At 63.6% G+C, this 56,273-nt stretch carries 52 protein-coding genes, 1 tRNA gene and 1 pseudogene; 24 read left to right on the top strand and 30 right to left on the bottom strand.

What is annotated here, in order from left to right:
- Positions 1–498 precede the first annotated feature (498 nt).
- Positions 499–1,419 carry a non-homologous end-joining DNA ligase gene (gene ligD / locus YY7_RS0133560; RefSeq protein ID WP_028167035.1) on the top strand — a complete coding sequence of 307 codons (921 nt, stop codon included), beginning with the start codon at positions 499–501 and terminating at the stop codon, positions 1,417–1,419.
- 73 nt (positions 1,420–1,492) lie between these two features.
- On the opposite strand, the gene YY7_RS0133555 is transcribed toward ligD, so the two are convergent.
- Positions 1,493–1,708, bottom strand: a complete 216-nt coding sequence (locus tag YY7_RS0133555) for a hypothetical protein (RefSeq protein WP_028167034.1) — start codon at positions 1,706–1,708, stop codon at positions 1,493–1,495.
- A gap of 448 nt (positions 1,709–2,156) precedes the next feature.
- On the opposite strand from YY7_RS0133555, the gene YY7_RS0133550 reads away from it, so the two are divergent.
- On the top strand, positions 2,157–2,342 hold the full coding sequence (locus YY7_RS0133550) for a hypothetical protein (protein WP_028167033.1): 186 nt from the start codon (positions 2,157–2,159) through the stop codon (positions 2,340–2,342).
- Between the two features lie 159 nt (positions 2,343–2,501).
- A pseudogene (locus YY7_RS65240) lies at positions 2,502–2,612 on the top strand (DNA ligase); the annotation flags it as partial.
- A gap of 715 nt (positions 2,613–3,327) precedes the next feature.
- On the opposite strand, the gene YY7_RS0133545 reads toward YY7_RS65240, so the two are convergent.
- The 3 genes from YY7_RS0133545 to YY7_RS0133535 form a co-directional block, all read right to left on the bottom strand.
- Positions 3,328–3,404 (bottom strand) — tRNA-His (locus tag YY7_RS0133545).
- 245 nt (positions 3,405–3,649) lie between these two features.
- Entirely contained in the window at positions 3,650–4,084 is a 435-nt protein-coding gene (locus YY7_RS0133540; protein WP_028167032.1) for a phasin, read from the bottom strand.
- 256 nt (positions 4,085–4,340) lie between these two features.
- A complete protein-coding gene (locus YY7_RS0133535) occupies positions 4,341–4,724 on the bottom strand; it encodes a phasin family protein (protein ID WP_028167031.1) in 384 nt (127 codons plus the stop codon).
- Positions 4,725–5,059: 335 nt separating this feature from the next.
- Here YY7_RS0133535 and YY7_RS0133530 point away from each other — a divergent pair, with 335 nt between their 5' ends.
- Together YY7_RS0133530 and YY7_RS0133525 are read left to right on the top strand one after the other, a co-directional pair.
- The gene (locus YY7_RS0133530; protein WP_028167030.1) at positions 5,060–8,419 is read left to right on the top strand and encodes a PAS domain-containing protein; all 3,360 of its coding nucleotides are present in this window, start codon (positions 5,060–5,062) and stop codon (positions 8,417–8,419) included.
- Between the two features lie 242 nt (positions 8,420–8,661).
- The gene (locus YY7_RS0133525) at positions 8,662–9,486 is read left to right on the top strand and encodes a metallophosphoesterase family protein (protein ID WP_028167029.1); all 825 of its coding nucleotides are present in this window, start codon (positions 8,662–8,664) and stop codon (positions 9,484–9,486) included.
- Here the strand turns inward: YY7_RS0133525 and YY7_RS0133520 are convergent.
- The 3 genes from YY7_RS0133520 to YY7_RS0133510 all read right to left on the bottom strand — a co-directional run bounded on the left by YY7_RS0133520 (position 9,425) and on the right by YY7_RS0133510 (position 11,676).
- The gene (locus YY7_RS0133520) at positions 9,425–9,910 is read right to left on the bottom strand and encodes a cyclic nucleotide-binding domain-containing protein (RefSeq protein ID WP_028167028.1); all 486 of its coding nucleotides are present in this window, start codon (positions 9,908–9,910) and stop codon (positions 9,425–9,427) included. The genes YY7_RS0133525 and YY7_RS0133520 overlap by 62 nt on opposite strands.
- Before the next feature lie 116 nt (positions 9,911–10,026).
- A complete protein-coding gene (locus tag YY7_RS0133515; RefSeq protein ID WP_028167027.1) occupies positions 10,027–10,554 on the bottom strand; it encodes a tautomerase family protein in 528 nt (175 codons plus the stop codon).
- Between the two features lie 102 nt (positions 10,555–10,656).
- Positions 10,657–11,676, bottom strand: coding sequence for a GlxA family transcriptional regulator (locus YY7_RS0133510; protein ID WP_028167026.1), 1,020 nt, complete (start codon positions 11,674–11,676; stop codon positions 10,657–10,659).
- Between the two features lie 260 nt (positions 11,677–11,936).
- On the opposite strand from YY7_RS0133510, the gene YY7_RS0133505 reads away from it, so the two are divergent.
- The gene (locus tag YY7_RS0133505) at positions 11,937–12,965 is read left to right on the top strand and encodes a Fe(3+) ABC transporter substrate-binding protein (RefSeq protein WP_028167025.1); all 1,029 of its coding nucleotides are present in this window, start codon (positions 11,937–11,939) and stop codon (positions 12,963–12,965) included.
- Positions 12,966–13,071: 106 nt separating this feature from the next.
- A complete protein-coding gene (locus YY7_RS0133500) occupies positions 13,072–14,718 on the top strand; it encodes an ABC transporter permease (protein ID WP_028167024.1) in 1,647 nt (548 codons plus the stop codon).
- A 1,132-nt stretch (positions 14,719–15,850) separates the two neighbouring features.
- Here YY7_RS0133500 and YY7_RS0133495 read toward each other — a convergent pair.
- Both YY7_RS0133495 and YY7_RS0133490 read right to left on the bottom strand, forming a co-directional pair.
- Positions 15,851–16,501 carry a CoA transferase subunit B gene (locus tag YY7_RS0133495; RefSeq protein ID WP_028167023.1) on the bottom strand — a complete coding sequence of 217 codons (651 nt, stop codon included), beginning with the start codon at positions 16,499–16,501 and terminating at the stop codon, positions 15,851–15,853.
- A gap of 18 nt (positions 16,502–16,519) precedes the next feature.
- Positions 16,520–17,227 carry a CoA transferase subunit A gene (locus YY7_RS0133490; protein WP_028167022.1) on the bottom strand — a complete coding sequence of 236 codons (708 nt, stop codon included), beginning with the start codon at positions 17,225–17,227 and terminating at the stop codon, positions 16,520–16,522.
- Positions 17,228–17,470: 243 nt separating this feature from the next.
- Here YY7_RS0133490 and YY7_RS0133480 point away from each other — a divergent pair, with 243 nt between their 5' ends.
- The 4 genes from YY7_RS0133480 (at position 17,471) to YY7_RS0133465 (ending at position 22,721) form a co-directional block, all read left to right on the top strand.
- Entirely contained in the window at positions 17,471–19,420 is a 1,950-nt protein-coding gene (locus YY7_RS0133480) for an AsmA family protein (protein ID WP_028167021.1), read from the top strand.
- Positions 19,421–19,543: 123 nt separating this feature from the next.
- On the top strand, positions 19,544–20,932 hold the full coding sequence (locus tag YY7_RS0133475) for an ABC transporter substrate-binding protein (protein ID WP_028167020.1): 1,389 nt from the start codon (positions 19,544–19,546) through the stop codon (positions 20,930–20,932).
- A gap of 71 nt (positions 20,933–21,003) precedes the next feature.
- Positions 21,004–21,873: a carbohydrate ABC transporter permease gene (locus YY7_RS0133470; RefSeq protein ID WP_028167019.1), complete on the top strand. Its 870-nt coding sequence runs from the start codon at positions 21,004–21,006 to the stop codon at positions 21,871–21,873.
- Positions 21,870–22,721, top strand: coding sequence for a carbohydrate ABC transporter permease (locus YY7_RS0133465; RefSeq protein ID WP_028167018.1), 852 nt, complete (start codon positions 21,870–21,872; stop codon positions 22,719–22,721). Before YY7_RS0133470 ends, YY7_RS0133465 begins: the two co-directional genes overlap by 4 nt.
- A gap of 4 nt (positions 22,722–22,725) precedes the next feature.
- Here YY7_RS0133465 and YY7_RS0133460 read toward each other — a convergent pair whose 3' ends face one another.
- Genes YY7_RS0133460 through YY7_RS0133450 form a run of 3 tightly spaced genes read right to left on the bottom strand, consistent with a single transcriptional unit; the run spans position 22,726 to position 25,624 of the window.
- Positions 22,726–23,541, bottom strand: a complete 816-nt coding sequence (locus tag YY7_RS0133460) for an ABC transporter permease (protein WP_028167017.1) — start codon at positions 23,539–23,541, stop codon at positions 22,726–22,728.
- Entirely contained in the window at positions 23,541–24,455 is a 915-nt protein-coding gene (locus YY7_RS0133455) for an ABC transporter permease (RefSeq protein WP_028167016.1), read from the bottom strand. Before YY7_RS0133455 ends, YY7_RS0133460 begins: the two co-directional genes overlap by 1 nt.
- The gene (locus YY7_RS0133450; RefSeq protein WP_028167015.1) at positions 24,452–25,624 is read right to left on the bottom strand and encodes an ABC transporter ATP-binding protein; all 1,173 of its coding nucleotides are present in this window, start codon (positions 25,622–25,624) and stop codon (positions 24,452–24,454) included. Before YY7_RS0133450 ends, YY7_RS0133455 begins: the two co-directional genes overlap by 4 nt.
- Before the next feature lie 135 nt (positions 25,625–25,759).
- On the opposite strand from YY7_RS0133450, the gene YY7_RS0133445 reads away from it, so the two are divergent.
- Complete coding sequence (locus YY7_RS0133445; RefSeq protein WP_035691558.1) at positions 25,760–27,085, top strand: tetratricopeptide repeat protein; 1,326 nt, start codon at positions 25,760–25,762, stop codon at positions 27,083–27,085.
- Positions 27,086–27,099: 14 nt separating this feature from the next.
- Here YY7_RS0133445 and YY7_RS0133440 read toward each other — a convergent pair whose 3' ends face one another.
- From YY7_RS0133440 to YY7_RS0133430, 3 genes are all read right to left on the bottom strand, one after another.
- The gene (locus YY7_RS0133440; protein ID WP_028167013.1) at positions 27,100–28,089 is read right to left on the bottom strand and encodes a Bug family tripartite tricarboxylate transporter substrate binding protein; all 990 of its coding nucleotides are present in this window, start codon (positions 28,087–28,089) and stop codon (positions 27,100–27,102) included.
- Between the two features lie 256 nt (positions 28,090–28,345).
- Positions 28,346–28,555, bottom strand: a complete 210-nt coding sequence (locus tag YY7_RS0133435; RefSeq protein WP_155255412.1) for a hypothetical protein — start codon at positions 28,553–28,555, stop codon at positions 28,346–28,348.
- Between the two features lie 171 nt (positions 28,556–28,726).
- A complete protein-coding gene (locus YY7_RS0133430) occupies positions 28,727–31,426 on the bottom strand; it encodes a sensor domain-containing protein (protein WP_028167011.1) in 2,700 nt (899 codons plus the stop codon).
- 114 nt (positions 31,427–31,540) lie between these two features.
- Between YY7_RS0133430 and YY7_RS64530 the strand changes: the two genes are divergently transcribed.
- Positions 31,541–31,666 (top strand): hypothetical protein, encoded by a 126-nt coding sequence (locus tag YY7_RS64530; protein ID WP_283807029.1) that lies wholly within the window; start codon positions 31,541–31,543, stop codon positions 31,664–31,666.
- 7 nt (positions 31,667–31,673) lie between these two features.
- Positions 31,674–32,771 carry an NAD(P)/FAD-dependent oxidoreductase gene (locus tag YY7_RS0133420; protein ID WP_028167010.1) on the top strand — a complete coding sequence of 366 codons (1,098 nt, stop codon included), beginning with the start codon at positions 31,674–31,676 and terminating at the stop codon, positions 32,769–32,771.
- Between the two features lie 87 nt (positions 32,772–32,858).
- On the opposite strand, the gene YY7_RS0133415 is transcribed toward YY7_RS0133420, so the two are convergent.
- Positions 32,859–33,044, bottom strand: coding sequence for a YdcH family protein (locus tag YY7_RS0133415; protein ID WP_028167009.1), 186 nt, complete (start codon positions 33,042–33,044; stop codon positions 32,859–32,861).
- A 243-nt stretch (positions 33,045–33,287) separates the two neighbouring features.
- On the opposite strand from YY7_RS0133415, the gene YY7_RS0133410 reads away from it, so the two are divergent.
- The 3 genes from YY7_RS0133410 to YY7_RS0133400 all read left to right on the top strand — a co-directional run bounded on the left by YY7_RS0133410 (position 33,288) and on the right by YY7_RS0133400 (position 34,301).
- The gene (locus YY7_RS0133410) at positions 33,288–33,494 is read left to right on the top strand and encodes a YdcH family protein (RefSeq protein WP_028167008.1); all 207 of its coding nucleotides are present in this window, start codon (positions 33,288–33,290) and stop codon (positions 33,492–33,494) included.
- A 350-nt stretch (positions 33,495–33,844) separates the two neighbouring features.
- Positions 33,845–34,036, top strand: coding sequence for a hypothetical protein (locus tag YY7_RS0133405; protein ID WP_028167007.1), 192 nt, complete (start codon positions 33,845–33,847; stop codon positions 34,034–34,036).
- Positions 34,037–34,052: 16 nt separating this feature from the next.
- A complete protein-coding gene (locus YY7_RS0133400; RefSeq protein ID WP_028167006.1) occupies positions 34,053–34,301 on the top strand; it encodes a hypothetical protein in 249 nt (82 codons plus the stop codon).
- A 12-nt stretch (positions 34,302–34,313) separates the two neighbouring features.
- Here the strand turns inward: YY7_RS0133400 and YY7_RS0133395 are convergent, their stop codons facing one another.
- Positions 34,314–35,048: a GGDEF domain-containing protein gene (locus tag YY7_RS0133395; RefSeq protein WP_028167005.1), complete on the bottom strand. Its 735-nt coding sequence runs from the start codon at positions 35,046–35,048 to the stop codon at positions 34,314–34,316.
- A 145-nt stretch (positions 35,049–35,193) separates the two neighbouring features.
- Between YY7_RS0133395 and purE the strand changes: the two genes are divergently transcribed.
- Entirely contained in the window at positions 35,194–35,682 is a 489-nt protein-coding gene (gene purE, locus YY7_RS0133390; RefSeq protein ID WP_028167004.1) for a 5-(carboxyamino)imidazole ribonucleotide mutase, read from the top strand.
- The gene (locus YY7_RS0133385) at positions 35,679–36,776 is read left to right on the top strand and encodes a 5-(carboxyamino)imidazole ribonucleotide synthase (RefSeq protein ID WP_028167003.1); all 1,098 of its coding nucleotides are present in this window, start codon (positions 35,679–35,681) and stop codon (positions 36,774–36,776) included. Before purE ends, YY7_RS0133385 begins: the two co-directional genes overlap by 4 nt.
- 54 nt (positions 36,777–36,830) lie before the next feature.
- Here YY7_RS0133385 and aqpZ read toward each other — a convergent pair whose 3' ends face one another.
- Positions 36,831–37,553, bottom strand: a complete 723-nt coding sequence (gene aqpZ / locus YY7_RS0133380) for an aquaporin Z (protein WP_028167002.1) — start codon at positions 37,551–37,553, stop codon at positions 36,831–36,833.
- Between the two features lie 266 nt (positions 37,554–37,819).
- Between aqpZ and rpsU the strand changes: the two genes are divergently transcribed.
- Positions 37,820–38,119, top strand: a complete 300-nt coding sequence (rpsU, locus tag YY7_RS0133375; protein ID WP_027579707.1) for a 30S ribosomal protein S21 — start codon at positions 37,820–37,822, stop codon at positions 38,117–38,119.
- A gap of 201 nt (positions 38,120–38,320) precedes the next feature.
- On the top strand, positions 38,321–38,935 hold the full coding sequence (locus YY7_RS0133370) for a tetratricopeptide repeat protein (protein WP_080663957.1): 615 nt from the start codon (positions 38,321–38,323) through the stop codon (positions 38,933–38,935).
- A gap of 249 nt (positions 38,936–39,184) precedes the next feature.
- Here YY7_RS0133370 and YY7_RS0133365 read toward each other — a convergent pair whose 3' ends face one another.
- The 12 genes from YY7_RS0133365 to YY7_RS0133310 all read right to left on the bottom strand — a co-directional run bounded on the left by YY7_RS0133365 (position 39,185) and on the right by YY7_RS0133310 (position 49,796).
- The gene (locus YY7_RS0133365; protein ID WP_028167000.1) at positions 39,185–40,072 is read right to left on the bottom strand and encodes a hypothetical protein; all 888 of its coding nucleotides are present in this window, start codon (positions 40,070–40,072) and stop codon (positions 39,185–39,187) included.
- 108 nt (positions 40,073–40,180) lie between these two features.
- Positions 40,181–40,465: a cupin domain-containing protein gene (locus YY7_RS0133360; protein ID WP_028166999.1), complete on the bottom strand. Its 285-nt coding sequence runs from the start codon at positions 40,463–40,465 to the stop codon at positions 40,181–40,183.
- A 13-nt stretch (positions 40,466–40,478) separates the two neighbouring features.
- Positions 40,479–41,576, bottom strand: a complete 1,098-nt coding sequence (locus tag YY7_RS0133355; protein ID WP_028166998.1) for a calcium:proton antiporter — start codon at positions 41,574–41,576, stop codon at positions 40,479–40,481.
- Positions 41,577–41,617: 41 nt separating this feature from the next.
- Positions 41,618–42,949: a sodium:proton antiporter gene (locus tag YY7_RS0133350; protein WP_028166997.1), complete on the bottom strand. Its 1,332-nt coding sequence runs from the start codon at positions 42,947–42,949 to the stop codon at positions 41,618–41,620.
- 97 nt (positions 42,950–43,046) lie between these two features.
- On the bottom strand, positions 43,047–43,847 hold the full coding sequence (locus tag YY7_RS0133345; RefSeq protein ID WP_028166996.1) for an alpha/beta hydrolase: 801 nt from the start codon (positions 43,845–43,847) through the stop codon (positions 43,047–43,049).
- An 18-nt stretch (positions 43,848–43,865) separates the two neighbouring features.
- Positions 43,866–45,263: an NAD(P)(+) transhydrogenase (Re/Si-specific) subunit beta gene (locus YY7_RS0133340; protein WP_028166995.1), complete on the bottom strand. Its 1,398-nt coding sequence runs from the start codon at positions 45,261–45,263 to the stop codon at positions 43,866–43,868.
- Positions 45,264–45,300: 37 nt separating this feature from the next.
- Complete coding sequence (locus YY7_RS0133335) at positions 45,301–45,618, bottom strand: proton-translocating transhydrogenase family protein (RefSeq protein WP_028166994.1); 318 nt, start codon at positions 45,616–45,618, stop codon at positions 45,301–45,303.
- Positions 45,619–45,629: 11 nt separating this feature from the next.
- Positions 45,630–46,757, bottom strand: coding sequence for a Re/Si-specific NAD(P)(+) transhydrogenase subunit alpha (locus YY7_RS0133330; protein WP_028166993.1), 1,128 nt, complete (start codon positions 46,755–46,757; stop codon positions 45,630–45,632).
- A gap of 137 nt (positions 46,758–46,894) precedes the next feature.
- The gene (locus tag YY7_RS0133325; protein WP_028166992.1) at positions 46,895–47,047 is read right to left on the bottom strand and encodes an aa3-type cytochrome c oxidase subunit IV; all 153 of its coding nucleotides are present in this window, start codon (positions 47,045–47,047) and stop codon (positions 46,895–46,897) included.
- 86 nt (positions 47,048–47,133) lie between these two features.
- Positions 47,134–47,529: a type II toxin-antitoxin system death-on-curing family toxin gene (locus tag YY7_RS0133320; protein ID WP_028166991.1), complete on the bottom strand. Its 396-nt coding sequence runs from the start codon at positions 47,527–47,529 to the stop codon at positions 47,134–47,136.
- 12 nt (positions 47,530–47,541) lie between these two features.
- Positions 47,542–47,766, bottom strand: coding sequence for an AbrB/MazE/SpoVT family DNA-binding domain-containing protein (locus YY7_RS0133315; RefSeq protein ID WP_028166990.1), 225 nt, complete (start codon positions 47,764–47,766; stop codon positions 47,542–47,544).
- A 152-nt stretch (positions 47,767–47,918) separates the two neighbouring features.
- Complete coding sequence (locus YY7_RS0133310) at positions 47,919–49,796, bottom strand: M3 family oligoendopeptidase (protein ID WP_028166989.1); 1,878 nt, start codon at positions 49,794–49,796, stop codon at positions 47,919–47,921.
- A gap of 136 nt (positions 49,797–49,932) precedes the next feature.
- Here YY7_RS0133310 and YY7_RS0133305 point away from each other — a divergent pair, with 136 nt between their 5' ends.
- The 3 genes from YY7_RS0133305 (at position 49,933) to YY7_RS0133295 (ending at position 55,977) form a co-directional block, all read left to right on the top strand.
- Positions 49,933–51,429 carry a sigma-54-dependent transcriptional regulator gene (locus YY7_RS0133305; RefSeq protein ID WP_028166988.1) on the top strand — a complete coding sequence of 499 codons (1,497 nt, stop codon included), beginning with the start codon at positions 49,933–49,935 and terminating at the stop codon, positions 51,427–51,429.
- Positions 51,430–51,845: 416 nt separating this feature from the next.
- Positions 51,846–54,104 carry a L,D-transpeptidase family protein gene (locus YY7_RS0133300; RefSeq protein ID WP_028166987.1) on the top strand — a complete coding sequence of 753 codons (2,259 nt, stop codon included), beginning with the start codon at positions 51,846–51,848 and terminating at the stop codon, positions 54,102–54,104.
- A 262-nt stretch (positions 54,105–54,366) separates the two neighbouring features.
- Entirely contained in the window at positions 54,367–55,977 is a 1,611-nt protein-coding gene (locus YY7_RS0133295; RefSeq protein ID WP_245287491.1) for a DUF882 domain-containing protein, read from the top strand.
- Positions 55,978–56,273 lie beyond the last annotated feature (296 nt).

Raw genomic sequence — 56,273 nt, 5'->3', positions numbered from 1 at the left:
ACGTTAGGTTTGCCTGCACGACCGCGGGATACGGGATTTTCTCTGCGCGCAGCCACCGCAGCGGTAGGCACATCGGTGCGCGTTGATGATCGTGGTGCGTGGATGCAGCACCGCCGCAAAGACAAGTTGGGGCAAGCTCCCATCGTCATCCCCCTCCGCCCTCCTTCCTCCTCAGTTCCGCTATCTTTCGCGCTCGCTCCCATAGCTCAATGCCGTGGCCATCCACCATCTGCTTGGCGCGCTCTTGCGCCGCGTTATCATCAGGAGCCAGGAATTCGTGTCGGTCCATAATGCGTCCGTCCCGACCTAGAACGAAAAATGCGATACTCCTGCATGGCATCTCCCTCCGGTAGGTCCTGCCAAGAGGTAAAACCCGGAACTGCCAAAAAAGGTTTCCACAAGTTCCGTCGTCGGACAGCGCCGAAACACGTGGAACTCCGGACCGGAATGAATCAAGTTGCGGCACTTTGAATCGGTTCCTCGCGTGGAGTCATGCGAGTGGCGTTTCAGCGTAAGAAGCCGGCGGCCCTCGGGCACCAAGGCCCTTACTCGGGCTTTGTCGAGCCGGCGCTGGCCACCGAGATCGAGCGTGTGCCGACCGGCGCCAGATGGATCCGTGAGATCAAGTTCGACGGCTACCGCGTCCAGGTCCACCTCGCCAATGAGACGATCAAGGTGTTCACCCGCCGCGGCAACGACTGGACCAGGCGGTTTCGCAAGATCGCCGACGACGCCTCGCACATCTCGGCCGGCAGCGCGATCGTCGACGGCGAGGTGGTCGCGCCGGCCGCGGACGGCACCACGGATTTCTCGGTGCTGCAGAACGAGCTCGGTCGTTCGAAAAAGATCATCCTGGTCGCCTTCGACCTGCTCTATCTCGATGGCCACAACTTGCGGAAGCTGTCGCTTTCCACGCGCAAGGCTGCCCTGAAAAACCTGATCGCCGGCAACGATGTCCAGTTCAGCGAGAGCTTCGAAGTCGACGGCCGCGCGATGTTCGAACACGCCTGCAAGACCGGCTATGAAGGCGTCGCGTCGAAGATCGCCGACAGCCCCTACGTTTCGGGCCGCGGCCGCAACTGGGTGAAGAAGCCGTGCGCGCAGCGGGAGACGCTGACGATCGCCGGCTTCGCCCTGGACGAAGGAAAATGGGACGGCATCTATCTCGGCCGGCGCAAGGGCGGCGAGCTGATCTATGCGGGCAAAGTCGACCACCGCTTCGACAAGGCATCCGCGGCCGACTTGCAGAAGTGCCTGAAGCCGCTGATCCGGAAGACACAGCCCTACACCAAGCGGATCGCGCACAAGGGCATCTGGGTTGAGCCGATGCTGCTGGCCGAAATCGAGTACCGCGCCAAATCGGCGGAAGGCAAGGTGCGGCACCCGGTGTTCAAAGGATTGCGGGAGGACCTGCAATGAGATGGTGCGCGCTGCGATAACTGCCGCTGGTCTGCGAGACCCCCGCGCAGTTTGTCCCATTGCGGCGAGCGGATCAGGCTGATTTGGGCTTGTTGTTGAGATGCACGAGAGCCCGACGCCCGACGTATGTCAGCGCACCAAGCGTCGTTTGCCCCCCGCGCGCGGCCTGGATGAGTTGCTCGGCGATATATTTCCGGCTGTCGTGGTCGCCGCCATTGGAAAACCCCGCACAAACCTCGTCCAGGACAAGGGCGATGGCTGCTTGAAGCCGGCTGTCAAACTCGCCCATGCGCCACGCCCGAGCCTCGTGAAGTCTATCTGCACGCCATTTCGATGGGCCCAAGCTAAGAACCTCATCCAGCTCCGCCGCGCGCGGCTTGCCGCGCTTTTCGAAGCAGCTTGTCCCGCTCGGCACCAGGCGATAGGTGTCTTGCGCGAGCGCGACCCTCTTCGGCAGAGCCGATCAGTCGTTCCTGGAGTGAAGTAGTCTGTTTGGCCCGATTGCGCTTACGTTTGCCTTCCATGTACAAACGCTAATCGCGGACACTCTAGAGCTACATTCAAGTGAGTTAAGACGTCAGGGAAAATTGGGCCGGTCCGCTGCGCCTCGATTCACGATGTCGGGAAGCGTCGAGCCCAGTGCATGGCATTGGCCCCCGGCATAAGCTTCCGCAGGTTATTGCTTTGGGATACCTGCCTGCCCTATTCCTGGGTCTTCCTGGAACCCGGAAAGAACCATGAAGGATATGCAGGCGCACCTGGAAAAGCTTCGGAATGAAGCCGAGGAGTGCGATCTAATCAGCAAGCTCGCGACAAACGCGACGAAGAAAGCACTCTTTGCAAAGCTTGCCGAACACCACCGAGCGTTGGTCAGGGATGTAGAACAAGCCATCGCGGCCTCGTCGATAGATCCGAGCGATTGAATCCTACCGCCAGCCGTTGCGGGCATTAACGCGCAGCCCGGCCGGGGGTAAGGCCGAGCTGCGAGGGGGGGCTGTGCACACCCGGTTGGTGAGCGTGTGGGCACACCATACAATTCGCGCGCGGAGCCTTTGTTCCTAATCTGGCGGCCTTGCAAATAGGGACTCTGGGTCGTTCCGAAGCCTGCTCGCCGAGATCGAGTACCGCGCCAAGTCGGCCAGGGCACGGTGCGACATCCGGTCTTCAAGGGCCTGCGCGAGGACCTGCAATGAGATAGCTGCAGATGGCCCAGAGCGAGCGGTCCCACAAGCACACAAGGAACGGCCCTACCGCGCCCCCCGTTGTGACCACTGGATCAAGGTGAAGAACCGGACGCATCCGAGCTTTGAACGGGTGAAGGATTCTTTCTCATGAAAACCGCGGATTTACGAGGAAGGCTGCGTATTCAAGATTTTTGATACGGAGGACGAAGCGCAGGCTTGGCTCAAGGAAAATGATCCGGAAGGCGTCGCATTCAGATATGAGTTGAGCGAGCTACGCCCTGCCAGTTCGGCGGATCGATATGGCGTGCCGGTGGCGGACGAAGATTCGCGACACCGGCAAGAGGACGCTGTGATGAAATGGTGCGCCCGCTGCGACAATTGCCGCTGGGTTTGCGAAACCATCCAGACCAGCCCTGGCTTGGCGTGCACGCCTGCACCTGTGGCTGTGTCGCGGCTCCGAATATTGCCCCCTTTCGGCGTTCAACGTTGACCCCGGCCCATAGCTCCAATTCGAAATGGGTCCAGGCGCTTACTGCATATCAGGCGGGTCAATGTTGGGCGCCGCTTGGGGGTCGAAAGCCGCGCCGATCCACAGCTCGCCGGCGAAAACGCTATTCGACTCGTTGCTATTGCGGAATCCGACTCACCCCGGATTCAAAAAGCCCGGTTTTATTGAGTCTAGACGACTCGCTCTTACCTGGGGCGGATAACAATTCAACTGTAGTGGTACAGTTGGGTGGGCTCGAACCACCGACCTCCTGTTCCACAGACAGGCGCTCTAACCAACTGAGCTACAACTGCATCCTCGGGCGAGGCCGCGCAAAGGGGCCTCGCGAATGGGCCGGAAACTAGGTGCAACGCCCCGCTTTGGCAAGGCCGAACAGGGCGGTTTCCCGTTTCCGAATATCCGTGGCCCGGATGAAGCGAAGCGCAATCCGGGAACAGCGTCGGATTGCGCTTCGCTTCATCCGGGCTACGGACCTACGCACGTCCAAAACAAAAGGCCCGGGCTCGGTCGCCCGGGCCTTTCTGTGATTTTGCCTCAGTCAGGCGGCCGGCTTGTAATATTTCGAGGCGCTGGCCTTGATCGGCTCGGCGGTCTGGTTGGCGACCTTCTGGCCGAGTTCGGTCAGTTCCTTGGCCTGGGCGCTGAAGGCCTCGAGGCTCTTGCGGGTCTGGGTGGTCCACAGCTCCAGAGCCTCGGAGGGCGTCTTGGCGCCGAGCAGTTCCTGGGCGAAATCGAGCGCCGAGGTGGTGTTGGCCTTCACGAACTCCATCACCTTGGCGGTATATTCGCTCGCGCCCTTGCTGGCGCTGGTGAACACCGCCTCGATGGTGCCGTTATGGGCCTCGGCGGCGTCCTTGAACTTGGCGTAGTTGTCGCGCGCCTGCGAAACGCCCTTTTCGGCGAACGCGCGCATCTGCTCGGGAACTTCGAACGGGATGATAGAAGCGGAAAACGGATCAGTCGAACTGGTCATCGCATGCATCCTTCACAACGGGGTAAAGTCCGGTGACCCCATTGCGAACGCCGCCGGCCCGCGAGGACCGAGAACGGTCGAATCGGATCACGCTGCCTAGTTCCTATTCCACGGAATGCCCTGTCCCTGGGCAGGACAAGTAAACCTCTTTATCATGTCAATTTTGTGCAACGCAACGTTAAATCGATGCGACGCCGAATTTGTCGGCCCACGGGTTCCGAAGGTTTCCGACCGGCGGCTAATGCCGCGCTAAACCTCACGATTTCGGCTTGATCGCGTCCATCGCGGCGCGGCTGACGATCTGGCCCATTTCGCTCGCCTGCTGCGCCAGCTCGCGCATCTGGGCCTGCACATATTCGCCGTGCAGCCGCATCACTTCGCTGACGTCCTTGGCCTTCACGAGGGATTCCGCATAGTCCAGCGACGCCTTGACGTTGTTTTCGGCGTAAGCGAGCGCCTTGCTCGAAATGTCCTTGGCGCCGGCGCGAACCGTGGCGCTGCGCTCCTCCAGCGAGCCTGCGGTCTCCTGTGCGTCGGCCAGAAACTTCTCGAAGGTCTTGCGCGCCTGCTCGAAGCTCGCCTCGGCCATCGATCGCACGTCCTTCGGAAGCTCGAAACGGTCCGGCGCATCGTTGCTCATGGTCCACTCCTTGTTCTCTGCCAGGCCTTTTTGGCCCTTTCCTCCCCGCTCGGGTCGCACCAGCCTACCGCCAAAAGACCTCGCCCGAATGACGAAGCTTTTTTGCGGTCGTGAACTTTTGACGCAGGTTTACAAGGTACAACGCCAAAGCAGGCTTGATCGTTCGGGCGAGTTAACGTTATCGCGGCTAGGATCGTCGGTCGTTTGGCGAGGCCGTGGACCTGCCGCGTCGCACTTGCGATACTAACGGTCTGTTAAGGCTGTCGTCGTTTGGCCGCCGATTTCTTTCAGCCATCGGCGAGCGAGAAGCGAAACCGTGCGGTCAAGTTGTCGCGATGAATAGTGCGGAATTCCAGTTGCAGGGCCTCGGCGATCCCAGGCTGGCCGTGCATGCAACGAGCCCCCTGCCCACCTGGCTGTGGTCGATCGACGGCAAGCGGGTGTTGTGGGCCAATCCGGTCGGCGCGCAATCGTTCGGCGCCGGGAACGGCGCGGCACTTTTGGGGAAGGTGTTCGGGCCGGCCGACCAGCATCGGCGGCAAGTCGCACAGCTCGCCGGCCGCCTGCCGCAGAATGGCGCGGTGCGGCTGGAGCGGCTGCGCGGCTTCGGCGCACCGCTTGGCATGCTCGCAACCTGCGCCTGCTCGCGGCTCGAATTCGCCGATGGCCGGCATGCCGTCTTGATCGCCGCCGCGAGCGGCGCGACCGATCGCACGATGCCTCTGCTCGAGCGGCTCTCCCGCCTGGTCCGGGACGTCAAGATACCGATCGCCGCGTTCACGCGCGACGGCATGTTCGTCGGCGCCAGCGACGCCGCCCGGGCGCTGCTCGGCTTCCGCAATCTCACCGAGGCCGGCCTTGATGCCGCGCGCGAAGACGCGCTCCGGCAGGGCCGGGTCGAAACCTCCTTCCGCATCGGCCACATGGTGCTGCAGCGCGTCGGCAGCGGCGCGGATGTCGGCCTCATCGCGCTGCTGATGCCCGCGGTCACAGAGACCGAGGTCGCTCCTTCTCCGCCGGAAACCGCGACCGGCCCGGCGGCCAGGCAGCCATTCTACGAGCAGCCCGCTTTGTCAGGGGAAGCACCCGCCGAATTCGCACTGTTCGACGCGCTGGATACGGACCCCGAGGAAGCCGAGCCCTCGCCCTTCATCGCGCCGGTCGCCGACGAGCCGTCGGCGCCGGTCGCAACGCCCTTGTCCTACACGACGCCGGATGGACGCACGCCGGCCGGCGCGTCCGAAAAGACGCCGTCATGGCATGACGAGCCGCTGCCGAATACGCGCCGCACTCCGCTGCGCTTCATGTGGCAGATGGACCGCGAAGGCCGCTTCTCGCTCGGCTCGGACGAGTTCACCCGCCTGATCGGCGTGCAGGCCGCCGCGGGCTTCGGCCGGCTGTGGAGCGACATCGCCGACAGGTTCGGCCTCGATCCCGAAGGCCTGATAATGAAGGCCTTTGCCACCCAGGATACCTGGAGCGGCATCACGCTGAACTGGCCGGTCGATGGCGGCGGCCGGCTCAGGATCGAATTGTCGGGCCTGCCGATCTTCGACCGCGCGCGCAATTTCGCCGGCTATCGCGGCTTTGGCGTCTGCCGCGATTTCGACGGTCTGGCGCGGCTGGAGGCGCTGCGCCGCTACGAATTTTTCAGTGGACCGCCGGCCCAGCCCCTGTCCGGCGACACAATTCCGGCCGAGCCTGAACGAGACGAGGTGCGAGAGGCGCCGCGCCCCGAGGCCTCATCCGGCGCGGCGCCGCCGACAGAGCCGACTGCGGCAACTGCAACCAGTGCCGAACTGCCCGAGCCGAACGCGTCCGAGATTTCACAACAGAGCGATTTGGAAACGATTTTGGATACGCCCAAGGACATCTCAACGGAAACGCCGGTCGAGGCGCCAGGCAACGTGCTGCCATTCCGTCCGCCCGGCGAACCGAAGCCGCCGTCGCTGACGCCGGTCGAGAACAACGCCTTCAACGAACTGGCGCGGCAATTATCGGCACGGCTCGAAAGCCAGCTCGCCGCAGCGCCGACGCCATCGGCCACCGAAGAGCCGATCGCCGAAGCGCCGCCACCGCCTGCGGAAGCGCACGAACCCGCTTTCGAGCCACCGAGCGCGGAGCAGCCCGCAACTGCTACGCCGGAATGGCTGAGCGAGCCCGAGCCGGCACCGCGCGGCGAAGCCAGGCGCGACCGCGCGCTGCTCGACCTCATGCCGACCGGTGTCCTGATCTACCGGCTCGACCGCCTGCTCTATGCCAACCCCGCCTTCCTTGAGCGGATGGGATATGAGAGCGTGCGCGCGCTTGAGGATGCCGGCGGACTGGATGCGCTCTATGTCGAGCCCGGCGTCTCGGCCACCAGCAGCACCTCCGACTCTGGCACGCCGGTGCGGATCGCAGCAGCCCCGCCGCATGGCGATGCCGGCCATCCGAGCGCCGAGGCGCACCTTCACACGATCTCCTGGGACGGCGATTCCGCGCTCGCCTTGATCTTCGCCGAGCGGCGCGATGAGGGCGCGGCCATTGCGGCGGCGATGGCGGCGGAGCCGCTTCCGCCTGACGTACCGCCGGGGACAGGACTGGCCGATGCCGAGGAGCTCGGCGCCATCCTCGACACCGCGGCCGAGGGTGTCGTGATGTTCGATGCCGGGGGCAACATCAATTCCTGCAACCGCAGCGCCGAGGCGCTGTTCGGCTATGACGGCGACGAGCTCGTGCAGCGCAACCTCGCCGATCTCTTTGCGCCCGAAAGCCAGCGCGTCATGCTCGACTATCTCGAGAGCATCAAGGGCGAAGGTGTCGCGAGCCTGCTCGACCACGGCCGCGAGGGGCTCGGGCGCGTGCGTCAGGGCGGCCTCGTGCCGCTGTCGATCACCATGGGGCGCACCCGCGCCGACGGGCCGAACTTCTTTGCGGTGTTCCGCGATCTGTCGCAGGCCAAGAAGAGCGAGAGCGAGCTGCGCGAGGCCAAGCGCCTCGCCGAGCGCGCGGCGATCGCGAAGGCCGACATGCTGGCGCGGATCAGCCACGAAGTGCGCACGCCGTTGAACGCCATCATCGGCTTTGCCGAAGTGATGATCGGCGAGCGTTTCGGCACACTCGGCAACGAGCGCTATCTCGAATACATGAAGGACATCCGCGCCTCCGGCGAGCACGTGCTGGCGATCATCAACGATCTGCTCGACCTTTCGCGGATCGAGACCGGCAAGCTCGACCTCGCCCTCACCGACCAGAACCTCAATGAAATGGTCGAAAGCTGCGTCGCGGTGATGCAGCCGCAGGCCAACCGCGAGCGCATCATCATCCGCACCTCGCTTGCGCATATGCTGCCGCCGGTGCTGGCGGATGCGCGCGCGCTGCGCCAGATCACGCTCAATCTGATTGGCAACTCGATCCATCTCGCCAATGCCGGCGGCCAGGTCATCGTCTCGACCGCGTTGTCCGACTTCGGCGAGGTGATGCTGCGCGTCCGCGACACCGGACAGAGCCTCAACGACAACGAGGTCGCCGCAGCCCTCGAACCGTTCCGCACGCCGGCGCCCTCGGACCAGACCACCGAAGGCTCCGCCGTCAGCCTGTCGCTGACGAAGGCATTGGTCGAAGCCAACCGCGCCAGATTCCACATCAAGACCGGCGGCCGCTCCGGCACCCTGATCGAAGTGGCGTTCCCCCACGCCACCGCGCGGGCGTGAGCACGATTCCGTAGCCCGGGTGAAGCCCAGCGCAACCCGGGACAGGTGCATCCGCGTTCGCGAGCGGCCCTGGGTTACGCTGCGCTGCACCCGGGCCACGGCGCTGCGGGGATGTGTCGCGCTCGCGGGATGCGACACGGCACAATTATTGCTCGATTTTCCCAACGTGAATGCATCGGCGCCTTACGCGCCCAATTCCTGAGCAATTTGATTTCACTCCATCGGATCCTGATCGAGGTCCCATGCGCTGCCTGGTCGTTGCCGATCTGCATTATTCATTGCCACAGTTCGACTGGCTGCTCGCGGCGGCGCCGCAATTCGACCTGGTGATCTTTGCCGGCGATGCGCTCGACATCTCATCGATCGTCGATTTCCGCGCCCAGATCGTCGTGGTGAAGAAATATCTTTCGCTGCTCGCATCCCGCACCCGCGTCATCCTCTGCTCCGGCAATCACGATCTCGACGAACGCAATCCCGACGGCGAGAAGATCGCGCGCTGGGTCTCTGACGTCAGGGAGCTCGGGATCGCCGGCGACGGCGACAATCTGACGATCGGCGATACGCTGTTCACGGTGTGCCCGTGGTGGGACGGCCCAAAGGTGAAGGAGCGGCTCGACGCGCAGCTTCGTAACGCCGCCGTCAACCGGCCCGCGAATTGGATCTGGGTGCATCACGCGCCGCCCGCAAACTCGCCGACGAGCTGGGGCGGCAAGCGCTTCTTCGGCGATGTCGAGCTGGTGCAATGGATCGAGCGCCATCAGCCGTCCATGGTGATATCAGGCCATGTGCACCAGTCGCCGTTCATTCCTGATGGCTCGTGGTTCGATCGGTTAGGCGCGACCTGGGTGTTCAATACCGGCCGCATGCCCGGCCGTCCGCCGACTTGTATCGTACTTGATATCGACCAAGGCAGCGCGTTCTGGCTGGCGCCGGGCGAGGAGCAGACCATCGATCTCAACGCATCGCTGCAGCCGGCCGCCCGGATCGAGAACCCGCCGCCCTGGCTCACATCCTTGGGTCTGATTGCCGATCCGATCCTGGCGCGACCTGCATCGGCGGCAGGTTGATCATGCTCTGCAGGATCTCGCCGACCATCGCCAGATGCGTGCCATGGTCGGCATATTGGTGCATGAGATCGGCGAGATAGGTGGTGGCGACGTTGAGCCGTTGTGCGAGCAGCCGGGCCAGCAGCAGCGCCACTTCCGGCTGCTCGCGCAGGAAGGCCGCCGCATCATCGAATTCATAGACCAGCGAGTCGGATGCTGCGCGCACCGTTGCGGTGTGCGGCTGATCGAGCAGCACACTCATCTCACCAAGCACGGCGCCGGGCTCAGCGAGCACCGCGACCACGGCATCGCCCTTGATCACCTCCAGCCGCCCTTCGATGAGCACGAACAGATGCCCGGTCTTGCCGCCCTCATGGATGATGAGCGCGCCGGACGGCACCTGCCGCCGAACTGCCCCGCCGCAATGATCCAGGATCGCCCGCATCCGAACTCCACCTCCCGGCAAGGAAGACTAGGCGCAGACGTCCCCGAGGGGAAACGCATTAGCTGGGCGCGCTGCCCAAATTGTCGGCACTTCGGGGGACGCTGCAGGACGACACATCAATCGATCCCCTTGCGCGCGGCATCGAGCGCGCCGGCCAAGAGTTCGAGCGCCTTCACGCGGCGCCGCCGTGCCAATCGCTCCTCGCCGACCTTTCGCTCATGCTCGCCGGCGATGAAGGCCTGGATGTCCGGCAACGGACGGATCGCGCCGCGGCTGCCCCATTGGCCGTCCGGCACCTCGGTCGGAAATACCCAGACGCGCGGCGCGACGTCCTCGAACGTGCCGCCGTCCGCACGCACCACGGCGTCGGTGACGTCCTTCACCAAGGCCCTGCGCGAAGCTTCCGTGTACTGCCCTTCGGGCACCGTCGGGACGATACGGTATCGCGGCGAGGCCGAGTGTTGGCCCGCGACATAGACGGCGGCCGGCCGATGCAGGTACACGACCGTCACGCTTTGGGCGATCTCATTGGTGGGGTCGAATCCCTCGTGCCCGATCAGGAGATCGCCGAGTTCCTTGATCAGCCGCGCTTCGGCTTCCGGTTTCAGCGCGCCCTCCGGAATGGTGACATCGATCATCGGCATAAAGACCTCCTGTGCTCGTTCGCAAGCCGAGGTCTAGATGCTGAGCGGTTCTGCCGAGAGTGGCAGTATCGCCATCTTTCGAGGAAATTCGGACAGGCGCGGCTACGCAGCCGGCGCAGCGCGGGCGTTACGGCGCGCGAAACGGCGTTGATATTCGCGAGGCGAAAGCCCGGTTTCGCGCTTGAACAGGCGACGGAAGGTGGAGAGATCGTTGTAGCCGACACGGGCGCTGACCGCATCGACGCTCAAGCCTTTGGTTTCGAGCAGCCTTTTTGCCACGTCGACGCGCAGCGCCTGCAGGTAATGGAGCGGCGCCTCCCCGGTCGCGAGCTTGAAGCGGCGATTGAGCGTGCGCTCGCTGACCGCAAGATGCTGCGCGAGTTCGGCGAGGCTGAAGCCATGTTGCAGTGACTTTTCCATCCAGCGCTGCGCCCGTGCCACCAGCGCGTCCGAATGCTGCGGCGCGCTCGGCGTGCTGGCGTAGGAGGTCTGCGAGACGCGGTTTGAGTCGATCAGCATCAACTTGCCGGTTTCCGCCGCCACTTCGAGGCCAGCAAATTTCTCAACCAGGCGAAGCGCCAGGTTGAGCGACGTCGTCACCGCGGCGGAGCAGACGATGCGGTTCTGCTCGGTCAGGATTTCCGAGACCCGGAGGTCCACTTCGGGGTAACGTTTGGCGAATGCCTTCGCCTTCGCCCAATGCGTCGTGGCAACGCCACCGTCGAGCAGGCCGGCCTCGGCGAGAATGAAACTGCCCGTACAGTAGGAGGCGAGCAGCGCGCCGCGCGCGTGCTGGCGGCGCAGCGCAGTGAGCAGCGGTTCGACAATGTCGATTCTTTCGAAGAAGCGCTCGATGTTGACAACGAAGGGTCCCGGCACGACCACCGCATCCGCGGCGGCACGTGCGCTGATCGGCCCGTCGACGTCGATGACCTGGCCCGAAGCGGTCTCGACCGGCTTGCCGTCCAGCGACTCGACCCGCCATTGCAGCAGCGGCGCTCTTGCCCCGCGATGGTGAGGCCGTTCTGCCCATACCGCATTGGCCGCTGTGAAGACGTCGATCGCCCCCGCCACGCCGGAGGCGAGGATGCCGTCATAGACCCAGATCCGGACGAGCGGCATGGTCCTGTCCGATTTTGCTCACGAGGGGGCGATACTGCCATCCCGCGTTCTGACGAACAAGGCGAACAACGAGGCCTGGAGGAAAATGCCCGGCCCCGACGACACTCCGCAGAGTCGTGGAATCCAAATTTGGAATCGCTCTAAGTCGTTACGCTGGAATCACTCTAAATCAGGCCGTTCGCGACATCGGGTCGCGGACATCTTGGCGTCGCCTGCGCTAGGCACTCCGGTACCGCGTGACATCCTGCCGGAGCAGCCTCATGATCAATTTTCGCGTCCTCGCCGCGTCAGCGGCGGCGCTGTGCCTGACCTTGCCCGCCGTCTCGACCGCATCAGCCGACAATGGCGAAGTCAACGTTTACACCTATCGCGAGACCAAGCTGATCCAGCCACTGTTCGATGCCTTCACCAAGGACACCGGCATCAAGGTCAATGTCGTCTCGGCGAGTTCGGGGCTGGAGCAGCGCATCAAAGCGGAGGGCGCCAACAGCCCGGCCGATGTGCTCTTGACGGTTGATATCGGCCGCATCGACGAAGCGGTACAGGCCGGCGTGACCCAGCCGATCAAGTCGGAGGTGGTTGAGAAGATCGTCCCGGCGCAATATCGCGATCCGGACGGGCATTGGGCCGGCATCTCCATGCGCGCTCGCGTGATCTATGCCTCCAGGGACCGCGTCAAGCAGGACAAGATCACCTATGAGGAGCTCGCCGACCCCAAGTGGAAAGGCAAGATCTGCATCCGCTCCGGCCAGCACATCTACAACAATGCGCTGTTCGCGGCCTACGTGGCCAAGCACGGCGAGGCCAAGGCCGAGGAATGGCTGCGTGGCGTCAAGGCCAATCTGGCGCAAAAGCCGTCGGGCGGCGATCGCGAAGCCGCGCGCGACGTCGCCGCGGGCAAATGCGACATCGGCATCGGCAACACCTATTACTGGGCGCTGATGATGAACAACGATCCCGACAAGAAGCCGTGGGCGGAGGCGACCCGCGTCGTCCTGCCGACCTTCGAGGGCGGCGGCACCCATGTCAATCTTTCCGGCGTGCTGCTCGCCAAGCATGCGCCCAACAAGGCCAACGCCGTGAAGCTGATCGAATGGCTCGCCGGCGAGCAGGCACAGCAGTTGTATGCCGACCAGAACTACGAATATCCGGTTCGTGCCGGCGTTGCGGTCAATCCCACCATCGCGGGCTACGGCACGCTGAAAGCCGACAGCCTGCCGATCTCGAAGATCGCCGCGAGCCGCAAGGCGGCGGCAACGCTGGTGGACAAGGTCGGCTTTGACAACTGACCTCTGGCGGCCCTCTTCTTCGCTACCACCCCCGCCTGCGGGGGAAGGCCAGGGTGGGGGCACTGCCAAGATTGTTACTGCTCGCGTGGAGAAAGCCCGCACCCGCGTGACGCGACGCGTCTACGCCGGCCGGGTCGCTGCGGCGATCGCGGTTGCGACGGCTGCGCTTGTCGCCGCTCCCGTCATCTCGATCGTGTCGCTTTCCATGCAGCCGGCGCCGGAAGTGTGGCACGACCTGATCAACTACGTGCTGCCGGCGGCGATGATCGACACCGCGCTTCTGCTCGCCGGTGTCGGTGCGCTGACGCTACTGCTCGGTGCCGGCACGGCGTGGCTGATCTCGCGCTATGACTTCCGCGGCCGCGGCATACTGCTGTGGCTGATGCCGCTGCCGCTGGCGGTCCCGACCTATCTCGCGGCCTATGTCTATGCCGATTTGTTCGAGCCGCTCGGCCTTGTCCATCGCACGCTCGCGATCTGGCTGCCGCTCCGTGACGCCGTGGGCTGGCTGCCCAATCTGCGATCCCTGCCCGGCGCGATTGTCGTGATCGGACTGGTGCTCTACCCCTACGTCTATCTGTCGGCGCGGGCGATGTTCCAGTTTCAGACGGCAGAATTCGCGGAGGTCGCGAAGACGCTCGGCGCCGGCAAATGGACCGTGTTCTGGCGCGTCTCGCTGCCGATGGCGCGGCCGGCGCTTGCGGTCGGCGTGGCGCTGGTGTCGCTGGAGACATTGAACGATATCGGCGCCAGCGAATATCTCGGCATCCGCACGCTGACGGTTTCGATCTTCACGACCTGGCTCAACCGCGGCAGCCTCGCCGGTGCTTCGCAGCTCGCCTGCCTGATGCTCGCCATCGTCGCCGGGCTCGTCCTCATGGAGCGCTACGGCCGCCGCAATACCAATGCCGAACTCGCCGCCGAAAGCCCGCGGCTCACGCCGCGAACACCGCTGGTGGGCGCTCGAGCGTGGTCGGTATTCGCAACATGCCTGCTGCCGGTGCTGATCGGCTTCGTCGTGCCGCTGCTCTATCTCGTGCATCAAACCGTCAGGCGCGGGCTGCTCGCCAATTTCGATGCGTCGCTGTGGCGCCACGCGTTCCACTCGGTCGCGTTTGCAACCCTGGCCACACTGCTGGCGCTGCTGCTCGGGTTCTCCACCATCATCGCCCATCGCTGGCGGCCAAGTCCGCTGGAGCATGTCGCGATGAACATCTCGCAGGCCGGCTACGCGCTGCCCGGCCTCGTGATCGCGCTTGGCCTGCTCGCGCCGGTGCTGGCCGTCGACAACGCCCTGAACGCGCTCGCCGCGTGGACGGGACGATCCCTGCCGGGATTGATCCTGATGGGCTCGGGGGCAGCCGTGGTGATGGCCTACACGATCCGCTTCCTGGCGGTGCCGACCGGCCTGATCAAAGCCGGCTTCGAGCAGATCCCACGCGACTATGACGAGAGCGCGCGCGCCGTCGGCGCCGGTCAGGCCACGATTCTGCATCGGATCCACCTGCCGCTGTTGAAGCCCGCCCTGTTCGGCGCCGCCATTATCGTGTTCGTCGATTGCCTGAAGGAGTTGCCCGCAACGCTTCTGCTGCGCCCGCTAAATGTCGAGACGCTGTCGACCTCGATCTACCAATTCGCCAGCCGCGGCAGTTTCGAGGAAGGCGCACTCGCCGCGCTGCTCATCATCGCCGCCAGCATCGGGCCGGTGGCGTGGTTGACACGCTTCTCCGACGTGCCCAACGGCCCGGCGTAGTCGCGAGGCGCACTCCGCTCTCGCCATCATTCCGCGGCGCGCGTAGCGCGAGCCCGGAATCCATCCATCCACTTGCGCTCGCGGAGAGATGGATTCCGGGCTCATCGCTGCGCGATGCCCCGGAATGACTGGGGGAGACATTGCGCAATCCTCTCCTCCGTCATGGCCGGGCTTGACCCGGCTACGCCGAGGCTTCGCCGGGCACTCTAATGTCAGTCCGGCGAAGCGATAGCGAAGACGGGCAAGCCCGGGCATGACGGCGTCATATCGTTCGCACGATTTTCCTTAAGCCAATCAACGTGATTTGCCCCGTCCACCCCTCACGCAAAAAACATTCCGCTTCCGTCGTCGGGCAAATCAGTGATTTAACTCCGCGCGTCTCACCCAGATGAGGGGCGGCTCGCGATCGTCACGAACGTTGCGGTGAGATGCGGTGGACGTGATGGGTGTGACTGACGAGCACGCGTATCACGGACGGCGAAGTCGTGTGGTCCTGGCGCCCCGACGCTGGCGCTAAGCTCGCGAGCAGCAAGAGCTGCCGCGGGTGACGGTGGCAAGAAAGCCCGGTCACCGAGGAGAGCACGAAGTAAGCCGTAAACCATCGCGCAGGGAAAGCCGGAATGCTTCGGTTGAACCTGTGGTCCTACCCCCGTGCTTTTTGTTGCACGGGACCCATGGGTGCAACCGGCACCCGGCTTTCCCTGCGCCCTCTGATTGACGAGAGGGTGACACGAGACGCAAAGCTCGGACGCAACGCGCCGCGAGAAGGCGGACTCACATCCACCGTTTGAATCACACGTAGGATGGGTAGAGCGAAGCGAAACCCATAATAGCGCCGTTTGCTCCATCGCGATGGGTTTCGCTTCGCTCTACCCATCCTACGGAAGTGCTGTTTGGAATTTGAATCAGCAATGACGATAGTGGAGAGAGTGTACGACACAACGCTTTCCCGGCGCCCGTTGATGCGCCCTCTCCCCTTGTGGGAGAGGGCTACTCCGGCGTCGGCAATGAAACTCATTTGGGTGAGGGGTCTCTCTCCACGAGCACCGTCGCCCGCGGGGACAACCCCTCATCCGTCGCGCATTTCATGCGCGCCACCTTCTCCCACAAGGGGAGAAGGGAAGAACCATCATCACGTGTTCTTCAGCGCCACCCGAAACTCGGCTTCGGTCTTGGACTTGACCTCGTCAAGCGTGACGCCGTCAGCGAGTTCGACCAGCGCCATGCCGTCCTTGCCGTGCTTGTCGATGGTGAAGACGGCCAGATCAGTGACGACCATGTCGACCACGCGTTCGCCGGTCAGCGGCAGCGAGCATTGCTTGAGCAGCTTCGGGCCGTCCTTGGCGGAATGCTCCATCACCACCACGACGCGCTTGACGCCGGCGACGAGGTCCATGGCGCCGCCCATGCCCTTCACCATCTTGCCGGGGATCATCCAGTTGGCGAGATCGCCGTTCTGGGCCACCTGCATCGCGCCGAGGATCGAAAGGTCGATATGACCGCCGCGCACCATGCCGAAGGAATCGGCGCTGGAGAAATAGCTGGTCGACGGCAATTCGCTCACCGTCTGCTTGCCGGCGTTGATGAGGTCGGCATCCTCCTCGCCCTCGTAGGGGAACGGGCCCATGCCGAGCATGCCGTTCTCGCTCTGCAGGCTGACGTCGATGCCTTCGGGGATGTAGTTCGAAACCAGCGTCGGGATACCGATGCCGAGATTGACGTAATAGCCGTCGCGCAGCTCTTTCGCGGCGCGCGCCGCCATCTGTTCACGGGTCCAGGCCATGGGACTCTCCTGCTAAATTTAGGCTGCGGGGCGCGGGCGGGTGTTGCGGAACTCGATCCGCTTCTTGCCGGTGCCGACCTCGACGATGCGCTTCACAAAAATGCCTGGGGTGTGGATGTGATCGGGATCGATCTCGCCGGCCGGAACCAGATGCTCGACCTCGGCCACGGTGATCTTCGCGGCTGTCGCCATCATCGGGTTAAAGTTGCGCGCGGTCTTGCGATAGACCAGGTTCCCGGCGGTGTCGCCCTTCCAGGCGTGGATGATGGCGAGATCGGCGAACAGGCCGCGCTCCATGATGTACTTCTCGCCGTCGAATTCCTTCACTTCCTTGCCCTCGGCAATCAGCGTGCCGACACCGGTCTTGGTGTAAAAGGCCGGGATTCCGGCGCCGCCGGCGCGGATGCGCTCGGCCAGCGTGCCCTGCGGATTGAATTCGAGCTCGAGCTCGCCGGCGAGATATTGCTGCGCGAACAGCTTGTTCTCGCCGACATAGGAGGAAATCATCTTCTTGATCTGGCGTGTCTCCAGCAGCCGGCTCAGCCCGATACCGTCGACGCCAGCATTGTTGGAGACCACCGTCAGGTTCTTGACCCCGGAGTCCCGGATCGCATCGGAGAGGGTTTCGGCGATGCCGCAGAGGCCGAAGCCGCCCGACATGATCATCATGCCGTCCTTAAGGATGCCGTCGAGTGCCGATTTGGCGTCGGGATAGACCTTGTTCATGAAAGAGGACCTGATCGAGAAAAGGCGCGGCGGCCGGAATTGGTTGAGATTATTAGGCGAAATCTTCGCAATGCGTCAATGACGCCCCGTTTCGCCATCTCACCTGCCTACAACCTCGACGACGGCCTTGAAAGCGTCAAGAAAACCCTTCAAGTTGCGTGGCTTGGCAGGGGCGCCAGGTGCGCTGCCCGGTTTTATTCGAAGATCCGATCATCTCAACCCGACCTGGATATGTCACTGACGATGGCCCAAGGAATGAAGCGCCTGGGGATGCCGATTGCGGCGTTTTTCGGCCTCGCGCTGCTTGGCCTGATCGGGACATCCTGGTTTCTGAACCGGGACGCCCTGCAGCAGGCGGTGGAGGCGCAAATCCGCGCCGTCACCGGGCTCGACCTCGTCGTCAACGGCCATATCGATGTCTCGGTGTTCCCCGGCAGCTATGTCTCCTTCCATGACGTCGGGCTGAAGGGCGGCGGGACCATCGACCCTGCGCTGCGGGTCGACGTGCTCACCGCCAATCTGCGCCTGCTGCCGCTATTGCTGCGGCGGTTCGAGATCGCCGACGTCATGATGCTGCGACCGCATATCCACGTCATCAGAAACGGCAAGGGCGACAGCAACTGGACGCCGTTCATCGACACCATCGCGCGCGCGATGAAACCCGGTGCCGAGAACCAGATGTCGTTCTCGGAGATTCGCATCCAGGACGGCATCCTCAATTATGAGGATGAGAGCAACCATGTCAGGGAGCAGCTCGGCGACATCGACCTGTCGCTGGCCTGGCCGTCGATCTCGCGTTCTTTTGCCGCAACCGGACAGTTCGACTGGCGCGGCGAGCGCGTCGACGGCTCGATCAGCGCTAGCGACTTCATCGCGCTGTTGTCAGGCGAGCGCTCGGGGCTGAAGGCGCGCCTTGCCAGCGCGCCGCTCAAGCTCGCCTTCGACGGCACGGTCGCCAACCGGACCAGCCTGATGATGGAGGGCACCGCGACCATCGACAGCGTGTCCTTGCGCAACGCGCTGCGCTGGATGGGACAGGCCCCGCCTGGCAGCGGCGGGTTCGGCCGCTTCACGCTAAAGGCGCGCGCCAATCTCGTCGGCGGCTCGGTGGCGCTCACCAATGTCAATGTCGAGCTCGACGGCAATGTCGCCGAGGGCGTGATGACCTTCGCCAACAATGGCCGGCAGACGCTGCAGGCGACACTCGCCGCGGGCAACCTCGATTTCACGCCCTATATCTCGACCTTCCGCCTATTGGCGAGCGGCCAGCGTGACTGGAACCGGCAATTGTTCGATCTGAACGCGCTCACCGCAACCGACCTCGACATGCGGCTGTCGGCGGCGCGGGTGACGGTCGGCTCGACCAGGCTCGGGCGCACGGCGCTGGGCGCCAATTTGCGCGGCGGCACGCTCGCGCTCTCGGTTGCGGAAGCGCAGATGTATGGCGGCATCGCCAAGGGCTCGCTCGGGATCGCGCGCTCGGATGCCATCGCGGATGTGAAGGCGCAGCTCGAGTTCATCGATGTCGACCTGCAGGCCTGCGCCAGCGAATTGTTCGGCGTCAGCAAGCTCACCGGGCGCGGCAATCTCAACGTCGCGCTGACGGCCTCCGGCTCCAGTCCGTTCGGGCTCGCGCAATCGCTCGATGGTACCGCGACGCTGAGCGGGCATGATGGCGCGATCGCGGGCTTCAATGTCGAACAGCTTCTGAAGCGGCTGGAGCGGCGGCCGCTGTCCGGCGGCGGCAATTTCCGCTCGGGCTCGACGCCTTACGACAATCTGACGATCGGCGTGCGATTCAATGATGGCGTCGCCACCGCCGAAGACATCCGCCTCGAAGGACCTGCGGCCAAGATCACGCTGACCGGCACCGCCTCGGTGCCGTCGCGGGAATATGATCTGAAGGGCGTCGCCAGCCTGAATTCCGCGCCGAGCGGCAGCAACGGTTTTGACCTGCCGTTCGTGGTGCAGGGTCCGTGGGACGATCCTTTGGTCTTCCCGGATCCGGAAAGCCTGATCCGCCGCTCGCCGGCATCGTCGCAGTTGCTCGATGCGGTGAAGGACCGCAAGACCCGCGACACCGTGCGCTCGGTGATCGAGCGCTTCACCGGCGGCCCGCGGCAGCAGCCCTCTGATGCCGCGGCATCCCCGACGCGAGCGCCGACGGCGGCCGAGAACGCCAAGCCGAATTGAACCTTTCGACTTTCGTCGTGGTTCAAAGGCGAACCGCGCGCGCCATCTGGATCAGGCCGCGGCCATGCGCTAGTCTTTTATCCAACCGGTTAAAAAAACCGGCATTAAGACAGGGAGAACAACGTGAAATCCAAGTTGGGTATTGCTGTGCTTTCTTTCGCGGTCGCCGCCATCGGGCTGATCCACGCGGCCGCGCCGGCACTGGCGCAGGAGAAGAAGATCACGGTCTGGTGGGGCAAGGGCTTCTACAAATCCGAGGATGACGCGCTCCTCGAGGCGATCAAGAAGTTCGAAGCCAAAACCGGCATCAAGGTCGAGCTGTCGCAATACGCGATCCAGGACATGATCCCGAAGACGGTGGCCGCGCTCGATTCCGGCACCGTGCCCGACGTCGCCTATTCCGATACGTATGACGTGCAGGCCGGCGGCAAATGGGCGTTCGAAGGCAAGCTCGAGGACCTCTCCGACATCCTGCTGCCGATGAAATCGGCCTTCGCCCCCAACACGCTGGAGACCGCCTACCTCTATAACGACCAGACCAAGAAGAAGGGCTATTACGGCTTCCCGCTGAAACAGCAGAGCATGCACGTCCAGATCTGGGGCGACATGCTGCAGCAGGCCGGCTTCAAGCCGAGCGATATCCCGACCAAATGGGCGGATTACTGGTCGTTCTGGTGCGACAAGGTGCAGCCGGCGATCCGCAAGGCAACCGGCAACCGCATCTACGGCGTCGGCCAGCCGATGGGCGTGGAATCGACCGACTCGTTCCAGTCGTTCTACACCTTCATGGACGCCTACGACGTCAAGCTGGTCGACGACGACGGCAAGCTCCTGGTCGATGATCCCAAGGTGCGCGACGGGCTGATCCATGCGCTCAAGGACTACACCGACACCTACATCAAGGGCTGCACGCCGCCCTCCTCCACGACCTGGAAGGACCCGGACAACAACGTCGCCTTCCACAACAAGACCATCGTGATGACCCACAACTTCACGATCTCGATCGCGGCGAAATGGTTCGAGGATTCCAACAACCAGGCGCTGACGCCCGAGCAGCGCGCCGCCGGCAAGAAGGCGTATGAGGAAACCATCATCACGGCCTCCTTCCCCAACAAGCCGGACGGCAACCCGATCAAGTACCGCTCCGACGTCAAGACCGGCGTGATCTTCACCGCGGCCAAGAACAAGGCCGAGGGCAAGGAGTTCGTCAAATTCCTGCTGCAGGAGGAGAACCTCGGGCCTTATGTCGAGGGTGCGCTCGGCCGCTGGTTCCCGGTCACGGTCGCCGGCCAGAAGAGCCCGTTCTGGCAGGCCGACCGGCACCGCAAGGCGGTCTACACCCAGTTCACCGGCGGCACCACGCCGTTCGACTTCACCAAGAACTACAAGTTCACGATCCTGAACAACGAGAACGTCTGGGCCAAGGCCATGAACCGCGTCGTCAGCGAGAAGGTGCCGGTGGACAAGGCCGTCGACGAACTGATCGCCCGCATCAAGCAGGTCGCGGGCTGACGTCAACAAGGCCGGCCGCGGTCGACGCGGCCGGCCTCCCTGTCACGGCGATCTAGGACGTGATGTAACACATGGCGATCACGCTTTCCGATCATGCAATCCCGCGCCCGCCGCTGTCGGCGCGGCTGTCGACGCCGCAAGTCTGGGGCATCGTGCTGCTGGCGCCCTATCTGCTCGTGTTCCTGGCCTTTGTGCTCTATCCCGTCGGTTACGGGCTATGGCTCGCGCGCCATCCGCAAAGCTATGTCGAGCTCTATCACGACCCGATCTTCGCGCGCGCCGCCGTCAACACGCTGATCTTCCTCGTCATCGGCATCAACGTCAAAATGCTGATCGCGCTGTTCCTGTCGGGCTTCTTCGTCCAGCAGCGCCACTGGATCAGGTGGCTGTCGGTGCTGTTCATCCTGCCCTGGGCGGTGCCGTCGATCCCGACCATCCTGTCGGTGCGCTTCATGCTCAATCCCGAATGGGGCGTGGTCAATCACATCATCTTCAGCCTGACCGGCGATGACGGCCCGAACTGGCTCAACGATCCGGCCGTGGCGCTGACCATGGCGATCGGCGTCCACATCTGGAAGTCGCTGCCGTTCTGGACGCTGATCCTGATGACCGGGCGGCTCGCCATCTCCAACGACCTGTTCGAGGCCGCTGCCGTCGACGGCGCGAGCTTCTGGCAGAAATTCCGCTACATTACATGGCCGTCGATGCGGACGCTCTACGTCACCTGCACGCTGCTCTCGATGATCTGGACGCTCGGCGACTTCAACAGCGTCTACCTCCTGACCGGCGGCGGGCCGGCCGACCTCACCCATGTGCTGTCGACGCTCGGCATCCGCTATCTCCGGCTCGACCAGCTCAATCTAGCGATGGCCTCGATCGTCTGCGCGCTGCCGCTGGTGCTGCCGCTTGTCTATTTCATGATGAAACGGTTATCGCGATGAAGCTGCCCACCCTGCGCGAGATCGGCACCGAGGCCAAGCTGCTCCTGATCGGCATCCCCGTCCTGATCTGGACGTTGGTGCCGATCTATCACATGTTCCTGTTTGCGATCTCGCCGAAGGAGGATGCGTTCTCCGGCAAGCTCTGGCCCGATCATCCGACGCTGCACAATTTCGAGATCGTGTTCCGCCAGCAGCATTACTTCCTGCGAGACTTCTGGGTGCAGTTCGGGAATTCGACCGTGATCGCGCTGGCGACCGGCGCGCTGACGCTGTTCATCGCAACATCAGCGGCGTTCTCGATCTCGCGATTGCGTACGCCCGGCGGCCGCGCGGTGATGAACCTGGCGCTGTTCACCTATTTCATCCCGGCCGCATTCCTTGCCGTGCCGATGTACCGCACCATGGGCAATTACGGACTGCTCAACACTCACTGGTCGCTGATCCTGGCGATGGTGACCATCGCCTCGCCCTACGCGATCTGGGTGTTGAAGCAAGCATCCGACAAACTGCCGGTCGAGCTCGACGAAGCCGCGACCATGGACGGCGCGACCACGCTGCAATTGTTCCGCCTGGTCTACGTGCCGCTGATGATGCCCTCACTGGTCGCAGTCGGCACGTACGCCATCCTGCTGGCCTGGAACGAATATCTCTATGCGTTCCTGCTGCTATCGAAGGACACCGACATCACGCTCCCCGTTGCGCTCGGCAATTTCCTCGCCGCCGACGATTCGCCGTGGGAGCTGTTGATGACGACCGGCTTCATCTACGCGCTGCCACCGGCGGCGATCTACTATGCCTTCAGGCGCTACATGGTCGGCGGCCTCACCGCGGGCGCGGTGAAGTCGTGACCGCTCACAGCGGCGCGGCGCTCTCGCCCTGGGAGCTCGACAATTTCGAAGCGAACGAGGCGATCACGATCAGGACGGCGATCAATGCGATCACCAGCGTGCAGATCGCGTTGATCTCCGGCTTCACCCCGAGTCGCACCTCCGAATAAATCCGGATCGGCAGCGTCGCCGAGCCGGGACCGGTGGTGAAGCTTGCGATCACGACGTCGTCGAGCGACAGCGTGAAGGCGAGCATCCAGCCCGCGACAATGGCGGGAACGATCAGCGGCAGCGTCACCATCAGGAACGCCTTCACCGGATTGCAGCCGAGGTCCATCGCGGCCTCCTCGAGGCTGCGGTCGAGCGAAGCAAGGCGCGACTGCACCACCACGGTGACGAAGCACATGGTCAGCGTGGTATGCGCGATAGTCACCGTCCAGAAGCCGCGCTCGGCGTTCAACGCGACGAACAAGAGGAGCAGCGAGAGGCCCGAGATCACCTCCGGCATCACCAGCGGCGAATAGAGCATGCCGGAGAACAGCGCGCGGCCGGCAAAGCGCTCGCCGCGCGCCAGGCCTATGGCCGCGAGGGTGCCGAGCAGCGTCGCCAATGTGGCGGAAACGGCGGCCACGCGCAGGCTCATCCAGGCGGCTTCCAGCATGGCGCGGTCATTGAAGAACTCGATGTACCAGCGCAGCGACCAGCCGCCCCACACATTCACCAGCCGCGACGCATTGAACGAAAAGATCACGAGGATCACGATCGGCAAATAAAGGAACGCAAGCCCGAGCGCGAGCGCGGTCATATTGAAGCGCGAAAGCCGATTCACGGTACGCGCCATCAGCGTCGGCCCTCGACCTGCCGGCGCTGCAGCCGGTCATAGAGCACGAGGGGCGGCACCAAGAGAAGCAACAGCGCGATCGCGACGGCCGAGGCCACCGGCCAGTCCTTATTGGTGAAGAATTCGAGCCAGAGCGTCTGGCCGATCATCAGCGAATTGGAGCCGGCCAGAAGATCGGGGATCACGAACTCGCCGACAATCGGTATGAAGCAGAGCAATACCCCTGCCCAGACGCCCGGCAATGACAGCGGAAACGTCACAAGCCAGAAGGCCTTCCGCGCCGAGGCGCCCAGATCTTCGGCGGCTTCCAGCAGCGTGCGGTCCATCTTCGCGAGCGTGGCGTAGAGCGGCAGGATCATGAACGGCAGATAGGAATAGACGATGCCGATATACATCGCGGTGTCAGTCGACAACCAGACAACAGGCCCGGGCACCAGATGCAATGCGAGCAAGATCCGGTTGAGCAAGCCGTCATGCTGCAGGATGTTGATCCAGGCATAGATGCGGATCAGGAACGAGGTCCAGAACGGCACGATGACAAGGGTCATCGCGATGCCCTGCCAGCGCTGCGGCAGCCGCGCCATGCCGTAGGCGATGGGATAACCGATCACGAGCAGGATCAGCGTCGACGTCGCGGCGACGACGAGGCTGCGCAGATAGGACAGGATGTAGAGATTGTCCGAGAGCAGCAGCCGGAAATTTTCCAGCGACAACTGCTCGAACGCGGCCTTGAACGCCGCCCATCCCTCGCCGAGGTCGAACACCGGCGTATAAGGCGGCTGCGCAATCGCGGTCTGCGACAGGCTGATCTTCAGCACAAAGCCGAACGGCACCAGGAAAAACAGCGCCATCCAGAGATAGGGCGCGATGGCGGCATAGCGCGCCGGACGGGCAAAGATACGGCGCGTGCTCATTGCTCGAGCACCACCCCATCGTCGGGCGTGAACCAGACAGCCACGCGCTCGCTCGAACCATAGCCATCCGCGTCAAGCCGCGCGGTATTGGCCATCACCGAGCGTACCACCGCACCATTGTCGAGCCTGATCCTGTAAGCGGTGAGGCCGCCGAGGTAATTGATCTCCGCGACCTCGCCCTCGAAGCGATTGATTGCTTGCAACGCGTCGGCACCGGACGCCAGTCCACGCCGCGATAATTTGATCTTCTCGGGCCGGATCGCGACGGTCACGATCTCTTTCATCACCGATTGGCGCGGTTCGGCCACCGTGATGATCCCTGCTTCACGCGTCGTGACCTTCAGCCTGCCCTGCTCGCGCGAGATGACCTGCCCCTCGAACAGATTGACGTCGCCGACGAACTCGGCGACCCAGCGCGAGGCCGGCGCCTCATAGAGGTCGCGCGGGGTTGCGACCTGCGCCAGGCGGCCGGCGTCCATCACACCGATCCGGCTGGCCATCGTCATCGCCTCTTCCTGGTCGTGGGTGACGATGATGAAGGTCATGCCAAGGCGGCGCTGCAATTCCATCAATTCTGCCTGCGTGCTCTCGCGCAGTTTTTTGTCGAGCGCGGCCAAGGGCTCATCGAGCAGCAGCATCTGCGGCCGGCGTGCCAGCGAGCGCGCCAAGGCCACGCGCTGCCGCTGGCCGCCGGAAAGCTGGTCGGGCTTGCGTTTCTCCATCCCCTCGAGCTTGACGAGCGCCACCATCTCGGCGACGCGGGCGGCGATCTCGCCGCGCGCCATGCCGGCGCGCCGCAGGCCGAATGCGATGTTGTCACGCACCGAGAGATGCGGAAACAGCGCATAGTTCTGGAACATCATATTGACGGGCCGCTCATGCGGCATCACCTGCGCGATGTCGCGACCAGCAAGCAGGATGCGTCCCTCCTCCGGTGTCTCGAATCCCGCCAGCATGCGCAACAGCGTGGTTTTGCCGCACCCGCTCGGGCCAAGCAGGGCGAAGAATTCACCGGCGCGGATATCGAGTGAGAGCTCGTTGACCGCGGTGAAGTTACCGAACCTTTTCGTCACGCCCTCGATGCGCAGCAGCGGCATGTCGGTCGCCCTCCGCGGCGCAGTTTTTTCCGTGGTCGAATTATTTGCGGTCTTCGCCAGTTCCTCAGCCATGATTCCCTTTTAGCCCGATCGTGACCGCAAGCTAGCGGCGGATCGCCACTGGCTCAACCGCCTCACGCAGCGTCTTCCGCAATATTGTTGTCACGGGCGTCTCTGCTAGATTTCGCCTTCACGTCAGGAGGACGAATGATGAACCGGGACCGCTACGACCTGCCGCTGACGACCGCTTCCGATCGCGCCGCGGCGCTCTACCGCGATGGCGTCGACTGTATCCTTGCGGCCTGGCATGGCGCGGATGCGGCCTTTGATGCGGCCATCGCCGAGGATCCCGATTTCGCGCTGGCCCATGTGGCGCGCGCCCGCGTCCATCAGATCAACATGGAAGGCGCGGCGGCCCGCGACAAGGCGGCAAAAGCCCGGCAATTGGCCGCCTCCGCGAGTCGGCGCGAGCAGCAGCATGTCGAGATCGTAGCCTCGGTGGTTGAAAGCCAGACCAGGCACGCATTGCAAGTGGCCGAACAGCACCTGACGGAATTTCCGCGCGACGCGCTGATCCTGTCGCTGCTGCTCGGCGCCTTCGGCCTCTACGCTTTCTCAGGACGCCCCGATCACGACGCGGCGCGCCTTTCGATCTGCGAGCGCTACGCCGCCGATTATGGCGAGGACTGGTGGTTCCTCACTTATCTCGGCTGGTCGCGAACCGAGGCGGGCGATGTCGTCACCGGCCGCGATACCACCGAGCGGGCCTATTGGATGAAGCCCGCAAATGCCAGCGCGGCCCACGCTCTGTCGCATGCGCTGTTCGAGCAGGGTGATCCCAAGGAAGGCCGCACCTTCCTGTCCGGCTGGCTGCCGGCACACGACCGCGTGAGCTTCTTGCAGGGACATCTTGCCTGGCACCTGGCACTGATCGCGCTCGAGGATGGTGACACTGACGGCGCGCTCGACATCTACGAGCGGCATATCAGACCGCAGGGGCGGCCCTATCCGCCGCTGAACATTCTGACCGATACCACCTCATTGCTGTGGCGGGTCTCGCTGGCGGGAAGGACCGGGCTTGACTTGCATTGGCAGGGAGTCGCCGCCTACGGCGAGAAATTCTTCCCGAAAGCCGGGGCGCATTTTGCCGATGTCCATCACGCATTGGCTGCCGCGGCGAGCAACGGCGGCGCTCTGGAGCCGCGGCTTGCCGAAATGGAGGCGCGGCACGCCGAGGGCAAGCTGGCGCCCGGCGCTTCCGCGATCGGACTTTGCCGCGGTATCCAGGCATTTGCCTCGGGCGACAACGAGGGCGCCGTGCGCATCCTCGAGCCGTTGATGCCGGAACTGGTGCGGATCGGCGGCAGCCACGCCCAGCGCGAGCTTTGGGAGGACACATTCATCGTCGCCTGTCTTCGCGCGGGGCGCGGCGAGAGAGCGACAAAGCTGATCGCCGACCGCCTGCACCGGCGGCCATCCCGCCGCGACGAAGCTTGGTCGCAGCAGGCAGGTCGAAGCAGGGCGCTCAGCTAGTATCTCCAGATTGTCTAGGATGGTTCCAAGCCGAGCGCTTGCGCGCTCTCCATCCAGACCGGCAATTCCCTCTGATACAAAGCGTTGCTTTCCCTAAAGCCGAGCGCCGGTTCGAGCACGAAGGTGCTGAGAACTTCCTTCACTTTCGGATCGTTATTGGCTGCCACGCAGAGTTCCGCCAACCGGTCGACGATCGGCTGCGGCGTCGCCTTCGGCAACGCCCAGCCCGTGAAGCCGCTCACGGTGAAGAATTTCGCTGTCGCGCCTTGCTCAGGTAAAGTCTTGATGTTCGGGATCGCGTCGACCTTCTTCGAATGCACCGCGAACACAATGCCGCGATTACTCTGCAGGACGGTTTGCGCAGCCGTGTAGCTGCCCATCGCGACATCGAGCGTGCCTTCCGCCAGCCCCGTCCACATTGGCGCTTCGCCACGGTAATGGATCGGTTCGATGTTGAGACCATATTGCTTGTTGAGCTCATTGATCGTCATGTGCGGGGCCGAGCCCGCGCTATAGGTGCCGAAGTTCACCTTGCCGCTCTTGCGCGCGAAAGCGACGAATTCGTCCAACGTCTTGACGCCGGCCTTCGGGCTCGCGACCAGCAGCAGCCCAGCGCCCGGGATGATGCTGACGAGCGTCAGATCCTTGTCCATGTCGTAGCCGGGGTTCTTCATCATCACCCTGTTCATCACATAGGTGGTCGAGATGGAGCACAGGATCGTGTGGCCATCCGGCTCCGCGCGCGCGACTTCCGCGGCGCCTATCGAGCCCGAGGCCCCCGCTCTGTTCTCTATGACGACAGTCTTTCCCACCTGCCTGGAGATGAATTCGCCGAAGGCGCGCGCGAGCAGGTCGGTCTGGCCGCCGGCCGGATAGCTGCAGATCATACGGATTTGCCGCGACGGCCACGCTTCCTGCGCCGCGGCCCTGCGCAAGAGGAACGGCATCGCTGCCGCTGTCGTACCCGCAGCAATGAAATGACGGCGATCAAGTTTCGCTGACATGGCTCCCTCCCTGAATTTTTCATCAGGGTATCGCATCGTCCGACCTCGGCCAGGGGCGAAAGACGGGACAGATTGGCGCAGAGGCACGTCAGAAGCGAACGTTTACGAACGTCCGTTTGGTCATTTTTGAAAGTCGGTGTCGGCTTGCCGGCGTCGCTTCATTCCACGACGCGGCACTGCGTAAGCTTGAACTTTGCCAAGGCGCATTGGGCCGTCCGTTCGCTCACACACGCCGGATGGGATCGGAAGTCGATGCTCAGGGGCTTTTTCTGCTGACGATTCCGTCGGCTTCGAGGGCCTGAGCGATCTGCTCGAGGATTGCCTCCGTCGAGTTCTCGCCCGATGCCAGAGTCTTATTTGCCAAACTGAGCTGCGCTGGCGCAGGCTGCTGGCCCAAGGACGCGTTCGCCTTTGGCACCAATTCGCCGAGTTCCTGCTCGACGCGGCTCCAATCCCGCTGATCCACGGCATCCTCCGCACTGATCAATTGCAAGACTACAGCGGAAGGTCTCGGGCGAAAAAGTAAAAGAAGCGCGATGGTTAAGACCGGACTAAGCGGGCCGCGACGACACACGCACCATGCCGAAAGGTCATAGCGTGCTCACGTGAACGAGATGCACGCTCGAGTGAAGCGCGTCTAACCAAGACTACCGGTCTTGCGCACGAGCTCCACGACATTGCGGCCGTCACCGACCGATGCCGCGTACTGGCCGACCGGCGCCGGCTTGCCGATCAGGTAACCCTGGACCGCGTCGCAACCCTCCTTTGCCAGGAAGTCCAGCTGCTCCTCGGTTTCCACGCCCTCGGCGACGATCGACATGTGCAGGCCGTGGCCGAGATCGATGACAGCGCGGACGATCGCCGCCGATTGGGGGTTGCGGCCGAGATTGATGACGAAGGCGCGGTCTATCTTGATCTTGTCGAAGGGAAACGCCTGCAGGTAGCTCAGCGAGGAATAGCCGCTGCCGAAATCGTCCATCGAGATGCGCACGCCGAGCGCCTTCAGCCGCCTGAGCAGCGCCAGGCCGCGATCGAAATCCTCGATCAGCACGCCCTCGGTGATTTCGAGCTCGAGCCTGTCCGGCCGCAACCCGGTTTCGAGCAGGATCGAATGCACGAGGCCGACCAGATCGCCGTGCATGAACTGCGCCGGCGAGAGGTTGACCGCGATCTGCAGCTGTTGCTTCCAGGAGGCTGCTTCGCGGCAGGCCTCGCGCAGGATCCATTCGCCCATCTCGACGATCAGGCCGCCTTCTTCCGCCAGCGGAATGAAATCCGCGGGCGAAACGAAGCCGCGCACTGGATGCTGCCAGCGCGCCAGGGCCTCGAAACCGATCACCCTGCTCTCGTCCACCGTTGCGCCGGCCGCGGCCAGCGGCTGGTAGTAGAGCGATAATTCGCCGTTCCGGATCGCGGCGGAGAGATCCTGATGCAGCACGCGCCGGTCGCGGATCTGCTGATCCATTTCCGGCTCGTAGATCGAGATCGTGCCCCGCGATTTCGCCTTCGCGCGGAACAGCGCCGCGCCGGCATTGGCGAGCAGCGAGGCGGCATCCGCGCCGTTGTGCGGGAATACCGAGATGCCCGCGGTGACGCCGGTGCGGACCGATTTGCCGTCGATTACGAATTCCTGGGCGAGCGCCTCCGCCACCTGCTCGGCCAGGACGATGCCGGCGGCCGGCTGCTTACCGTCGATGATCAGGCCGAACTCATCGCCCGAGAGGCGCGCCACCACGCCGCCGCGCGCCGAGGTCTGCAGGCGCCGGGCCACCTCGATCAGCAATTTGTCGCCGATCGCATGGCCAAACACGTCATTGATCTCTTTCAGGCCGTCGAGGTCGACGCAAAGCACGGCAAATTCCTCGTCGGTGCCGCCACAGGCCTCGATCATCTGCGCCAGCGCCTGCAGGAAAGCGGCGCGGTTCGGCAAATCGGTCAAACCGTCGTGATAGGCCATATGGGCCATGCGGGATTCGGTCTGCCGCCGATCCGTGACATCCTCATGCGTCTTGATCAGGTATTGCGGCTCGCCGCGCTCGTCGAGCACGGTCATGCGGCGGGTCAGGAACAGTCGCAAGCCGTCCTTGGTCGAGATCGGATGCTCCTCGGTGAGCAGGCCGCGTTTCTTGATCGCAGCCTCGTCGCGCGCGATGATCAGCTTGGCCTCGCGCGGATTGAAGATGTCCGTCGCCGTCAGGCCGGTGGCATCCTCGCGCCGGCGGTTGAGGATCGTCTCAGCCGAGCGGTTGGCGAGCAAATATCGGCCGTCGCTGACGCGCTCGACGATCAGCGAGACCGGAATGTTGTCGACCACGAGTTCGAGAAACTTCTTGGCGTTCTCCAATTCCCGCGACAGCGAACGGCGGTCGGTGACATCATCGAACAGCGCGATCAGGAATTCCGGCTCGCCCTTCTCGTTGCGCGCGATCACGCGGTTGGAAGCGAGGATGCGCCGCTCCGGGCCACGCTCGACCCAGAACTCGTTGCGGAAGGAGCCTTCTGGAGCTTGAAGCGCCGCCTTGTCGGCGGCCGCGATGCTCGCGGCGCTCTCGGGACTAAAGATCTCGTCGGCGCGCTTGCCGACGATGCGATCGCGCGAGAAGCGCGAGAACCGCTCGAAGGCGCGGTTGGCGAAGATGTAGCGGCCGTCCTCGATGTTCTTCGCGGCCACGCAGACCGGCACGTTGTCGAGCACCGATTCCAGGAACTGGGTGGTGGATGCGAGCTTGCGCGACAGTTGCCGCTGGTCGGTGCAGTCCTCATGCGTCGCGATCGATCCGCCATTGGGCAGCCCGAAATGTCGGACCACGACCGATTTGCCGTTGGGCAATTCCGTCACCATCCCCTCGGGGTTGGCGGCCCGGATATAGAACTCCGCAGGCGTGACATCCATCAAGCCGCGCCGGTGGCGCATTGCCAACAGTTCGGGCCCGGTCATGTTGCGCGGTATGTCGGAGCGCGACAGGCCATAGATCTCGAGATAGCGGTCGTTGCAGAACACGATCCGCTTTTGCGCATCGGTCATCACCACGCCCTGGTTCAGATGGTTGAGGGCGGAGCTGACGAAGGCATTGCGCCGGAGTTGTATGCGCTGCACCCTTCGCAGCGCCGAAAGCACCGAGAGCGTGATCGCGCCCACGAAGGAGGCGACGACGATGCCGCCGATCAAAAGCTCCCAGACCAGGTTCGGCCCGAGCGAACCGATATCGCTCGATGGGACCAGGCCGGCTGACGCTGCGAGAGCCAATGCAGCCGACGCAATGGCCACGACAAGGCAGACGACGGCCGGCGCCGGAATCAGATTCCTCCCGCTTCCCTGCGCTTTCTTGCCAGCCATTCCGTCACCTTGCGGATTTCCGCATTACAGTCTCTGGCCTTGGCAGTTTGGATCGGGTAAACGCCGCGCGATGCAACCGGAAAATGTGACTTAATTTAGGGCAATTGCCCTGACATGATTAATGCCGCACTAATGCCGGTGCGCCACGAAGCCTATTTCGAGGCAATCCGGGGCGTTGCTACCAAGGCGCAGATGGACAACAACAAGCAGAACCCTATTCGCGCCGATTTCCGGGCTTGAAGGATCCATGGACAGAGTTGATTGCGTCGTCATCGGAGCGGGTGTGATCGGGCTCGCCGTCGCACGCCGCCTCGCACAAGCAGGGCGCGAAGTGATCGTGCTGGAAGCCGCCGAGGGGATCGGCACCGTGACCTCCTCGCGTAACAGCGAGGTGATCCATGCCGGCATCTACTACCGTGCCGGCAGCCTGATGGCGCGGATGTGCGTCAGCGGCAAGCACGCGCTTTACCATTATTGCAAGGAGCACGGCGTCCCCTATCGCAATTGCGGCAAGCTGATCGTCGCGACCACGCCGAAAGAGACCGAAAAGCTGCAATCGATCCGCGCCCATGCCGAGGCCAATGGCGTGCGCGACATGGAGCTGCTTTCGGGCGAATCCGCCCGCGCGATGGAGCCAGCGTTGAACTGCGACGCCGCACTGCTGTCGCCGTCCACCGGGATCATCGACAGCCACGCCTATATGCTGGCGCTCAGGGGCGATGCGGAGGCCGCCGGCGCCGCATTCGCCTTCCATACCCCGCTGCTCCGCGCCAAGGCGGCGGCCGGCCGGATCGAGATCGAGGCCGGTGGCGAAGCGCCGATGACGCTGGAATGCGACCTGCTCGTCAATGCCGCAGGCCTCGGGGCGCCGGCGGTCGCGCGCGGCATCGAGGGTATGCCGCTCGAATTGATCCCATGCGCCTATCTCGCCAAGGGAAACTATTTCAGTTGCAGCGCGCGGGCGCCGTTCTCGCGGCTGATCTACCCGGTGCCCGAGCCCGGCGGGCTCGGCGTGCACCTCACCCTGGACATGGCAGGGCAGGCCCGCTTCGGCCCGGATGTGGAATGGGTGGAGAGCATCGATTACGCCGTCGATCCCGCGCGCGCGGACCGCTTCTATCCGGCAATCCGCAAATATTGGCCCGGGCTGCCGGACGGGGCACTGATGCCAAGCTATTCCGGAATCCGACCGAAGATCGTTCCGCCGGCCGTGGCGACGCAGGATTTCCTGATCCAGGGGCCGCGCGATCACGGCGTCACTGGATTGATCAATCTGTTTGGTATCGAATCGCCCGGGTTGACGTCGTCGCTCGCGATCGCCGATTACGTCGGTGAGTTCGTGTGAGCAGTCGCAACATCGACCACGGATGAGCGCTTCGGCGCCCATCCGGCCTGAAGTGGTGTACGTTGCGATATGTTAGCGGGGGACTGGCTAGTGGAATGTCTCGTCGACGGATTGTTTCAACCGTTCGATCTCGTCCTTGACCATCAACTTGCGGCGCTTGAGTTCGGTGATTTGCAGGTCGTCTGTAGAGAGGTGCAGGAGCGCTTCGTGTAGTTCGCTTTCGAGAATTTTGTGCTTGCGTTCCAGTTCAACCAGATGCGCCTGTATCGCCATTACGAAATCTCCTCGGCAGGTTAACCTCAATTTCGATCAGGACACCAAAGTGTACACCAGCCAGATTATCTGTCGACGGAGATTGCGAATCAGCGCTGCGACATTTTCGAATTTATCTGTAACAGAACGTGCGTATGGAACCGTCTTAACTTGCGCGGCGAGCGTGGAGGGAGGATATTTCGGCACGCGGATACCGAGCGATCCGGCCACAACTTCACCGTGCCTACTTTTTAGTACACAGCCATGACCGACGAAGATGAGCGCGAACTCCACGCAGAGCTTGCACGGCTGCAGCAGGAGCACCGCGATCTCGATGCAGCCATCGACGCGCTGCATCAGTCGCCGGCACCGGATCTGCTGATGGTGCAGCGACTCAAGAAGCGCAAGCTGCACTTGCGCGATCGCATCGCCTTCATCGAGGATCAGATCACGCCCGACATCATCGCGTGACGCGCCGTCATTCCGGGGCGATACCAATGGGTCCGCGCGAAGCGCGGCCCGATGATAGGCTCCGCATCGAACCCGAAATCCATCGGACCGCGCGTGCAAGTGGTAAAACGGATTCCGGGCTCGCGCTTTGCGTGCCTCGGAATGACGAGACGAGAGAATTTGCGCCTGGCTTTGCTGTCAGCGCATGTTGACTAGCTGTCCCCGACATCCACAGGCAGACATCCACAGGCGCTTGGCGCGATCGGTCACAAGCCGCCCGTAAGGCGCTTCCGCCCTCTTGACTCCTCTAGAACAAAATAAGAACATTACCGCTGCCGCCAGCCAGAACCGGAAGGATCATCGCCATGCCCATGCCGTCAGTGTTCTCCGACAACAACCGCTACGAAGTGGCTTGCGACCAGGCGATCGCGATGTGCGACGGCAATCTGCGCAGCACCATCAAGGCGCTGATCATGGCCAACGAATTCCTCGAGACTGAGGTCGCGGAATTACAGGACGCGCTCGCGACCTGTTTCGCGCAGGCAAAGAACGACGCCGCGTAGGTAAAAGGAGCACGCCATGGCCGATATCACCTATTACGTTGCGCTGCCTTTCGTGCGGGACGACAGCGGTGAATTGGTCGCGGGCAATGCCGAGGAGTGTCAGAGCGCCGCGACCGCGTTGCGGCGCGCCGAGATGATGTCGCGGATGCCGGGCAGCATCGGCGCGGTCGCCTTCAGCCGCACCGGCGATCCCATGATCGGCGAATTCGGCGATGCGCACCTGCTGCGGAAATTCGGCAACCTGCCGGACGATCTCGGCCTGTGAAGCCGCTTGCCATCAACCCACCACTTCATGCCGCCGCTGCGCCTTGCGCACATACATCGCGCTATCAGCCTCTTCCAGCGCGCGGCTCGCCACGGAGTGCGGACCGAGGATCGCAACGCCGGCGGAGGCGCCCGCGCTGACGCTGCGGCCACCGAAATCGAAGGTAAGGCGATCGATCGATTGCTCCAGCGCCGCAGCCTTGGCCTTGGCGTCGGTCTCGGTCAGGTTCCACAGCAGCACCGCGAACTCGTCGCCGCCGAGCCGTCCGACCACGTCCGATGCACGCACCTGCTTCGTTACCGTTTTTACGATCGCCTTCAGCACCGCATCGCCGGCGGCATGGCCATAGGTGTCATTGATCGGCTTCAGTCGATCGACGTCGAGCATGACCAGCGCGCCGCTGGCGTGATAGCGCTTGATATAGGCGATCGAGCGGTTCAGCTCGCGCTCGAAGCCGCGCCGATTGAGGATGTCCAGCAGGAAGTCGGTCTCCGCGGATGCCTGCAGTTCCGCGATCTGCGCTTCCGCCGCGGCCAGTTCCGCCTTGAGGCGGCGAATTGTCGCCTTGGCCTCGGTCAATGCAGCCGATGGCACCTGGACAGGGGTGACTTTGGCGGGGGCGGCTTGGGCAGGCGCGGCTTGGGTGGTTGCGGCTTGGACGCGGCGCGGCGCAACCTTGCGCGCAGCCGCGCTTTGTCTTTTCGCGGCCCCGGATGCGGCCGCCCTCTTCTTCTTTTTCATAAGCATCCTTGTTGAGGCCCGCTGATGAGGCTTGCCCGCATTCACCAAGACAGGATAGTCCATTCCGGATTCCTTGCCACGCCTTGGATCAGTGACGGGCCGCTCCTATAATCCGGCCCATGCTTCTGGATTCCCGATCAGAATTGACGATATGCCCGCCGCAATAGCCATTATCATGGGAAGCCAGTCGGACTGGGAGACCATGGGCCACGCCGCCGAAACGCTCACTGCCCTCGGGCTCGCGTTTGAGGCGCGGATCATTTCCGCCCACCGTACCCCGGACCGGCTGTACGCGTTCGCCAAGGGGGCGAAAGCGGCCGGTTTCAAGGTCATTATTGCCGGCGCCGGCGGTGCCGCGCATCTGCCCGGCATGACGGCTGCCCTGACGGAACTTCCAGTGTTCGGGGTTCCCGTCGAATCGAAGGCGCTGTCGGGCGTCGATTCGCTGTATTCGATCGTGCAGATGCCGGCCGGTATCCCGGTCGGCACGCTGGCGATCGGAAAATCGGGTGCCATCAACGCGGCGCTGCTCGCAGCGAGCGTGCTGGCGCTGAACGATCCGGCGCTGGCGACGCGCCTGGCCGCCTGGCGCAAGCAACAGACCGATGCCGTCAAGGAGCATCCGGAGGTATCGGCGTGACGGCTTCGACAACAGTGAAGCTGAAGCCGGGTGATACCATCGGAATTCTCGGCGGCGGGCAATTGGGCCGGATGCTGGCGATGGCCGCGGCGCGGCTCGGCCTCAAATGCCAGGTGTTCTCGCCGGATCCGGATTCGCCCGCCTTCGACGTGGTGCAGCACGCGACCTGCGCGGAATTTGCCGATGTCGAGGCGCTCGAACTGTTCGCCAATGACGTCGACGTCATCACCTATGAATTCGAGAACGTGCCGTCCGCGACCGCCTTGGTGCTGGCGGCGCGCCGCCCGGTGCTGCCGTCGCAGAAGATCCTCGAGACCACCCAGGACCGGCTGATCGAAAAGGATTTCATCACCAGGCTCGGCATCGGCACCGCCCACTATGCCGATGTGTCCTCGGTCGAAACGCTGCGCGCCGGCATCGCGCGCATCGGCCTTCCCGCCGTCATCAAGACGCGCCGCTTCGGCTATGACGGCAAGGGCCAGGCGATGATCCGCGAGGGCGACGACATCGACCAGCTCTGGGAAGACCTCGGCACCAAATCCGCCATTCTCGAAGCCTTCGTGCCATTCGAGCGCGAAATCTCCGTGATCGCCGCGCGCTCCGCGGACGGCCACGTCGAATGTTTCGACGTCACCGAGAACGAGCACCGCGATCACATCCTGAAGATCTCGCGCGCGCCGGCGGCGATCCCGGCCGAGCTCGCCGTGCAGGCGCGATCGGTTGCGGAAAGAATCGCGCATGCGCTGAACTATGTCGGCGTACTCGGGGTCGAAATGTTCGTGGTCGCGGGCAAGGACGGGCCGGCCGTGCTGGTCAACGAGATCGCGCCGCGGGTTCACAATTCCGGACACTGGACCCTCGACGGCGCCTCGATCTCGCAATTCGAGCAGCACATCCGCGCCATCGCCGGCTGGCCGCTCGGCAAACCGATCCGCCATGGCGCGGTGACCATGACCAACCTGATCGGCGACGACATCCTGAGCTATGAGGAATGGCTGACAGTGCCCGGCGCAACCGTGCATCTCTACGGCAAGGGCCCGCCGCGGCCCGGCCGCAAGATGGGCCATGTCACTGAAGTGGCACCACCGAAGTAGCGCCGGCAGGCCACAAACAGTAGCCCGCCGGCAAAGTCTTAAATTAGAAACTGATCAAGCCTGTCGTACGCCCTCGACGACTCCGGTCGGCTCTTCGCTGAGCCAGCGATAGAGCACCCCGCCGAGCGCGCCGCCGATCAACGGCGCCACCCAGAACAGCCAGAGCTGCGCCAGCGCCCATCCACCAACGAACAATGCCGGCCCGGTGCTGCGCGCCGGATTCACCGAGGTGTTGGTGACGGGAATGCTGACCAGATGGATCAGCGTCAACGCGAGCCCGATCGCGAGCGGCGCAAAGCCCGCAGGCGCCCTGCCATGGGTCGCGCCCATGATGATGAACAGGAACATCATCGTCATCACCACCTCGGTGATGAAGCCGGACAACAGGCTGTACTGCCCAGGCGAATGCGCGTCATAGCCGTTGGAGGCAAAGCCCTTGGCGAGGTCGAAGCCGGGCGCGCCGCTCGCGATCAGATAGAGCACTCCCGCAGCAACGACCGCACCGATCACCTGAGCGATCACATAGGGCAGGATCTGGCCAACGGGAAAACGTCCGCCGGCAGCGAGACCGACGGTGACGGCCGGATTGAGGTGGCAGCCGGACACGTGGCCGATCGCATAGGCCATGGTGACGACGCTCAATCCGAACGCCAGCGACACGCCGACCAGGCCGATTCCGACTTGCGGAAAGCCAGCGGCGATCACGGCGCTGCCGCATCCCGTAAATGTGAGCCAGAACGTGCCGATCGCCTCGGCGGCGTATTTTTGTGTCTCCATAGCAATTCTCCTATTATTTTGTTTCCCGGAGCCAGCAAAAGCTGCGGTAGCGGCCAAGCATTTGGCGCCGAATCACCCCAATCAAGGCCACTAGGTGGCAATTTCGCCCTATTTCGTGGCTTTACTTGGCCGTTGCTCCCGCTTCACCGGTGGACATTTGCGATTTTGTCTGCTACATGCGCGCCCCTAGGGCTGAAGGTCTGGCCTTTTCGCCGACCTTGGCTTTTCCAGATTTCCGAACCGATCAATCGAAAAGAGGATGCCGCGTGCAGGTTCTCGTCCGCGATAACAATGTCGATCAAGCCCTGAAGGCGCTCAAAAAGAAGATGCAGCGCGAGGGCATTTTCCGCGAGATGAAGCTCCGCGGCCACTATGAGAAGCCTTCCGAGAAGAAGGCCCGCGAGAAGGCCGAAGCCGTGCGCCGCGCCCGCAAGTTGGCGCGCAAGAAGCTGCAGCGCGAAGGCCTGTTGCCGATGAAGCCGAAGCCGGTGTTCGGCGCCGGCGCGGGTGGTGACCGTGGCGCCGGTGGACGTGGCGGCCCGGGCGCTGGCCGCGGTCCGCGCTGATCGCACCTTTTTTATAAAGGTCAGAAATGAGAACGCGGGCCTGAGGGGTCCGCGTTTTGCTTTTTGGTCGGTGCATTTTGCACCGCGGCCGGCTACCAATACGGAATTGCAGACGCGAGCATTTCCATTACGCGAGCAGTTCCGTTGATGGTGTTTCCGGCATCCCGCACCCGTTCTGGAATTTTGCCTCTCCCGCGCCTGATGGCACGGCCTGCCATCCTGCTGGCCGTTGCACTTGGCATCCCCCTTGGTCTCCCCTTGGGCGGCTGCTCGTTCGATCTGGGATCATTGGGGCCCGGCAACGACAAACCCAAGCAGGCCGCCACCGACAAGCCGACCGGCAGCGTCAGTGCGCAGAACGTCAGCGACGCCAAGGAGCACGCGGCGCGTGGCCAGGAGTTCGCGCGGTCCTTCAAGACCGAACAGGCACTCGCCGAATTCGAACAGGCGCTCGCGGTCGATCCCTACAACACACAGGCGCTCTATGGCCGCGGCCTGATCTATCAGGGCCAGAACCAGCACCAGCAGGCGATCGAGGATTTCACCGCGGCCAGCGGCCTGGCGCCACAGAGCGTCGGCCCGTTGCTGGCGCGCGCGAGCAGCTATCTCGCTCTCAACAAGGCCAAGGAAGCGGCCGCCGATCTTGACGAAGCAGTGCAGGCCGATCCGAACAGCGCCCAGGCTTGGACGGTGCGCGGCGAGGCCTATGAGAGGCTCGGCGACAAAGGCAAGGCAGCGATTTCGTACAGCCGAGCGATAGCATTGCGGCCTCGAGACGAGACCGCGCGCAGCGGCCTCGCGCGCACCGGCGGTTAAGATAGACGCACTCTCCTCGCCGTCGTCCCGGGCAAGCCAACGGGTCGCGCGAACGCGCGCCCGATGACAGGCTCCGCGCGACCCGGGACCCATAGCCACAGGGTTTGGTGATGTGTGAAGCTGCAAGCACTTGCTCGCGCCACAACAACTCCGTGTGGTTATGCGTCCCCGCTTTCGCGAGGACGACAGCGTGTTTGTGGAGACAGCGAGATCACGCCGGCTATATCCAGCCTGCGCGATCGTACTCAGCTATTTCGGCAGGACGGCGTGGAATACCGATTTCATCGATGACAGCATGTCGTCGCCGATCGTCGGGCGCTCCTTGGCCGGCTCCGCCCCTGCTGCGTCGGCGCGCAGATCCAGCGGCGGACGTGAGGCCGGAATGTCCGCCGGCGGCGTCGGACGGTTCGGATCGTCAGCCGCGCTTGCGGCATAAGGCGGACGCGGCTGAGAGGTCTGGCCGAAGGTCTCGCTCGGCGGCGTCGAGACCATGATCGGCGGCGGCAACGGCCGCACCACTGATGGCGCAGTCGCGACGCGAGGCGCTTCCGGTGCACGTGCCGCCTCCGGCGAACGAGAGCCGGCCTCGGCGGTGCCGCGCAACCGCTCGATCGCGGCGCGCGCAAGGTCGTTGGCGTCACGATGCTCGTCCGGTACAGCCGCAGCTTCGGCTGGCGGCGAGGCGGGTGCAGCGGCGGGCACGGTAGCAGGCTGCTGCACCGGTGCCGGCGTCACCTTGGCGACGGTCTTTTCACGGGGTGCGGGCTGATGGCGACGGGGCTCGGCGGGCGGAATGCTTGCAGTCTCGGCGGGCGCTTCGGCGGCGGGTTTGTTCTCGGTCGCCTTCTCAGCCGGCTTCTCGGTCACCGTGGCCTTCTCGGACGCCGTGCGCTCCATCAACGTGCGCTCGGACATGCCCTTGGCCTTCACGCCAGCTTCGGGGAGATTGGAGACCTCGGCAGGCTTTTCGACGGGTTTGCTCGCGACGGCCGCCTTCGGCTGGGCGGTCGAAACAGCGGCCGCGGCCGGTGCCTCCGGCTTGGCTACGATGTAGTGGTTAACGATGTAGGCCCCGATGACCGTCGCAGCCACCGAGGGAAAGATATCGACGACAAATTTCGTCAGGTATTTCAGCATTGCCAACCACTCCCCGCCGCGGCGTTAGATGCGGGAACTTTGAGGCACATTGAGGGATCAACTGCGTCGGATCAATGGCAACCGGCCGGTTCCGGCGATCACGGATGCTTACGGTTTGAGTTCAATCTCGAGGAAGACGATCTCCGTAGAGGTTTCATTAAGCACATCGTGCTCCACCCCCGCCTTGCGGAAATACGACTTGCCTACGCGGAGCTCGGCCTTCGAACGCTCGCCACTGGGCGCCACGATGGTCATCTCGCCGGCGGTCACGGGCACGATCACATAGTCCATCTCATGGACGTGAGGCCCGGTCGCACTGCCCGGCGCCAGCCGCCATTCCGTGACACGGACCTCGGGGGTGTCGACCTGGACATCGGATTTCGCGGCAAGCATCGTCGTTGTCTCCCTATGGCAGGAATGCCAAGAACAAGAACACGGCAAATACCACCAGATGCACCACGCCGAACAGGATGTTGGTGCGGCCAGTGCCGAAGGTCAGCATGCTCAAGAGGAAGGTCAAGAACAACAGCACCGTGCTCTGGGCGCTGAGCCCGAGGACAAGCTCCTTGCCCAGCAGGTAGGTGGCGATGCCGACCGCGGGGATCGTCAACCCGATCGTGGCGAGCGATGACCCGAGCGCAAGGTTGATGCTCTTCTGCAAATCATTGTTGCGGGCGGCCGAAGCCGCGGCAACGCCTTCCGGCATGAGGATGAGAAGCGCGACCACGAGTCCCGCGAAGGCGGGCGGCGCACCGATCATCGCCGCGGTGGCATCGATGACGAGCGAGAACTTCTTTGACAGCAGCACGACGGCGAGAAGCGAGACCAGCAGCAACGGAATGCTGAGCGCCAGCACGGCACCCGATGACTTCTTCGGCGCCTCAGCATCATTTGCGGACTCGGCCACGAAGTAGTCGCGGTGCCGCATGGTCTGGATGTAGAGAAAGACACCGTAGAGGGCGAGCGTGACAATGTCGACAAATCCGAGTTGCATCGCCGAATAGACCGGCCCGGGCGTCGCCAATGTATAATTTGGCATGATCAGCGTTATCGTCGCCAATACGAACAACACGCTGAGATAAACGTTGGCGCCGGTAACCTGGAAATCCTGCTCGCGGTAGTGCAACCCGCCGATGAAGATGCACAGCCCGACCAGACCGTTACAAACGATCATCACCACCGCAAACACAGTGTCACGGGCCAGCGCCGGCTGAGGCTTGTCGCCCAGCATGATCGTCGTGATCAGCGCCACTTCAATGATCGTCACCGCGAGCGTCAGCACCAACGTGCCGAAAGGCTCTCCGACCTCTTCGGCAATCACCTCCGCATGATGAACTGCCGCGAACACCGTGCCGAACAGGATGGCCAGCAAGATCGCGGCGAGCAGCCATCCGCCGAGAGATGGGCTGAACACCCATCCAGCAGCGGTCGCTGCGGCGAACAGCGCCATCGCCAGCGCGGGGAAAATCCATGCCGTGCGCGGCATCGGACCGTGTGCGCTCATGACTCCCCTTCCGCTGCTCAAGGAATTCCACCATACGGCACTCAGTGAGCGCTGAGAACCGGGGCGATCGGCAGAAATGTGAGAAGCAGGAACAGTGGTATCAACACGCAACCCGCAAAGAAGAGATAGCCGAAGAAGCTCGGCATCTTGATGCCGCGCTCGTTCGCGATCGCCGCCACCATGAAGTTCGGTGCGTTTCCGATATAGGTGAGCGCACCCATGTAGACCGCGCCCATGGAAATTGCCGCCAGCGTCCCCGACAATTCCCCCATCAATCGCTGCGGGTCGCCGCCGGCGACCTCGAAGAACAGGAGATAGGTCGGAGCATTGTCGAGAAACGCCGACATCAATCCGGTGAACCAGAAATAGGGAACCTCCCGTGGAGCGCCGTTCGGTTCGGTGACCGCGGACAACAGCCAGGCGAACGAGCCATCACGCCCGGCATGGAGCATCGCCAGCACCGGGATGATCGCGGTGAAGATGGCGGCAAACAGTTTCGCGACTTCCCGGATCGGCTCCCAGTTGAAGCCGTTGGCCTCGCGGTGTTCGTCCGGCGTGAGCCATAGCGAAAGCAGCGCGATTGCGATCAGAAGGCCGTCGCGCACCAGATTCTGCAGCTCCAGCCTGGTGCCGAGAACATCGAAGGCAATTCCCGGCCGCCAGGTCGCCGACATCAGGATGCTGGCAATGATTGCGGCGATCAGCACCAGATTGATCAGGCCGCGAAGGCGGATCGGCGACGCTCCGCCGGGCGCAGCCGATGGCTCTTTGCGGAAGAGCCAGAGATCGAGCACGACAAAGACGAGCAGCAGGGTACCGGCCACGATCGCGGTCTGCAACCAGATGTTCCTCGTGGTCCAGAAGAACTCGACGCCGTGCAGGAAGCCGACGAACAGCGGCGGATCGCCGAGCGGGCTGAGCGCGCCGCCGACATTGGCAACGAGAATGATGAAGAACACGATGACGTGCGCGTTATGAGGCCGCAACAGGTTGGCGCGGATCAGCGGGCGGATCAGGATCATGGCGGCACCGGTGGTGCCGACGACGCTCGCCATCATCGTACCCACTGCAAGAACGGACGTATTGGTCCACGGCGTGCCCCTCAGGTCGCCGGTCACCAGGATCCCGCCCGCAACCGTATAGAGCGCGAACAGCAGCACGATGAAGCTCAGATACTCCCCGAGCATCGCATGCACGAAGCTCTCCAGCATGGCTGCACCTCCGGCGAACCAGACGAGCGAGGCGAGCGTCAGAAACGACCAGCCGGCGGCGATCTTGCCGTAATGGTGATGCCAGAATTTCGGAAACAGCAGCGGCCCGAGCGCGATCGACAGCAGCAGACCGGCGAAAGGAAGGGCAAACGGCCAGTTCATCGCCGCGCCGTCGAGTGCTGCCGCAGCGCGCGCCGGCTCCGGCAGCAGCACCAACGCCGCCAGGACGGCCACACCGCTCCATGCCTTGGTTCCGTACCTACAAACCACCGATGAACTGCCGCGCCGTTTCGATCGCACCATAATAGTCGAGATTATCGTGGCCGCCGCCAGCAAAGCGCACGAACCGCTTCGGCTCATGCGCCAGCGCGAACAGGCGTTCACCGAAGATGATCGGGATCACGGGATCGTTAGTGCCGTGCATGATGAGGAGCGGAGCCTTGACCCGCGCAATACGTTCGTCGGAGCGGAACTGATCGCGCATTAGCCAGCGCACCGGCACGAACGGGAATGCCGCGCCAGCAATGTCGACCGTCGAGGTATAGGGCGCCTCCAGGATCAATTTTCCGATCGGCTGTTCAGAAGCCAGCGCGACCGCAACGCCGGTGCCGAGCGAAAATCCCCAGACGACAATTCGTTCCGCGGCATAGCGCGCCGCGGTGAAGGCGTAAGCTGCAGCGGCGTCCTGCAGAATGCCGCGCTCGCTCGGATATCCGCTCGAGCCGGCATAGCTGCGGTAGGAGAGCGCGACCAGGCCGGTACCGTCAGACGTCATCGCGCGGAAACGGCTGACTCGTCCCGCGAGAAAATCGCCATTGCCGGGAAAGTACAGGATCACGGGACGGCCGGGCTTTGCCGGCACGTGCCAGACGATGACCTTTTCACCATCGCCTGCGGTGAGGACATGTTCCTCGGCTTCAGGAAAGCCGGCGGCTTCCGGTGAGGTTCGCTCCCGCGTCGGAATCGGAAACAGCATCTCGCGCTGCTTGACGAACAGCAGCGCGAGCGCTCCGAGATAACCGACTGCAGCGAGGATCAGGAGCCATTTCAGGACGAGCATCGCTGCCCGCAAACGGCCTCACATCGCCTTGACGATGCTCTCGGTCACCTTCTTGGCATCGCCGAGCAGCATCATGGTGTTGTCACGATAGAACAGCGGATTGTCGATGCCGGCATAGCCTGAGGCCAGCGAGCGCTTGATGAACATCACCGTGCCGGCCTTCCACACCTGCAGCACCGGCATGCCGTAGATCGGCGAGGTCTTGTCCTCTTCCGCAGCCGGGTTGGTGACGTCATTGGCGCCGATCACGAAGGCGACGTCGGCCTGGGCGAATTCGGAGTTGATGTCCTCCAGTTCGAACACCTCGTCATAGGGCACGTTGGCTTCGGCCAGCAGCACGTTCATGTGGCCGGGCATGCGGCCCGCGACCGGGTGAATCGCATACTTCACCTCGACGCCTTCCTTCTTCAGGATGTCGGCCATTTCGCGCAGCGCGTGCTGGGCCTGCGCCACCGCCATGCCGTAGCCGGGCACGATGATGACCTTCGAGGCGTTCTTCATGATGAAGGCGGCATCATCAGCCGAGCCAAGCTTGGCCGGCTTCTGCTCGCCGGTCCCGCCGCCCGCCGCCGCGGTCTCGCCGCCGAAGCCGCCCAGGATGACCGAGATGAAGGACCGGTTCATCGCGTGGCACATGATGTAGGACAGGATCGCGCCGGAGGAGCCGACCAGCGCGCCGGTGATGATCAGCGCCGAATTGCCGAGCGTGAAGCCGATGCCGGCCGCGGCCCAGCCGGAATAGGAGTTCAGCATCGAGATCACGACCGGCATGTCGGCGCCGCCGATCGGGATGATCATCAGCACGCCGAGCACCAGCGCGATGATGGTGATCAGCCAGAAGTCGACCGCACTGCCCGACAGCACGAGGCCAACGATGAAGAACACCAGCGCCAAAGCGAGCGCGATGTTGATGAGGTGACGGAACGGCAGGAGGATCGGTGCGCCGCTCATCCGCGCCGACAGTTTCAGGAACGCGATCACCGAGCCGGTGAAGGTCAGCGCGCCGATCGCAACCCCGAGCGACATCTCGATCAGGCTCTGGGTGTGGATGTTGCCAGGCGTGCCGATGTCGAAGGCCTCGGGCGCATAGAACGCGCCGGCGGCGACCAGCACCGCGGCCATGCCGACCAGCGAGTGGAAGGCGGCGACCAGTTCGGGCATCGAGGTCATCGGCACCCGCCGTGCGATCACGGCGCCGATCGCGCCGCCAATGGCGACACCAAGTACGACGAGCAGCCAGGCCACGCCGTCCGCCGGCGGGTGGCTCGCGAGCGTGGTGCCGATCGCGATCGCCATGCCGATCATGCCGAACAGGTTGCCCTGCCGGGAGGTGGCGGGGCTCGACAGCCCCCTCAGCGACAGGATGAACAGCACACCCGCCACGAGATACAACAATGCAGAGAGATTGGCGTTCATCTCAGGTCCCCGTTTGCCTCTTCCCCGAGGTGGCCGCTTACTTGGACTTCTTCTTGTACATCGCCAGCATGCGCTGGGTGACAAGGAAGCCGCCGAAGATGTTCACGCAGGCGAAGATCAGCGCGACGAAGCCGAAGCCACGCGCCCAACCCGAGCCGCTCGAGATCATACCGACGCCGACCGCGAGCAGCGCGCCGACCACGATCACCGAGGAGATCGCATTGGTGACGCTCATCAGCGGCGTATGCAGCGCGGGGGTCACCGACCACACCACGAAATAGCCGACGAACACGGCAAGCACGAAAATGGAAAGCCGGAATACGAAGGGATCGACGGCCTGCGCGATATGCTCCATGGCTTCTCTCCTTAGGCTTTCGGCTGGAAGTTCGGGTGGATGACGGCGCCGTCCTTGGTCAGCGCGGTGGCTTTCACCAGTTCGTCGTCCCAATTGACGGCAAGCGCCTTGTTCGCCTTGTCGACCAGCGTCTCGATGAAGGCGAGCAGGTTGCGGGCATAGAGACCCGAGGCGGAGGCGGCGACGCGGCCGGCGACATTGGTGTAGCCGACGATCTTGATGCCATCGACGTCGACGATCTCACCCGCCTTCGCGCCCTCGACATTGCCGCCACGTTCGACGGCGAGATCGACCAGTACCGAACCGGGCCGCATCGATTTGACCATGTCCGCGGAGACGAGCTTGGGGGCCGGGCGGCCGGGAATCAGCGCCGTCGTGATCACGACATCCTGCTTCTTGATGTGCTCGGCGGTGAGCGCGGCCTGCTTGGCCTGGTACTCCCTAGACATTTCCTTGGCGTAGCCGCCCGCGGTCTGCGCGTTCTTGAACTCCTCGTCCTCGACCGCGAGGAATTTGGCGCCAAGGCTCTCCACCTGCTCCTTCGTCGCCGGACGCACGTCGGTCGCGGTGACGATGGCCCCCAGCCGGCGCGCGGTCGCGATCGCCTGCAGCCCCGCGACGCCGACGCCCATGATGAACACTTTCGCGGCGGGTACGGTGCCAGCCGCGGTCATCATCATCGGAAAGGCGCGGCCGAAGGCTTCGGCGCCCTCGATCACCGCGCGGTAGCCGGCGAGGTTCGCCTGCGACGACAAAACGTCCATGACCTGCGCACGGGTGATGCGCGGCATCAACTCCATCGCAAAGGCCGAAATACCGGCATCCGCCATCGCCTTCAGCGCAGCGTCATTGCCGTAGGGGTCCATGATGGCGATGACAAGCGCGCCGCGCTTGTATTTCGAGAGCTCGGACGCCTCCGGCCGCTTCACCTTGATGACGATATCGGCATCTTTCACCGCATCGGCGCTCACGGTGGCGCCGACGGCAGTGAATTCCGAATCCGGCAAGCCCGACTTGATGCCCGCGCCCGGCTCGACCGCGACCTCCGCACCGAGCGCCTTGAGTTTCTTGATAGTGTCAGGGGATGCGGCGACCCGCGGCTCGGACGGGTCGATTTCCTTGGCAACGGCAATCTTCATAAGGCCTCCGGCGGCGCGGGACAGCGCACGCAAGCAAACTTAGCGTTACTCCCGCAACGTTGGATACCGGTTTTGGGACCGGTTTGAATGCAATTTTTTTGAGCACCGCCGGCATTGGCGGCGCAGCCGGCGAGAGGTCAGAGCAGGAAGAAGGCCATCAGGATGAGAATGAGGGCGACCGTCGCGGTACCGTATTTGACCAGCGCGATGAAGCCTTCGTAGGTCCGCTCATGCTCGATGTAGTCGTTGCCGTCGGCAGTGGTGTAAGCCACTTCGCTATGGTTCGCCATCCTTGTCCCCAGTCATCAAACGTCTGATTTTCAAGCGTGCCATAGCGCAAAGCCGCGGACAGGGCAACGCCGCCTCGCCTATCGCCTCATTCGGAAGGCCAATTATCCCGGATCCAGCGGGTAAGGCTTTCCTCGCTGACCTCGCCGGCCGCGAGTGAGAGGATGATCGATGTTGCGTGCGCCGGATCAGGACTGAAGTTGACGCCATTCTTGATCAGAAACGTCATCATCGCCATGAAGGCGATCCGCTTGTTCCCATCGACAAAGGCGTGGTTCTTGGCGAGGCCAAACGCATAGGCCGCCGCGAGCTCGGTCAGCGAGGCCTGTTCGTAGCGCCATTTGTTAACCGGCCGCTCCAGCGCCGATCGCAGCATGCCCTCATCGCGCAAGCCGGGAGCTCCGCCGAAGCGGCGGAGCTGGCGGGCATGGATGGCGATGGCCTGCTCATAGGTGATCCAAAGCGGCTCTTTCGGCTCGCTCATTCGGAATTTCCACTACTTTGCAAGCGCCGCCAGCGTATCGCGATATTTGTCCATGATCTCGTCTGCAACTTCCATCGTCCGTTCAAAATCCGGATCGTAGGGAAGCGCCTGAAAACCGCCTCCCGGAAGTTCGGTGACATGCAGTTGCTGACCGCGCTTGAGGTCGAGCCGCTGCATCAGCTCGCGGGGGAGCAGCAGGCCATCGGAATTCCCGATCTTTTTGATCTCGATTTTCATCAGGATTTTGCCTTTTAAGTTGCGCACAATCGCGCAGTTGCCCTGTAAGAGCTTCAAAAAGCATCATAATTCGTACATCTCAGCGCACGTTATACATCAGTATAACGCGCCCTCAGGCGTCGTTCAACAAGTGTTTTACAGTCTACCGTCCCTCAGCCCATCGCCTCAAGCTCGTCGATCATGCCTGAAATCACCGACAGCCCGCCGTCCCAGAATTTCGGGTCCTTGGCATCCAGGCCGAACGGCTTGAGCAGTTCCGAATAGTGCTTGGTTCCGCCGGCTGCGAGCATGTCGAGATAGCGTTCCGCAAAGCCCTCGGAGGCGTGCTCGTAGACCGCGTAGAGCGAGTTCACCAGGCAATCGCCGAACGCATAGGCGTAAACGTAGAAGGGCGAATGGATGAAATGCGGAATGTACATCCAGAAATTCTCGTAGCCCGGCTTGATCTCGATCGCCGGCCCTAAGCTCTCGGTCTGCACGGAAAGCCAGATCTGGCCGATCCGCTCGGCGGTCAATTCGCCGTTCTTGCGCTCGGTGTGCACCGCGCGCTCGAACGAATAGAACGCGATCTGCCGCACCACGGTGTTGATCATGTCCTCGACCTTGCCGGCGAGCAGCGCCTGGCGCTGCTTGGCGCTCTTGGTCTCGGACAACAGGCGCTTGAAGGTCAGCATCTCCCCGAACACGCTTGCGGTCTCCGCAAGCGTCAGCGGTGTCGGCGCCATCAGGGGACCGTTCTTTGCCGCCAGCACCTGGTGCACGCCATGGCCGAGCTCATGCGCCAGCGTCATGACATCGCGCGGCTTGCCCTGGTAGTTCATCAGCACGTAAGGGTGGGCCGACGGCGTGGTCGGATGCGAGAAGGCGCCTGGGGCCTTGCCCGGCCTGACCGGCGCATCGATCCAGCGGTCGGTGAAGAAGCGCTCGGCGATCGCGGCCATATCGGTGGAAAAGCCGCGATAGGCTGATAGCACCATGCTCCGCGCCTCGGGCCAGGCAATCGTGCCGGTCGCGGCAAAGGGCAAGGGCCCGTTGCGGTCCCAATGCGGCAGCTTCTTCTTTTTGAACCAGCCCGCCTTCAGCCGGTAGTAGCGGTGCGACAGCTTCGGATAGGCGGCGCGCACGGACGCGACTAACGCGTCCACCACCTCGCGCTCGACGCGGTTGTTGAGATGGCGGGAATCCGCGACATCCTGGAAGCCACGCCAGCGGTCGGAAATCTCCTTGTCCTTGGCGAGCGTGTTGGTGACCAGCGCGAACGTACGCTCATTGGCCTTGAAGGTTTTCGCCAGCGCCTCCGCCGCCGCCTTGCGCTTTGCGCCATCGCGGTCCTGCAGGAAGTTGAGCGTCGGCTCGATCGCGAGTTCCTTGGCGCCGACCTTGAAGCGCAGGCCGGCGATGGTCTGGTCGAACAGCCGGTTCCAGGCGGAATAGCCGCTCTGCGACTTCTCGTGGAAAAGCTGCTCGATGCGATCCTCGAGTTGATACGGCTTCTCCTTGCGCAGATCCTCGATCCAGGGCCGGTAATATGCGAGCGCATCCGCCTGCATCGCGCGCTCGATCACATCATCGTCAATGCGGTTGAGCTCGAGCGCGAAGAACAGGAGGTGCGTCGAGGCCGCCGTCAGGCGCTCTGAAACATCGCCGTAAAATTTCGTGATCGCGGGATCGACGCTGTCGCCGGCATGCACGAGGCCGGCAAAGGAGCCGAGCCGGCCGGCGAGGTCGTCGATCGCTTCATAGCGTCGCACGGCTTCGGCGAGCCACTTTCCGCCATCTTCCCGGGCCGTATGTTCCGCAAGCTTGCCCTTGTAGTCGGTCTCAAACGCGACGCAATCTGCATCCATCTTCGCCAGGTCGCGCGCGACTTCCGGCGCGTCGATCCCGGAATAGAGGTCCCCGAGATTCCATTCCGGCAATTTGCCGCTTTTGCCCACGACCTTCTTCGCGGCGGACTTGTTGGCAGCGGATTTGGCCTTGGCCGGCTTGCGTTGGGCGGGTTTGCGGAGAGCGGAGGAGCGCGAGGTCATCTTGGCGGTAACCTGTGTTCAATCGGAGATGCGGCGGCGAAATGTGCGGGGGTGGGCAACGTTTAAGAGGGCGTTAATCGGCTTCGGCGAGAGTGCCCCGATTCGAGACAGATAAGCGTAACGTGCGGGGAAAACCATGGCTGCCACCATTTTGATTGCCGATGATGACGCAGTACAGCGCCGTCTGGTTGAAAACATGGTGCAAAAATGCGGCTACCAGCCCCTCGTAGTCGATAGCGGCGATGATGCCATCGCCGCACTCACCGCCCAGGAAAGCCAGACCATCGATGCGGTCGTGCTCGATCTCGTGATGCCCGGCCTCGACGGCCTCGGCGTGCTCGCAAAGATTCGTGACGCTGGTTTGAACGTCCCCGTCATCGTGCAGACCGCGCATGGCGGCATCGACAATGTGGTCTCCGCGATGCGCGCCGGCGCCCAGGATTTCGTCGTCAAGCCGGTCGGCTTCGAGCGGCTGCAGGTATCCTTGCGCAATGCGCTGAACACTTCTGCACTCAAGGGTGAATTGCAGCGCATCCGCCACAGCCGCGAGGGGCGGCTCACGTTCACCGACGTCATCACCCGCAGCGAAGCCATGACAAGCGTGCTGCGCACCGCGCAGAAGGCCGCTTCATCAGCCATTCCGGTGTTGATCGAAGGCGAATCCGGCGTCGGCAAGGAATTGTTCGCCCGCGCCATCCACGGCAGCAGCGAACGCAAATCGAAGCCTTTCGTTGCGGTGAACTGCGGTGCGATCCCCGACAATCTCGTGGAGTCGATCCTGTTCGGCCACGAGAAGGGCGCCTTCACCGGCGCCACCGAACGCCATATGGGCAAGTTCGTCGAAGCCCATGGCGGCACGCTCTTCCTCGACGAAGTCGGCGAACTGCCGCTGACCGCACAGGTGAAGTTGTTGCGCGCGCTGCAGGAGGGCACGGTGGAAGCCGTCGGCGGCCGCAAGCCAGTGAAGGTCGACGTCCGCATCATTTCCGCCACCAACCGCAAACTGCTCGAGCTGGTGAAGGCCGGCCAATTCCGCGAGGACCTGTTCTATCGCCTGCACGTCCTGCCGCTGACGATTCCGCCGCTGCGGCAACGGCGCGAGGACATTCCGCATCTGCTGCGGCATTTCCTCGCGCGCTTCAACGCCGAGGAAAACCGCAACATCACCGGCATCAGCGGCGAGGCGATGGCGCATCTTTCGCAGCTCGATTGGCCCGGCAACATCCGCCAGCTCGAAAACACGGTGTATCGCGCCGTGGTCATGAGCGATGGCGACCAGCTTGACCTCGCCGACTTCCCGCAGGTCGCCGCGCATCCACTTGCTGACCCAGCCCCGACGCATGGCGAGCCGCTGATCGTCGCCCCGTCCACGGCGCCCGCGATAATATCGGGTAGTGAAATACCCATTGCGCCGCTGCCTGCCACCGGCAATCTCTCGATGCTGACCAGCAGCGGCGATGTGCGGCCACTGGAAGAGATGGAGAACGAGATCATCCGCTTCGCGATCTCGCATTATCGCGGGCAGATGTCGGAGGTTGCGCGGCGCCTGAAGATCGGCCGCTCGACGCTCTACCGCAAGATCGACGAGGCCGCGGCAAATGACTCCGCCGACGGCGCCGGCGGCACCAATTGAGCCGGTCGGCGTTTATGCCCCGGAGCGGGCATTCGGTCGTGGCTTCGCATGCTCAGTTCGGAACCTATTGAACCGTGGCTTGGGGGTGACAGACAAACGGGGTGCCGCGTGGCAAAAATCGCGCAAGACCGAGTGCAAGTGGTTGATCAAGGTCAGTTTGTCGTGAGTTGCCCCGCATGGCGCTGGCTGCATGAAGGGGGCGTCTGTATCGTCTGCGTTGATTTGTTGCGTGCAGGCGTGAAGGAGTTTTGATCGAGTGAGGCCGGCGCTTCCGCGCAATCTCAGAGCATGATCCGGGAAGATCATGCTCGAACGAATCGAGCGTGATGACGGCTCTAACGAAGCGTCATCAGGCTCCAGGACCATGATTTGAGAACTGTTCCAATGCCGGGCAGTTCGCCCCAGGGGGAGTGACGATGCGAGACTGTTCGAAAGGCCGAACCGGATTCGACCGCGTGCTGATGGCCGTCGCCGCGACGTTCCTGACGGTCTCCGCGACCTCGGCGCTGGCCCAGTCGGACACGCCGCGCGCGAGTGCCGCAGAACTCGCGATCGACGCCGCAATCCCGCGTCCCGAGCCTGCCAACGTTCCGCCGCCGACCGCAGCCGATATCAAGCTGGACACCACCGCTTCGGTGCCGGATGCGACCAAGGACGCCATCACGTCGAGCGAACCCGACGCCGCCACCAAGACTGCAGAGCCCAAGCTGGAATCCAAGCCGGCCGATGTCGTCACCGCGCCCGCCGCCGAGCCGAAGCCGAGCGATGTGGCAAAGGACGCGCCCAAGGACACACCGAAGGAGCCGGTCAAGAACGACACCGCCACGGTGACCCCTTCAGCCGCGCCCGCCGCTGCGACCGCCGCTCCTGCAACCGTCACTGCGCCTGCCCCGGCGACCGCCAACGCGCCTGCTGCCGAGCCCGCCAAGGAGCCGGTCAAGGCTGCGAGCAACGTGCCGGCGGAAGACCAGCCGGTTGCCGACAAGCTTCGCGAGACGCTGGCCAGCAAGACGCTGCGCACCTTTGACCGCAAGAACGAGCGCGCCGCGGTCGAGAAGTTCTACTCGGCGCGCGACTATGCGCCGGTATTTACGCAAGGCGGCAAGCTGACCGCTACCGGCAAGGGCGTGATCGCGCGGCTCAAGGACGCCGCCTCCGACGGCCTCAACCCGGAAGACTATCCGGTGCCGGAGTTTGCCTTGGCCTTCTCCTCGCCCGACGCGCTGGCGGATGCCGAGCTGAAGCTCGTCGCCAGCATGCTCGACTACGCGCGCCAGGCCCAGAGCGGCCGGATGCATTGGTCGCAGGTCTCGGCCGACATCCTCTATCCCGAGCACCCGATCGATCCGTCGGAAGTCCTCGCCAACGTGACCGGCGCCAAGGACGCCTCCGCCGCGCTCGACAGCTACAACCCGCCGCACAAGCTCTACCGTGAGCTCAAGGCCAAGCTCGCCGAGCTGCGCGGCCTCGGCGACGGCCCGATGATCGAGATCCCGGAGGGACCGGTGCTGGCCTACAAGGCCGCCACCAAGAAGCAGCCGGGCGAGGCGCCGGAAGATCCGCGCGTGCCGCAGCTCCGCGCCAAGCTCGGCGTTGCCGAGAATCCGGACGATACGCGTTACGACGCCAAGGTCGCCGAAGCCGTGCGCAAATTCCAGCGCAGCGTCGAGCTGAAGCCCACCGGCGTGCTCGACGACCGTACCGTGAAGGCGATCAACAGCCCGAAGCGCGACCGACAGATCGACACCGTCATCGTCAACATGGAGCGCTGGCGCTGGCTGCCGCGACAGCTTGGCGCGGCGTCCCTCGGCAACGCCTATGTCATCCTCAACATCCCCGACTACACACTGCGGGTGATGCAAAACGGTGCACCCGTCTGGACCACGCGCGTCGTGACCGGCAAGCCGGGGCAGCACGCCACCCCGCTTCTGACCGAGACGATGAAGTACATCACGGTGAACCCGACCTGGAACGTGCCGCCGTCGATCATCTACAACGAGTACCTGCCGGCCCTGCAGCAGGATCCGACCGTGCTGCAGCGGATGGGCCTGCGGCTCGAATACGGCCGCGACGGCTCGATTCACATCTCGCAGCCGCCGGGTGAAGCGAATGCGCTCGGACGCATCCGCTTCAACTTCCCGAACAAGTTCCTGGTCTATCAGCACGACACGCCGGACAAGAACCTGTTCGGCAGGGAAGAGCGCGCCTTCAGCCATGGCTGCATGCGCGTGCAGAACCCGGACCAGTACGCTTCCGTGCTGCTCAACATCACGATGACGGACGAGCGTTGGACGCCCGAGCGCATCCGCAGCATGTATGGCTCGAGCGAGATCGACCTGAAATTCCCGACCCCGATCCCGGTCAACATCACCTACCAGACCGCGTTCGTGGACGACGCCGGCAAGCTGCAATTCCGCAAAGACGTCTATGGCCGCGACGGCGCCATGCTGGCGCTGCTCAAGAACAACCGCGGTAAGGACCTCGAATCAGTGGTGGCGCATGCGCAGCCGAACTATTCGCGCCCGAGCCGCAACAGCCTGCCGCCCGGCGTCAGCATCGCCAGCGAGAACACCAATTCCGGCCTGAACTTCTTTGAACGGCTGTTCGGCGGCGGCCAGCCGGTGCCGCCAGCTCCGATTGGACGCGGACAACCGCGCGGGGTGTTCACCCGTTAATTTACCGCTCCCTGAGCGCGCCAGATTCGTGAGCAAAATCAACGATCCCGCCCATGCGGCGGGATCGTTTACATTAACCATTATTCATCTGGTACCGCTGGCGGCTCTTTTTCGCCACAGTCAACAGTTTAGGTTGAGTTCAACTTGGGAAACGGGATGGTAAATCTCGGTTAACCGTCCCGCTTTAAGAATGCGTTCACCGCCTTTCGCCGGGGTCTGCGAAAGATAAGGTCGAACGCTCGACGATTGGGTGGGCTCATCGGTGCTGGCTGTCCGCACACGCCACTATAAACTGCTGTCTTTCCCGAAAGCCGGATGTCAGGTCGGGCTGACGTCGCTATTGCTGCTCGCAGGCGCCGGATCGGTTCACGACGCCGCCGCCCTGAACGAGACTCGCACCCTCTCCTTCCACCACACCCATTCGAACGAAGACCTCACCATCACCTTCAAGCGCGACGGCCGCTACGACGAAGACGCGTTGAAGAAGCTCAATCATTACCTGCGCGACTGGCGCACCCAGGATGAGACCACGATGGATCGTCGGCTCTTCGACATCCTCTGGGAAGTCTATCGCGATGTCGACGGCAAGCAGCCGATCAACATCATCTCCTCCTACCGCTCTCCCGCTACTAACGCCATGCTCCGCCGCCGCTCCTCCGGGGTGGCGCGCTTCAGCCAGCACATGCTGGGGCATGCGATGGATTTCTACATTCCCGGCGTGCCGCTCGAGCAGATCCGCTATGCCGGCCTGCGCCTACAGCGTGGCGGTGTCGGTTTCTATCCGACCTCCGGCTCGCCTTTTGTTCACCTCGACACCGGGTCGATTCGCCATTGGCCGCGCATGACGCACGACCAATTGGCAAGGGTGTTCCCGGACGGCCGCACCGTCCACGTCCCATCCGACGGCACCCCGTTGAAGGGGTATGAGCTTGCCCGCGCCGACATCGAGCGGCGCGGCAACGGCGATGGCTCCTCGTCCGGCGGCAACAAGATCGGCGGCTTCCTGACCGCGCTGTTCACGGGCAAATCGGCTGCCGGCAGCGACGAGGACGACGAGGGCGCGGCGCCGGCGGCCGCCGAGAAGCCCGCGCCCGTCCTGGCTTCCGCCAAATCTGCCGATTCGAAGCCGGCCGACCCCGTACCGATGCCGCGCGCAAAACCGCAATTCGCCTCGACCATCCAGCTCGCCGCGGCCGACGCCCAGATCGTCCCGGCGGCAAAGGCGAAGCCGGCAGCGCCGGCGCCAGCCGAGAAGTCCGAGCCGAAACCCGAGACGCCTGCTGACATCATCAATGCCCGCGGCTTCTGGGGCGACGATCTACCGGCAGCGAAACAGGCGACAGCCGCGCAGATCGCAGCGCTCAAGGCGCGCGAGGCGGTCGGCGCCGCCGATCCGCAGGCCACTGCCAGCGTATCGGAGAATTTCAACAAGGCGCTCGCCTATGCCCCGGCCAACGCGCCTGTTGACCGCAGCAATATCGTCGCCGCCTCTGCGCCAGTCCCGCGCAGCGCCCGACCGACCCGCAATGCCGGGGCCGTCGCGAGCGAGATCAACACCGTGGTCGCCAAGGGCACGCAGGGTCAGGGCAGCGTGATCTCGACCTCGACACGCATCTCCGCGGCCAAGGGCAACGATCTCTGGATGCGCGTGGTCATGCTGGCGCCGAGCGCCAGCAACGCCATGCAGACCACCGTGCTCGGCGATACCGACATGACCTTGATGCGCGCCCATTTCGTCAAGCCGCAGGCCGCGGTCAACATGACCTTCTCGAACGATCCGATGCTGGGCCTGAGCTGCGACAGCTTCACCGGCTCGGCCACCGCAACGCTACCGACGACGTCCTTCGTCGTCCGCACCGCCGCGCTGCGCTGAGCTTTCTTCCGCAAATTCGGTGTCGTCCCCGCGAAAGCGCTAGGGCATGCACAGATGTGGTGCGGTGCGGCGGATTGACTCGGGGCGGGTGTGAGGGATTCCAGAATCGGGAATCTGTGTGATTTCTATTGTGGCACTTCGATTTGACGGAGGTGCCGCCATGTCGCCACGGATTGACTGGACATTGGGCCGGTTCGGGGATCGTCGTCTCGATAAAGGGGGGCGGCGCTCGTCGAACGCATGGTTGCGGGCAAGGATGTTTGCCTGCGGCGGCTTGCCAAGGGTGACCGCGCGCT

It is taken from the genome of Bradyrhizobium elkanii WSM2783, from assembly GCF_000472865.1.
Classification (GTDB): Bacteria; Pseudomonadota; Alphaproteobacteria; order Rhizobiales; family Xanthobacteraceae; genus Bradyrhizobium; species Bradyrhizobium elkanii_A.
This window is presented reverse-complemented; position numbering and strand designations above follow the sequence as displayed.

Excerpts from the sequence above, each read along its gene's own strand:
- YY7_RS0133555 (WP_028167034.1), bottom strand. The coding sequence starts at position 1,708 with ATGGGCGAGTTTGACAGCCGGCTTCAAGCAGCCATCGCCCTTGTCCTG.
- YY7_RS0133550 (WP_028167033.1), top strand. The coding sequence starts at position 2,157 with ATGAAGGATATGCAGGCGCACCTGGAAAAGCTTCGGAATGAAGCCGAG.
- YY7_RS0133540 (WP_028167032.1), bottom strand. The coding sequence starts at position 4,084 with ATGACCAGTTCGACTGATCCGTTTTCCGCTTCTATCATCCCGTTCGAA.
- YY7_RS0133535 (WP_028167031.1), bottom strand. The coding sequence starts at position 4,724 with ATGAGCAACGATGCGCCGGACCGTTTCGAGCTTCCGAAGGACGTGCGA.
- YY7_RS0133530 (WP_028167030.1), top strand. The coding sequence starts at position 5,060 with ATGAATAGTGCGGAATTCCAGTTGCAGGGCCTCGGCGATCCCAGGCTG.
- YY7_RS0133525 (WP_028167029.1), top strand. The coding sequence starts at position 8,662 with ATGCGCTGCCTGGTCGTTGCCGATCTGCATTATTCATTGCCACAGTTC.
- YY7_RS0133520 (WP_028167028.1), bottom strand. The coding sequence starts at position 9,910 with ATGCGGGCGATCCTGGATCATTGCGGCGGGGCAGTTCGGCGGCAGGTG.
- YY7_RS0133515 (WP_028167027.1), bottom strand. The coding sequence starts at position 10,554 with ATGCCGATGATCGATGTCACCATTCCGGAGGGCGCGCTGAAACCGGAA.
- YY7_RS0133510 (WP_028167026.1), bottom strand. The coding sequence starts at position 11,676 with ATGCCGCTCGTCCGGATCTGGGTCTATGACGGCATCCTCGCCTCCGGC.
- YY7_RS0133505 (WP_028167025.1), top strand. The coding sequence starts at position 11,937 with ATGATCAATTTTCGCGTCCTCGCCGCGTCAGCGGCGGCGCTGTGCCTG.
- YY7_RS0133495 (WP_028167023.1), bottom strand. The coding sequence starts at position 16,501 with ATGGCCTGGACCCGTGAACAGATGGCGGCGCGCGCCGCGAAAGAGCTG.
- YY7_RS0133490 (WP_028167022.1), bottom strand. The coding sequence starts at position 17,227 with ATGAACAAGGTCTATCCCGACGCCAAATCGGCACTCGACGGCATCCTT.
- YY7_RS0133480 (WP_028167021.1), top strand. The coding sequence starts at position 17,471 with ATGGCCCAAGGAATGAAGCGCCTGGGGATGCCGATTGCGGCGTTTTTC.
- YY7_RS0133470 (WP_028167019.1), top strand. The coding sequence starts at position 21,004 with ATGGCGATCACGCTTTCCGATCATGCAATCCCGCGCCCGCCGCTGTCG.
- YY7_RS0133465 (WP_028167018.1), top strand. The coding sequence starts at position 21,870 with ATGAAGCTGCCCACCCTGCGCGAGATCGGCACCGAGGCCAAGCTGCTC.
- YY7_RS0133460 (WP_028167017.1), bottom strand. The coding sequence starts at position 23,541 with ATGGCGCGTACCGTGAATCGGCTTTCGCGCTTCAATATGACCGCGCTC.
- YY7_RS0133455 (WP_028167016.1), bottom strand. The coding sequence starts at position 24,455 with ATGAGCACGCGCCGTATCTTTGCCCGTCCGGCGCGCTATGCCGCCATC.
- YY7_RS0133450 (WP_028167015.1), bottom strand. The coding sequence starts at position 25,624 with ATGGCTGAGGAACTGGCGAAGACCGCAAATAATTCGACCACGGAAAAA.
- YY7_RS0133445 (WP_035691558.1), top strand. The coding sequence starts at position 25,760 with ATGATGAACCGGGACCGCTACGACCTGCCGCTGACGACCGCTTCCGAT.
- YY7_RS0133440 (WP_028167013.1), bottom strand. The coding sequence starts at position 28,089 with ATGTCAGCGAAACTTGATCGCCGTCATTTCATTGCTGCGGGTACGACA.
- YY7_RS0133430 (WP_028167011.1), bottom strand. The coding sequence starts at position 31,426 with ATGGCTGGCAAGAAAGCGCAGGGAAGCGGGAGGAATCTGATTCCGGCG.
- YY7_RS64530 (WP_283807029.1), top strand. The coding sequence starts at position 31,541 with ATGATTAATGCCGCACTAATGCCGGTGCGCCACGAAGCCTATTTCGAG.
- YY7_RS0133420 (WP_028167010.1), top strand. The coding sequence starts at position 31,674 with ATGGACAGAGTTGATTGCGTCGTCATCGGAGCGGGTGTGATCGGGCTC.
- YY7_RS0133415 (WP_028167009.1), bottom strand. The coding sequence starts at position 33,044 with ATGGCGATACAGGCGCATCTGGTTGAACTGGAACGCAAGCACAAAATT.
- YY7_RS0133410 (WP_028167008.1), top strand. The coding sequence starts at position 33,288 with ATGACCGACGAAGATGAGCGCGAACTCCACGCAGAGCTTGCACGGCTG.
- YY7_RS0133405 (WP_028167007.1), top strand. The coding sequence starts at position 33,845 with ATGCCGTCAGTGTTCTCCGACAACAACCGCTACGAAGTGGCTTGCGAC.
- YY7_RS0133400 (WP_028167006.1), top strand. The coding sequence starts at position 34,053 with ATGGCCGATATCACCTATTACGTTGCGCTGCCTTTCGTGCGGGACGAC.
- YY7_RS0133395 (WP_028167005.1), bottom strand. The coding sequence starts at position 35,048 with ATGCTTATGAAAAAGAAGAAGAGGGCGGCCGCATCCGGGGCCGCGAAA.
- purE (WP_028167004.1), top strand. The coding sequence starts at position 35,194 with ATGCCCGCCGCAATAGCCATTATCATGGGAAGCCAGTCGGACTGGGAG.
- aqpZ (WP_028167002.1), bottom strand. The coding sequence starts at position 37,553 with ATGGAGACACAAAAATACGCCGCCGAGGCGATCGGCACGTTCTGGCTC.
- YY7_RS0133370 (WP_080663957.1), top strand. The coding sequence starts at position 38,321 with ATGGCACGGCCTGCCATCCTGCTGGCCGTTGCACTTGGCATCCCCCTT.
- YY7_RS0133365 (WP_028167000.1), bottom strand. The coding sequence starts at position 40,072 with ATGCTGAAATACCTGACGAAATTTGTCGTCGATATCTTTCCCTCGGTG.
- YY7_RS0133360 (WP_028166999.1), bottom strand. The coding sequence starts at position 40,465 with ATGCTTGCCGCGAAATCCGATGTCCAGGTCGACACCCCCGAGGTCCGT.
- YY7_RS0133355 (WP_028166998.1), bottom strand. The coding sequence starts at position 41,576 with ATGAGCGCACACGGTCCGATGCCGCGCACGGCATGGATTTTCCCCGCG.
- YY7_RS0133350 (WP_028166997.1), bottom strand. The coding sequence starts at position 42,949 with ATGAACTGGCCGTTTGCCCTTCCTTTCGCCGGTCTGCTGCTGTCGATC.
- YY7_RS0133345 (WP_028166996.1), bottom strand. The coding sequence starts at position 43,847 with ATGCTCGTCCTGAAATGGCTCCTGATCCTCGCTGCAGTCGGTTATCTC.
- YY7_RS0133340 (WP_028166995.1), bottom strand. The coding sequence starts at position 45,263 with ATGAACGCCAATCTCTCTGCATTGTTGTATCTCGTGGCGGGTGTGCTG.
- YY7_RS0133335 (WP_028166994.1), bottom strand. The coding sequence starts at position 45,618 with ATGGAGCATATCGCGCAGGCCGTCGATCCCTTCGTATTCCGGCTTTCC.
- YY7_RS0133330 (WP_028166993.1), bottom strand. The coding sequence starts at position 46,757 with ATGAAGATTGCCGTTGCCAAGGAAATCGACCCGTCCGAGCCGCGGGTC.
- YY7_RS0133325 (WP_028166992.1), bottom strand. The coding sequence starts at position 47,047 with ATGGCGAACCATAGCGAAGTGGCTTACACCACTGCCGACGGCAACGAC.
- YY7_RS0133320 (WP_028166991.1), bottom strand. The coding sequence starts at position 47,529 with ATGAGCGAGCCGAAAGAGCCGCTTTGGATCACCTATGAGCAGGCCATC.
- YY7_RS0133315 (WP_028166990.1), bottom strand. The coding sequence starts at position 47,766 with ATGAAAATCGAGATCAAAAAGATCGGGAATTCCGATGGCCTGCTGCTC.
- YY7_RS0133310 (WP_028166989.1), bottom strand. The coding sequence starts at position 49,796 with ATGACCTCGCGCTCCTCCGCTCTCCGCAAACCCGCCCAACGCAAGCCG.
- YY7_RS0133305 (WP_028166988.1), top strand. The coding sequence starts at position 49,933 with ATGGCTGCCACCATTTTGATTGCCGATGATGACGCAGTACAGCGCCGT.
- YY7_RS0133300 (WP_028166987.1), top strand. The coding sequence starts at position 51,846 with ATGCGAGACTGTTCGAAAGGCCGAACCGGATTCGACCGCGTGCTGATG.